This is a genomic window from Segatella copri (assembly GCF_024330485.1).
In the GTDB taxonomy this organism is placed as follows: domain Bacteria; phylum Bacteroidota; class Bacteroidia; order Bacteroidales; family Bacteroidaceae; genus Prevotella; species Prevotella copri_L.
Window position 1 is genome coordinate 1 of record NZ_JANDWX010000010.1, and the last position, 57,671, is coordinate 57,671.

At 45.2% G+C, this 57,671-nt stretch carries 49 protein-coding genes and 1 pseudogene (1 of these 50 running past the window's edge); 24 read left to right on the forward strand and 26 right to left on the reverse strand.

What is annotated here, in order from left to right:
* The 4 genes from NNC77_RS07385 to NNC77_RS07400 form a co-directional block, all read left to right on the forward strand.
* Nucleotides 1-227: hypothetical protein (locus NNC77_RS07385; protein WP_254970447.1), on the forward strand; the 227-nt coding region annotated here is incomplete at its 5' end.
* A gap of 189 nt (nucleotides 228-416) precedes the next feature.
* Nucleotides 417-1,871, forward strand: coding sequence for a hypothetical protein (locus NNC77_RS07390; protein ID WP_117677891.1), 1,455 nt, complete (start codon nucleotides 417-419; stop codon nucleotides 1,869-1,871).
* Nucleotides 1,872-2,716: 845 nt separating this feature from the next.
* Nucleotides 2,717-3,013, forward strand: coding sequence for a nucleotidyltransferase family protein (locus tag NNC77_RS07395; protein WP_022121250.1), 297 nt, complete (start codon nucleotides 2,717-2,719; stop codon nucleotides 3,011-3,013).
* Nucleotides 2,988-3,365, forward strand: coding sequence for a HepT-like ribonuclease domain-containing protein (locus tag NNC77_RS07400; RefSeq protein WP_117588196.1), 378 nt, complete (start codon nucleotides 2,988-2,990; stop codon nucleotides 3,363-3,365). The genes NNC77_RS07395 and NNC77_RS07400 overlap by 26 nt, the downstream gene beginning before the upstream one ends.
* A gap of 143 nt (nucleotides 3,366-3,508) precedes the next feature.
* On the opposite strand, the gene NNC77_RS07405 is transcribed toward NNC77_RS07400, so the two are convergent.
* The 3 genes and pseudogenes from NNC77_RS07405 to NNC77_RS07415 form a co-directional block, all read right to left on the reverse strand.
* Nucleotides 3,509-4,018, reverse strand: a complete 510-nt coding sequence (locus NNC77_RS07405; protein ID WP_254970448.1) for a very short patch repair endonuclease — start codon at nucleotides 4,016-4,018, stop codon at nucleotides 3,509-3,511.
* 180 nt (nucleotides 4,019-4,198) lie between these two features.
* Complete coding sequence (locus NNC77_RS07410; RefSeq protein ID WP_118066618.1) at nucleotides 4,199-5,029, reverse strand: Rpn family recombination-promoting nuclease/putative transposase; 831 nt, start codon at nucleotides 5,027-5,029, stop codon at nucleotides 4,199-4,201.
* Nucleotides 5,030-5,292: 263 nt separating this feature from the next.
* Nucleotides 5,293-5,472 (reverse strand): annotated as a pseudogene (locus NNC77_RS07415) (helix-turn-helix domain-containing protein); the annotation flags it as partial.
* A gap of 419 nt (nucleotides 5,473-5,891) precedes the next feature.
* Between NNC77_RS07415 and NNC77_RS07425 the strand changes: the two are divergent.
* The 5 genes from NNC77_RS07425 to NNC77_RS07445 are packed head-to-tail and all read left to right on the forward strand — an operon-like array spanning nucleotide 5,892 to nucleotide 10,615.
* Nucleotides 5,892-6,218: a nucleotidyltransferase domain-containing protein gene (locus NNC77_RS07425; protein WP_117587986.1), complete on the forward strand. Its 327-nt coding sequence runs from the start codon at nucleotides 5,892-5,894 to the stop codon at nucleotides 6,216-6,218.
* Entirely contained in the window at nucleotides 6,209-6,613 is a 405-nt protein-coding gene (locus NNC77_RS07430) for a HEPN domain-containing protein (RefSeq protein ID WP_118066616.1), read from the forward strand. Before NNC77_RS07425 ends, NNC77_RS07430 begins: the two co-directional genes overlap by 10 nt.
* Before the next feature lie 13 nt (nucleotides 6,614-6,626).
* On the forward strand, nucleotides 6,627-8,432 hold the full coding sequence (locus tag NNC77_RS07435; protein ID WP_254970451.1) for an AAA family ATPase: 1,806 nt from the start codon (nucleotides 6,627-6,629) through the stop codon (nucleotides 8,430-8,432).
* On the forward strand, nucleotides 8,429-10,156 hold the full coding sequence (locus NNC77_RS07440; protein WP_254970453.1) for an LlaJI family restriction endonuclease: 1,728 nt from the start codon (nucleotides 8,429-8,431) through the stop codon (nucleotides 10,154-10,156). Before NNC77_RS07435 ends, NNC77_RS07440 begins: the two co-directional genes overlap by 4 nt.
* 51 nt (nucleotides 10,157-10,207) lie before the next feature.
* Nucleotides 10,208-10,615 carry a hypothetical protein gene (locus tag NNC77_RS07445; RefSeq protein ID WP_254970454.1) on the forward strand — a complete coding sequence of 136 codons (408 nt, stop codon included), beginning with the start codon at nucleotides 10,208-10,210 and terminating at the stop codon, nucleotides 10,613-10,615.
* Between the two features lie 100 nt (nucleotides 10,616-10,715).
* Here NNC77_RS07445 and NNC77_RS16695 read toward each other — a convergent pair whose 3' ends face one another.
* The 3 genes from NNC77_RS16695 to NNC77_RS07455 are packed head-to-tail and all read right to left on the reverse strand — an operon-like array spanning nucleotide 10,716 to nucleotide 14,207.
* Entirely contained in the window at nucleotides 10,716-10,997 is a 282-nt protein-coding gene (locus NNC77_RS16695; RefSeq protein ID WP_334640812.1) for a helix-turn-helix domain-containing protein, read from the reverse strand.
* 17 nt (nucleotides 10,998-11,014) lie between these two features.
* The gene (locus tag NNC77_RS07450) at nucleotides 11,015-11,407 is read right to left on the reverse strand and encodes a (deoxy)nucleoside triphosphate pyrophosphohydrolase (protein ID WP_254970455.1); all 393 of its coding nucleotides are present in this window, start codon (nucleotides 11,405-11,407) and stop codon (nucleotides 11,015-11,017) included.
* Between the two features lie 28 nt (nucleotides 11,408-11,435).
* Nucleotides 11,436-14,207, reverse strand: coding sequence for a DUF3427 domain-containing protein (locus NNC77_RS07455; protein ID WP_254970457.1), 2,772 nt, complete (start codon nucleotides 14,205-14,207; stop codon nucleotides 11,436-11,438).
* Nucleotides 14,208-14,958: 751 nt separating this feature from the next.
* Between NNC77_RS07455 and NNC77_RS07460 the strand changes: the two genes are divergently transcribed.
* The 6 genes from NNC77_RS07460 to NNC77_RS07485 all read left to right on the forward strand — a co-directional run bounded on the left by NNC77_RS07460 (nucleotide 14,959) and on the right by NNC77_RS07485 (nucleotide 21,601).
* A complete protein-coding gene (locus NNC77_RS07460) occupies nucleotides 14,959-15,120 on the forward strand; it encodes a hypothetical protein (protein WP_182000944.1) in 162 nt (53 codons plus the stop codon).
* Complete coding sequence (locus NNC77_RS07465; protein ID WP_254970459.1) at nucleotides 15,102-15,497, forward strand: hypothetical protein; 396 nt, start codon at nucleotides 15,102-15,104, stop codon at nucleotides 15,495-15,497. Before NNC77_RS07460 ends, NNC77_RS07465 begins: the two co-directional genes overlap by 19 nt.
* A 281-nt stretch (nucleotides 15,498-15,778) precedes the next feature.
* Complete coding sequence (locus NNC77_RS07470; protein ID WP_254970461.1) at nucleotides 15,779-18,388, forward strand: hypothetical protein; 2,610 nt, start codon at nucleotides 15,779-15,781, stop codon at nucleotides 18,386-18,388.
* A gap of 14 nt (nucleotides 18,389-18,402) precedes the next feature.
* On the forward strand, nucleotides 18,403-18,963 hold the full coding sequence (locus tag NNC77_RS07475) for a DUF5675 family protein (RefSeq protein ID WP_254970462.1): 561 nt from the start codon (nucleotides 18,403-18,405) through the stop codon (nucleotides 18,961-18,963).
* A 173-nt stretch (nucleotides 18,964-19,136) separates the two neighbouring features.
* Entirely contained in the window at nucleotides 19,137-20,087 is a 951-nt protein-coding gene (locus NNC77_RS07480) for a phage antirepressor (protein WP_254986869.1), read from the forward strand.
* Nucleotides 20,088-20,239: 152 nt separating this feature from the next.
* Nucleotides 20,240-21,601, forward strand: a complete 1,362-nt coding sequence (locus NNC77_RS07485) for an MATE family efflux transporter (protein WP_217745833.1) — start codon at nucleotides 20,240-20,242, stop codon at nucleotides 21,599-21,601.
* Nucleotides 21,602-21,670: 69 nt separating this feature from the next.
* On the opposite strand, the gene NNC77_RS07490 is transcribed toward NNC77_RS07485, so the two are convergent.
* From NNC77_RS07490 to nusB, 5 genes are all read right to left on the reverse strand, one after another.
* Entirely contained in the window at nucleotides 21,671-22,120 is a 450-nt protein-coding gene (locus NNC77_RS07490; protein WP_022121573.1) for a DUF5606 family protein, read from the reverse strand.
* 11 nt (nucleotides 22,121-22,131) lie between these two features.
* Nucleotides 22,132-22,704, reverse strand: coding sequence for a dephospho-CoA kinase (coaE, locus tag NNC77_RS07495; protein WP_022121572.1), 573 nt, complete (start codon nucleotides 22,702-22,704; stop codon nucleotides 22,132-22,134).
* A gap of 30 nt (nucleotides 22,705-22,734) precedes the next feature.
* A complete protein-coding gene (locus tag NNC77_RS07500; protein WP_217745832.1) occupies nucleotides 22,735-23,715 on the reverse strand; it encodes a CdaR family protein in 981 nt (326 codons plus the stop codon).
* Nucleotides 23,708-24,022: a preprotein translocase subunit YajC gene (yajC, locus tag NNC77_RS07505; RefSeq protein WP_006847301.1), complete on the reverse strand. Its 315-nt coding sequence runs from the start codon at nucleotides 24,020-24,022 to the stop codon at nucleotides 23,708-23,710. Before yajC ends, NNC77_RS07500 begins: the two co-directional genes overlap by 8 nt.
* A gap of 78 nt (nucleotides 24,023-24,100) precedes the next feature.
* Nucleotides 24,101-25,168: a transcription antitermination factor NusB gene (gene nusB / locus NNC77_RS07510; protein WP_153081244.1), complete on the reverse strand. Its 1,068-nt coding sequence runs from the start codon at nucleotides 25,166-25,168 to the stop codon at nucleotides 24,101-24,103.
* 284 nt (nucleotides 25,169-25,452) lie between these two features.
* Here nusB and NNC77_RS07515 point away from each other — a divergent pair, with 284 nt between their 5' ends.
* The 4 genes from NNC77_RS07515 to NNC77_RS07530 all read left to right on the forward strand — a co-directional run bounded on the left by NNC77_RS07515 (nucleotide 25,453) and on the right by NNC77_RS07530 (nucleotide 28,041).
* Nucleotides 25,453-26,058: a 50S ribosomal protein L25/general stress protein Ctc gene (locus NNC77_RS07515; RefSeq protein WP_022121569.1), complete on the forward strand. Its 606-nt coding sequence runs from the start codon at nucleotides 25,453-25,455 to the stop codon at nucleotides 26,056-26,058.
* A 51-nt stretch (nucleotides 26,059-26,109) separates the two neighbouring features.
* Entirely contained in the window at nucleotides 26,110-26,682 is a 573-nt protein-coding gene (pth, locus tag NNC77_RS07520; RefSeq protein ID WP_153119338.1) for an aminoacyl-tRNA hydrolase, read from the forward strand.
* 55 nt (nucleotides 26,683-26,737) lie between these two features.
* Entirely contained in the window at nucleotides 26,738-27,160 is a 423-nt protein-coding gene (locus NNC77_RS07525) for an RNA-binding S4 domain-containing protein (RefSeq protein ID WP_118254006.1), read from the forward strand.
* Between the two features lie 329 nt (nucleotides 27,161-27,489).
* Nucleotides 27,490-28,041, forward strand: a complete 552-nt coding sequence (locus tag NNC77_RS07530; protein ID WP_217745831.1) for a porin family protein — start codon at nucleotides 27,490-27,492, stop codon at nucleotides 28,039-28,041.
* 157 nt (nucleotides 28,042-28,198) lie between these two features.
* Here NNC77_RS07530 and NNC77_RS07535 read toward each other — a convergent pair whose 3' ends face one another.
* A complete protein-coding gene (locus tag NNC77_RS07535; protein WP_218486825.1) occupies nucleotides 28,199-31,153 on the reverse strand; it encodes a TonB-dependent receptor in 2,955 nt (984 codons plus the stop codon).
* A 217-nt stretch (nucleotides 31,154-31,370) separates the two neighbouring features.
* Here NNC77_RS07535 and aroB point away from each other — a divergent pair, with 217 nt between their 5' ends.
* Complete coding sequence (aroB, locus tag NNC77_RS07540; protein ID WP_218486826.1) at nucleotides 31,371-32,417, forward strand: 3-dehydroquinate synthase; 1,047 nt, start codon at nucleotides 31,371-31,373, stop codon at nucleotides 32,415-32,417.
* Nucleotides 32,418-32,450: 33 nt separating this feature from the next.
* Here aroB and NNC77_RS07545 read toward each other — a convergent pair whose 3' ends face one another.
* The 8 genes from NNC77_RS07545 to rfbD all read right to left on the reverse strand — a co-directional run bounded on the left by NNC77_RS07545 (nucleotide 32,451) and on the right by rfbD (nucleotide 42,564).
* A complete protein-coding gene (locus NNC77_RS07545; protein ID WP_218486827.1) occupies nucleotides 32,451-33,434 on the reverse strand; it encodes an AMP-binding protein in 984 nt (327 codons plus the stop codon).
* Entirely contained in the window at nucleotides 33,431-34,558 is a 1,128-nt protein-coding gene (locus tag NNC77_RS07550) for an o-succinylbenzoate synthase (protein WP_218486828.1), read from the reverse strand. Before NNC77_RS07550 ends, NNC77_RS07545 begins: the two co-directional genes overlap by 4 nt.
* A 59-nt stretch (nucleotides 34,559-34,617) precedes the next feature.
* Nucleotides 34,618-36,147: a carbon-nitrogen hydrolase family protein gene (locus NNC77_RS07555; protein ID WP_118155096.1), complete on the reverse strand. Its 1,530-nt coding sequence runs from the start codon at nucleotides 36,145-36,147 to the stop codon at nucleotides 34,618-34,620.
* Nucleotides 36,148-36,297: 150 nt separating this feature from the next.
* Nucleotides 36,298-38,040: a sulfatase-like hydrolase/transferase gene (locus NNC77_RS07560; protein WP_254970471.1), complete on the reverse strand. Its 1,743-nt coding sequence runs from the start codon at nucleotides 38,038-38,040 to the stop codon at nucleotides 36,298-36,300.
* A gap of 58 nt (nucleotides 38,041-38,098) precedes the next feature.
* Complete coding sequence (locus NNC77_RS07565) at nucleotides 38,099-39,274, reverse strand: BamA/TamA family outer membrane protein (RefSeq protein WP_254970472.1); 1,176 nt, start codon at nucleotides 39,272-39,274, stop codon at nucleotides 38,099-38,101.
* Nucleotides 39,275-39,292: 18 nt separating this feature from the next.
* Complete coding sequence (locus NNC77_RS07570) at nucleotides 39,293-40,246, reverse strand: PCMD domain-containing protein (protein ID WP_437183280.1); 954 nt, start codon at nucleotides 40,244-40,246, stop codon at nucleotides 39,293-39,295.
* A gap of 278 nt (nucleotides 40,247-40,524) precedes the next feature.
* Nucleotides 40,525-41,658 carry a dTDP-glucose 4,6-dehydratase gene (locus tag NNC77_RS07575; RefSeq protein WP_254970474.1) on the reverse strand — a complete coding sequence of 378 codons (1,134 nt, stop codon included), beginning with the start codon at nucleotides 41,656-41,658 and terminating at the stop codon, nucleotides 40,525-40,527.
* 33 nt (nucleotides 41,659-41,691) lie between these two features.
* The gene (rfbD, locus tag NNC77_RS07580) at nucleotides 41,692-42,564 is read right to left on the reverse strand and encodes a dTDP-4-dehydrorhamnose reductase (RefSeq protein WP_254970475.1); all 873 of its coding nucleotides are present in this window, start codon (nucleotides 42,562-42,564) and stop codon (nucleotides 41,692-41,694) included.
* A gap of 717 nt (nucleotides 42,565-43,281) precedes the next feature.
* Between rfbD and NNC77_RS07585 the strand changes: the two genes are divergently transcribed.
* Nucleotides 43,282-44,928 carry a DUF6377 domain-containing protein gene (locus NNC77_RS07585; RefSeq protein WP_254970477.1) on the forward strand — a complete coding sequence of 549 codons (1,647 nt, stop codon included), beginning with the start codon at nucleotides 43,282-43,284 and terminating at the stop codon, nucleotides 44,926-44,928.
* 151 nt (nucleotides 44,929-45,079) lie between these two features.
* Here NNC77_RS07585 and NNC77_RS07590 read toward each other — a convergent pair whose 3' ends face one another.
* Together NNC77_RS07590 and NNC77_RS07595 are read right to left on the reverse strand one after the other, a co-directional pair.
* Nucleotides 45,080-45,835 carry an SDR family oxidoreductase gene (locus tag NNC77_RS07590; protein WP_117587184.1) on the reverse strand — a complete coding sequence of 252 codons (756 nt, stop codon included), beginning with the start codon at nucleotides 45,833-45,835 and terminating at the stop codon, nucleotides 45,080-45,082.
* Between the two features lie 78 nt (nucleotides 45,836-45,913).
* Nucleotides 45,914-46,420, reverse strand: coding sequence for a histidine phosphatase family protein (locus NNC77_RS07595; protein ID WP_233401755.1), 507 nt, complete (start codon nucleotides 46,418-46,420; stop codon nucleotides 45,914-45,916).
* A gap of 282 nt (nucleotides 46,421-46,702) precedes the next feature.
* On the opposite strand from NNC77_RS07595, the gene NNC77_RS07600 reads away from it, so the two are divergent.
* The 3 genes from NNC77_RS07600 (at nucleotide 46,703) to NNC77_RS07610 (ending at nucleotide 51,774) form a co-directional block, all read left to right on the forward strand.
* Nucleotides 46,703-47,353: a DUF308 domain-containing protein gene (locus NNC77_RS07600; RefSeq protein ID WP_022121970.1), complete on the forward strand. Its 651-nt coding sequence runs from the start codon at nucleotides 46,703-46,705 to the stop codon at nucleotides 47,351-47,353.
* 27 nt (nucleotides 47,354-47,380) lie between these two features.
* Nucleotides 47,381-49,930 carry a transglycosylase domain-containing protein gene (locus NNC77_RS07605; protein ID WP_254970482.1) on the forward strand — a complete coding sequence of 850 codons (2,550 nt, stop codon included), beginning with the start codon at nucleotides 47,381-47,383 and terminating at the stop codon, nucleotides 49,928-49,930.
* A gap of 107 nt (nucleotides 49,931-50,037) precedes the next feature.
* On the forward strand, nucleotides 50,038-51,774 hold the full coding sequence (locus NNC77_RS07610; protein WP_254970483.1) for an AAA family ATPase: 1,737 nt from the start codon (nucleotides 50,038-50,040) through the stop codon (nucleotides 51,772-51,774).
* A gap of 132 nt (nucleotides 51,775-51,906) precedes the next feature.
* Here NNC77_RS07610 and NNC77_RS07615 read toward each other — a convergent pair whose 3' ends face one another.
* From NNC77_RS07615 to NNC77_RS07630, 4 genes are all read right to left on the reverse strand, one after another.
* Complete coding sequence (locus NNC77_RS07615) at nucleotides 51,907-54,771, reverse strand: putative LPS assembly protein LptD (protein WP_254970485.1); 2,865 nt, start codon at nucleotides 54,769-54,771, stop codon at nucleotides 51,907-51,909.
* A 16-nt stretch (nucleotides 54,772-54,787) separates the two neighbouring features.
* Entirely contained in the window at nucleotides 54,788-55,324 is a 537-nt protein-coding gene (locus NNC77_RS07620; protein WP_006847274.1) for an HDIG domain-containing metalloprotein, read from the reverse strand.
* Nucleotides 55,325-55,335: 11 nt separating this feature from the next.
* On the reverse strand, nucleotides 55,336-57,111 hold the full coding sequence (locus NNC77_RS07625; protein ID WP_117691544.1) for a biotin/lipoyl-binding protein: 1,776 nt from the start codon (nucleotides 57,109-57,111) through the stop codon (nucleotides 55,336-55,338).
* A gap of 116 nt (nucleotides 57,112-57,227) precedes the next feature.
* A protein-coding gene (locus NNC77_RS07630; protein ID WP_233338368.1) for a hypothetical protein crosses the window boundary here: on the reverse strand, nucleotides 57,228-57,671 show its 3' portion. The gene runs 405 nt beyond the window's last position; only the last 444 of its 849 coding nucleotides appear in the window; its start codon lies off the right edge, out of view; the stop codon is at nucleotides 57,228-57,230.

A 57,671-nucleotide genomic window follows, 5' to 3' on the forward strand; every position in this document is an offset into this window, starting at 1 on the left:
GCAGCTTTGATGTTTGGCGTAAATTGAGAGAATTAAGGTCTGCAACCTTGGGCATGGAAAGCCGAAAGGCAAATATCTCGTCTTTTGTTCTTAGAGGAGGGAGCGAGGTTATGTTTTGGGAACCCCAAAACGCCTCGCTCCACCATGAGGGCGGAGAAATTTTGCTCCCAACGGTTGCAGAAAGTGAGTGTACCAACTGTAGGCAGTGCATAGAAATATGTAAATAGATTTGTCAGGTGTAGTTTATTCTTCCTTTATTTGCACAAAAGTATGTTTTGAGTGTTATAAAAAATAAAAAAATGCACTATTACGTTGATACTTTTGTATTTTTGCACTCAGTTATCTTGGACAGCAGAATTTGAAACACTGAAAATCCGTAATCTGTCTATATGTAAAATCTTTAAATTTGGATTATTATGACTAAGAAGTTTTGGTTAATAGCACTCATCGTAGCTTGCACTGTTGTATTTGGCAGTTGCGATAAGTCTGAGGAATTGAGTGTTGAGCAATGTAAGTTGGATATGAATCTATTCAACCAAACCTATACTGTTAATGATGAGGGGTGCTGTGTGCTAAAAGGGAGAAAGCCAATAGCAGCAGAAGAAATACAGAGTAAGGTCAAGGGCTATGGTTGGGAGAGTATTGCCACTTATGAGGTACAGGAAAACGGAAAGTTGAGCAAGGAGGAATTTTGGAAAGACAGATTTGGTGGCAGCCCTACACACTTTTGGTTTGAGACATCACAGCAAGCTTTTAGTTATTTTTATAGTGATGCCTTGCCAGCCTTTTGTTTCAGTCGTGTATCATGGACTTATGACATGGACAAAGGCTTCATACTGTTTGGCAGCAACAAGCAGACAACAGACAGCAGATACATGCAGATTCTTAAGCTTGACGAGTCGAATGGCAAGACCTTAATGTACACCATACAAAAATTGGGAGCGACGAGTGATGGCAGCAATGGTTACAAGTCTATATATGGCATGATTGTATATAAACGCATGACCGAAACCGATTTGGAAATGATGAAGAAAAGTTACACGTATGATACGGATATTGACCGTTCTGTTCCCGACAACTGCAAGTTTAAGATTAAGGCATACTATGCAGAAGACGACAAAGACAACACAGACCCTGTGTTTCAGACCTTCTGCCTTGTAACATTTGAGCTTACCGATGAATATGGTTTCAACTCTTCAGATAATGCCTATTACAACTACTACGATTCAATTACTTGGACGAGTGATTGTCGTGATATGCCAGATAGCTTTGGAATCATGGAACGTAAGACAAACTGTTTGAATACTTCCTATTGGTGGAGCACATACTTCTTCACGCCTCATGACAATACTATTGTCTATGCCAATGGCTATAAAGATGGCCGTATTGTCTATCAAGCCCGAAAGAGGCTCTATTTGGTGAATGATGGATTCTTTGGTTACGATTGGGATAACGTAAGGTATAATTCCAAGAACCCCGAACTAACAGAATATTGCTTGCTGGACAAGAGCCGTGAGTTTATCCTAACTCCACCTACTGCCTACAAAGAAGACATTACAAAACCGTATGCAGAGTTACGTATTGTACTGAAAGGAGCAAAAGACAAAAACGACAAGGAATATATGTTAGGCGTGCTTGAACGTGAAAGAGAAGGTCTGTTGAAGATTATGGACCAGTACTATGAAGCACATAGTACTATAAAAAAAACAGAAAAGGCTTCGCTGTGTAAAACGTTTAAGGCACTACCCGAAGATGCTGATATTAAAGCATATTGGCGTACAAAACATTCTCGCATGGTACTGATACTTAAAACTGACGGGGAAGACCCTATAAACAGTGAATACTATGTGCATGCGGAACCAATTAAATGATAAATAAGTTTAATGTGGATAACGCAATTGAATGTAGCTTATATAACAACAATAGTCATAAGGCGAAGTTAATCTTTGTTTTATGACTATTGTTTTTTGCACCAACATAGTGTGGTTTCATTTTTATTTTGTATTTTTGCAACTGTAAAGAGTTGTTAGGCAAAGCAAACATATGCATATTGCAGAAGTTGTGACTATTGCCAAGTCATTACCTCTATTGAGGTTGAACACTTATAAATCGCTCATTTTAAGCTATTCAGCAGATTATAGAAGAATTTTTCCTAAAAAGATTTGCGTATTTTCTAATATTTTTGTATTTTTGCACCGCCAAAAGGCATAAAATCAAGAAGTTAAAGATTTCGTAAACAATAGAAAATAAATACTCTAAGGTGGTGTCACAACGCTACTTATTGTATACTAAGGATTTGACGAACGATGGCAATACCTTATTGCCGCCATATTGTTGTGGCGCTGTTCTATGGTCAAACGGTCTGACATATTACTCTATCTTTTTTAAAAAGGGATTTCTTCAATCCCATCATAACTTTTCATCCGCAAAAATATTATTTTATTCTCAAAACCCAAAGAAAAAGCCCAAAAACTTGCAGAAAAGAGAAATATTGCTTATTTTTTAGAAAAAAAGATGGCAAAGGAAATATAAGCTTATCAGTAATTTCTCATAAATCGTGTAATAATTCATAAAAAAGAAGGCTTTAATTTGGAAGTTTCAGGTTTTTATTTTATCTTTGCAGAAGATAGGCTGCATCTCGGCAAAACATTCAAGCAAGCTTGATGTTCTGCACTCGATTTGCACTATCTTTGCGGTAGAAACAAAAACGATAATTATGAAGTCAAGGGAATATTATATATCACTCATCACTTCTCATGCCGAAGAGCTAAAAAAGAACTTCGGCATTAAATCATTACGCCTTTTCGGTTCTGTGTCTAGAAACGAACAGAAAGAAGGTAGTGACGTTGATATATGCGTAGATATGGAACCGAAAATGTTCCTTGTAGTAAGACTGAAACGTTTTCTAGAAAACCTGCTGGAATGTTCTGTTGACATTGTAAGATTGCACAAGCATATCAATCCATTCCTCCTTAAAGAAATAGAACATGACGGAATATACATCATCAAATAGAATTATTGGAACCTTAATACAAATTAAGGAAGCCATAAAACAATTGCAAGATTGGAACAAAGATGTACAGACTGTTGACGATTACTATTGTACACCAGAAGGAATGAAGAATCTTGCAGCTAGCTGTATGCTTATCGAAGCAATTGGAGAGGGAGTTAAACAAATTGACAGATTAACTCAATCTCGCCTACTAAATGAGCGCCCAGAAATACCATGGCAAGATGTTATTGGCATTCGCAACCATATAGCACATGGCTATTTTGATATTGATGGAGACATCGTGTTCGACGTCATCAAGAATAATCTCGATGACTTACTAGCAGCTATAAATTATTTTATATCAAAATTCTGAGATCTGTGCTGCTCTAGTCACTTCCCCCCTTACGGGCTGAAGGCCCAAAAGCTCCTAGCCCAGGGTATCACCCTGGGTATAAGCGCAATCAGCCCTGCGCCCTGTAAGGGCAAAAGCCTTAAAAAATTCCGTGAAATCCCTGCCTATTCCTCTCGTCTTTCCGCTTCCGGCTCCGCCACCATTTCCGGCACTACTTCCGGCAATTCATATCTTCTGATATGATGATCTTCCAGATAGATATGGTTCAGCGTAAAGGCGAGCGACTCCAGGGTCTTCTCCCTTACCGCCGGCTTCAGTTCACATTCCCATATCACGATGGTATGCCATCCCATTTCAGCCAGCCGGTGCAGCACCTCATGGTCCCTCTCCCGGTTCCTCCTGATCTTCTCCATCCAGAATCCGGTGTTCGATTTCGGCACCACATAATATTTGCACCTCTCATGTCCGTGCCAGAAGCATCCGTTCACCAGAATACAGGTACGATATTTCCTCAGCACGATGTCCGGCTTGCCCGGCAACCGCGGATGATTGAGCCGATACCTGAATCCCCTACTCCACAGAAATTTCCTGACAAGAATCTCCGGTTTGGTATCCCTGCCCCTTATTGCCGCCATATTGTTGTGGCGCTGTTCTATGGTCAAACGGTCCGACATACTCTTTATTTACAAAGACTTCTTTCTTCTTATCTAATAAGTTTTGCAAGCTATATGCTCCTCTATATGAAAAAATTCCGCAGTTTGCGGAACTTTTCTCGGATTCATTGTAAAACCAAAAATCGTCAGCAGGTTGCTGACGATTTCAAATTATTGGTTCCTAACTCAACTTTGTTAATTTTATTGTTCCAATTTCTTAATCTCTTCGATAGATAAGTCGGTGAGATCGGCAATATCATCTAATGGAGTATTGCGCGCTAACAACTTCAAAGCAATCTCTTTGCTTTTCTTTTTGGCTTCTTTTTCCACAGCATGCTTAAATACCGCATAATTGTCCCACATGACCATCATGCTGTTGTCGTATTTCTCCTGTTCCTCTTTGGTCAGAGTCTTGGAGTCGGCGATTTCTGCCAGTCTCTTGAATATCTTATGCTGAGCCTCAAAAGGCATTTTTTCTAAAGTCTCCATATGCTTCAAATTATAAATCCAACAATCTAAAAACGTAGTACACTCTTCCTCTTTCTTCTTGAAAAGAGGCATTACCAAGTAGATGAAGCGAATCTTGTTAGAGTAAACCTCTCCGCTATCCTTGTCTGCCAGCACAACGTCTGTTCTGAACTTCTTTGGCGTATTTTCATCTACATCAAAGTTCATGAAACAGATAACATAAACGGGTGTGAGATGATAATCCCATTGTCCTTTTACGCCTTGGTCTACTATCGTTTTCGATGCATAGTAGAGAGACCGGTCGATGAAATAGGTCTGGCTCCTGTTTTGCATTTCAACGATAATGTGCTCACCTGTGTCAGTTTCGCAAAAGACGTCGTAGATGATACCTCTCTGGTCTTTTGTTTCTGGCAACATCTCCTTGTCCTTAAACTTCACATCCGTGATGTGCTGTTCTCCCAGGAGCAGCTGGTTCAAGAACTCAATCAGCAAGTCTTTGCTGTATTCCTGGCCGAAGATTCGTTTGAACGACCAGTCTGAGAATGGGTTGATGTATCTTGCCATATCTTTGCGATTTTATGTTCTCGCTGCAAAGATACGCTTTTCTTTCGTAACTTCCAAGAAATTAACAAGAAAAAATTCTTTCTTGATTAAAATGATAGTAGCTAATTGATAGTGTCTGCGGCATAATTCTTCCGCAACTTGCGAAGATTTCGTAATAGGCGCATATAGTAAAGATATTCTGCGAGTTGGAGATCAAAAACAAAGAGGGTGTGTCATAAATCAACAATATGCTTTTTCTCATTTATAAGAATGCGATATGTTCATGAAACAGAAGGCTTTCCGATAGGAAAATGTTTCTTTTCGTATGACTCAACAATGTCCGACATTAATGTCAGTTCTATGGCATTCTTATCGTTGGCAGGTGTATCGTCCGTTACCAATGGCAGGAGATCTTCTATTCTGTTGAGTGCAAACTCATATTGTTCTTTCGTAATTCTATCCAATTTATGCAAATCCATATTGTTGGTTTCGTCAAGTCTTTTTTGGTCAAGCACGCCCGAATCCCAAAGTTCATTCAGAGATTCATCCATTTTCTTTGAATAATAAGAATACAACAATTCTTTCAATTCTTCCAAACCTTTCTGAGAATCATCTACTTGAAACATTTGCAAGAGGTGTACTTGTGTACTGTTTAATACCGTTGCTGCCATAACCTTCACATTAAAACGTTCTACATTTTTCCTTTGAAAACACAAAAGAAAAAGCCCAAAAACTTGCATAAAGGAGAAATATTGCTTATTTTGCAGAAAAAAGATGGCAAAGGAAATATAAGCTTATCAGTAATTTCTCAAAATCGTGTAATAATTCATAAAAAAGAAGGCTTTAATTTGGAAGTTTCAGGTTTTTATCTTATCTTTGCAATATGAAGAAGGAACAAGAACTTACATTGACAGCCATCCGTGAATGCCTGGCAAAGAATATGCCACCATACGGGAAAGCGATACTTTTTGGCTCACAAGCTAGAGGTACCGCTAGAGATGATAGCGACTGGGACATTCTTGTTATCTTAGACAAGGAACAGCTTCTTCCTTCTGATTATGACAAAGTTACCTATCCTCTTACCGAACTAGGTTGGGATTTAGGAAAAGAAATAAACCCAGTAATGTATTCCGCTAAGGAGTGGCAGAAATATAAGATTACACCATTTTATAAAAATGTTGAAAAGGAAGGAGTAAGTTTATGGGGCTAACAAACGATGAAAGAAGTTCTTTAGTAGAACTTCGTCTGGAAAAAGCAAAAAGATTTATAGCAGAAGCAGAGCAAATGCTTTCTATGGGATTATGGGATTTGGCAGCTAATAGGTTTTACTATTCTTGTTTCCATGCTGCTCAGGCACTATTAATACATTATGGGCTTTCGGCACATACTCATGCTGGTACTTTAGGCGTATTTGGTATGAATTTCGTTAAGACAGGTAAAATTGACAAAGAACTTGGTGCATTTTTCTCCAGGATGGAACAATTAAGAATGAAAGCTGATTATAACTGCGAATATGATGTTAGTAATTCTGACGTAGAAAATATGCTACAACCCGCTCATGACTTTTTAAATAGCATCATCAAACTTATCAAGGAAAAACAATAGAAGTCAAAACAACATGGAAGATTACGATAAACTTATGGTTGGCGACCAATCTAGTGACGGGCGCATTATAATTGCTGATAAAGACAGACTTTGCTATCTGGTAAAATCAGGGAGCAAAGGCAGCTTTAGTATTCGTACCATATCCAAGCAATTGCTGGGAGAATTTATAGACTACTATAAAAAGAACCCCAACAAAAAGGCTGAGGATGCCAGAGTAGAACTCAAAGAACTGTCTGACATTGATAAATATGAATATGGCTACAACGCTACGTTGACAGCGATGGCTAAGATGGTTCTTGACCCAAAGAACGAACTCGTCAGAAAAGGGAATCCAGCAGAATCTTCTCGTGCAGAAAACCATTTGCTTAAGACTACAGGCCTTCAGCAGATTTACTATGGTGCTCCTGGCACAGGTAAATCAAAGACCATCAAGGACTTGACTTTCGGAGAGAGCGTGATTCGTACTACATTCCATCCAGACTCTGATTACGCCTCTTTTGTAGGTACTTATAAACCTATTACAGAAGAAGTTGATCTCCGAGATTGCTATGGGAAAAAGGTCATTGATGACGATACAAAGGAAGTCGTAAAGGAAGAAAGAATTGCCTATAAGTTCATTCCTCAGGCTTTTCTCGAAGCCTATGTGAAAGCGTGGAAGAAACTAGGCTCCAGCAAGAAGCAATTTCTTATTATCGAAGAAATAAACAGAGGCAATTGTGCCCAAATCTTTGGTGACCTTTTCCAATTGCTGGATCGCAACGAATATGGTTTTTCTGATTATCCTATCGTAGCAGATAAGGATATGCAAAAGTATCTCGAAAAGGAATTTGAAGGATGGGAGATTACGAATAAAGACGAAATCAACCAGCTCTATGGCGAAGCCAATATGGTAAACCTCATCATGAAGGGAGAGCGCCTTGTTCTGCCTTCAAACCTCTATATTTGGGCTACAATGAACACCAGCGACCAGAGTCTCTTCCCTATCGACTCTGCCTTTAAGCGCCGCTGGGATTGGAAGTATGTGCCTATTCGCGAAGGTCGTGACAAAGAAACCAACGCTCCTCTCAACTGGTATATCAACACGGGTGACAAGCAATACAATTGGTGGTCATTCATTAGCCTGGTTAACAAGCTGATTGGTTCACTTACCAATTCAGAAGACAAGAAACTCGGCTATTTCTTCTGCAAGGCAAAGGATGGCGAAATCGATGCCGATTTATTCGTTAGTAAGGTTATCTTCTATCTCTGGAATGATGTGTTCAAGGACTATGGATTCGATGATAAGGACTTTCAGGATGAAGAGGGCAAGATTCTGTCTTTCGACCGATTCTATGAGGATAAGAACGGCAAAACTAACGTTGATATAGCTATCGTTAAGCAGTTCTTGGAGAATTTGGGAGTGGAGGAATACTATTCTGATGAAAGAGAAGAAGAGGAGGATATTGATACTGAAGAAGAAGAAAAAAATGGCAAAAACAACTTTAAATATACTATAAACGGTTCTTCTCAGCAATATGCCAAACGAATTCTTGCAGCAAAACTAGTAGAGGAATATATCAAAATGAATCCTGATTTATCTCCTGAACAAGTTGTTAACAACTGGAAATCTTTAGGAAATATTGTATCACACTTCGTTGAAACTGAAGAAGAATTTAAAAGTAGAACCGATATTCCAAGAGTTGAAAAAATCAAATGCCAAGACAGCTATGTTTATGTTTCGACTAACGGTTGGGGAGGTACAGCTAAAATGCATGAACTTATTAATGCAGTAAATAAGCAAAATTGGAATCTTAGCGTTCAAGAAATAAAGAAATTATGAGAATCCTCATAGAAGAACATCAGTATCAGGCTGAACAGATTAGGGATGTCCTGCACGGCATCGATGCCATGCAGGACATTGATGGCAACGTCAGCATCAACTACGTTGGGTATTACTACAATACCCAGCTCAACGATTGCGTCTTTATTTTGCCGAAAGTACTGCTCGAAGACACCCCAGAGGGCGAAAGAGTATTCGGCAAATACGCCCCGGAAACCATCGTCAACCTGAACCAGAACAACCCACTCTCTCAACAGGAGAAAGACTTCATCTATGAGTTCTCTGTCTGGATTTACCGCACCATCGAGGTTTACAACAATACCACCAGAAACGGCATTGTCTATCACCAGAAAATAGCGTGCCTCGGTAAAAGTAACAGACAAATCAACAACACATTCCTCGATATTCTGCTGGCTCTCATCGACTTCAACAAGCATAACCAGGATTTCATCTTCTTCATCCTGAAGAACATCCATTCCGGTTACAACCGCATTCATTGGTCAAAGACCATAGCCACCACGAGTGCCATCATCAGCAAAAACAGCCCTGTTTATCCCCATCCTGTCAACAGGAAAAAGCAGATCAATTTTGATGAAGAACTCCTGATTATCTTCTATTCCATCCTGAATTATATCAGCGAAAGATACGGCTTCACGAATCATATCAACTGCAATTTCCAGCTGATAACAGGCTATCGTTTCAAGACCTATCTGGATGGATTAGGGAAGACTAGACTGCTCCAGATTAAGTATAAATACTTCTCAGACAAGGCTTTACACCTCTGGCAACTATGCTATGATTTCTTTGACAACGCCAAGCGCATGAACATCCAGAAGGAACGTAAAGAGTACCTTCTGGTTAAGAGTTTCAATATCGTTTTCGAAGCCATTATTGATGAACTTCTAGGCGAGAAGAACATTCCAGCCGGACTGAAAGAACAGGCTGACGGCAAGCGCATAGACCATTTGTACAGCTACCAGAACCTGATTACAACAAGAAATCAGGAGCCAGTTTATTACATCGGCGACAGCAAGTATTACAAGTTAGGTCATTCCATCGGCAAAGGATCTGTGTATAAGCAGTTTACGTACGCCAGAAACATCATCCAGTGGAACCTGAACCTCTTTATGAACGACGATAAGGACGATGAAGAACTGCAATACGACAAGCGTAATTTTGGCAACGTACCCAAGCTTCGCGATGACCTGACGGAAGGCTACAACATCATTCCGAACTTCTTTATCAGCGCAAAGATGGCAGAGAATCTATCTTTCTCAGACCAGATTTCGTCAACCGACAGGGAACATAAGTGCTTCAACACCCAGCATTTCAACGACCGCCTGTTCGACCGCGACACCCTTCTCGTCTTCCACTACGATGTCAACTTCCTCTATGTAGTATCTCTGTATGCCCGTCATAACGAGCACCAGAAATTCGCCTGGAAAAACCGGGTTCGCAAGATGTTCCGTGATGAAATCCAGAAGATGCTGGACGAAAGATACGACTTCTATCGCCTCACGCCGAAAGAAGATACACAAGTAGAAGAATTCGTCAGCCGGAATTTCAGAAAGCTTATCGGCAAGATATTCTCTCCAACGAAATCCAATGATTATCTGATACTTGCGTTCGAGAAAGAAGACTCCAACGAGGAGCAGAAAGAAGCTATCATAAACGATGTTAAGGAGAAATTCTATATAGGTAAATTTGCTTTAGCGGATAATTGACGAGCGATTATAACTTGCCGCAATAAAATAATTAATTTAATTGAATTGTCTATGGAATCAAAAACGAAATTTATTTTGACCTATGTAGCAGGTATTGTTACGGGTTGCGTATTACTGTTTGTTATAGGCTGCATTATTAATACAGAAAATTCTTCATCTTCATCCCCAGAGGAAGATATTGTTATGTTTGATAATCCACGCAATACTGTACCCGGAAAAGCCTTTAGAGTTATGCAAGTACTTCCTGACGGAAGTGCTTTGGCTAGTGGAGATGATTTTTCTGATGATAATATCGGTATGGTTGTTCTATTTTTGGGAAACGAAGGTACGTCTTTCTATGATAACCAAAAGATTGAAATTCCGAAGGGAAAGGTAGCAAAACAAATTGGAAATTACAGCTATATGTCCCAATCGTATAATGAAAAGACTGTGCCTATAGTGAAAATCATGAATGAATAATAGGATATCTCAACTGAACTTTCACAAATTTTGCTCCACACGCCCTGGGCTAGGAGCTTCCGCCCTTTCAGGGCGTGTGGGGCAAAATTGCGAACATGAGCTAGTTATTCTTGCCGTTTTGACTTGCTCTGAACTTTGGCAATATATCCTCATCTATCTCCCGTACAAAATCGATAAAGGATATACCAAGAGCTTCGCAAATATTCATAAGTTCCAAAATATCCAAACGTCGTTCACAAGTTTCTATTCTACTCACATAAGTCTGTCTTACATTCAGAATATGGGCTAATTGGCATTGCGTCAATCCCTTCCCTTCTCGCTTGGCACGCAAACGAGCAATAATTCGATGATATAACTTTGAATGAATGCTCTTGTTTATCATAAAAGTTCCTTTCTTGTTTATAAGATACCTTCCACAACATCAATATCTGCTGCAGCCCAGTTGAGCCCTTTCAGCTCATCTGCGCTGCACCACTTGCTATCAGCGTGCTCACGCCTCTTGAACCCATTAGCATCGCCTTTTGGCGTACACAGAAAGGCAGTCATGGTTATCGAGAAATCGGGATATTCGTGATTCACGGTCACCAACTCCTCTCCTACTTCTACCGGATACTCCATCTCCTCCATCAGCTCACGAGCCAACGCCTGTTGAGGAGTTTCACCAGGCTCTATCTTGCCACCAGGAAACTCCCATTTATAGCTGGTATACTCAAACTTTGTCTTGCCTTTCTGCATGCAGAGATACTTGCCATCATGGCAAACCACGGCTGCAACCACATTATAATGTTTCATTGTTCTTATCTCCTATTTAAAATATCATTTACTCCATCCACTGGAAGTCTTCCTGCAATTCCTGCGACAACGGATTGTCCATGTGGATATCATACAATATGGAACCATTCGTCGTTACATCCTTTCTCGGATTCTCCAAATGACCAGTTCCGATATAAGTATATGGCAGAGTGATACCATTCTCAGCACTCACCTTCCTCACAAACACCAATACCCTCTTGGCAGTTCGCTGCAAAGCCTCATCCTTGGCAGAGATACGAGCAATACTCTCCCACTGGAAAACATCTGGCGACAAGAACTTGTCATTATACTTCAAATGTTCATCCAGCGAGGCATCCTTCTTTAAACCAGCAAATACATACATATTGCCATCCTTATAGTAAGTGCCATACTGATTGTGCTTCGGATTCTCCAGGATTTTCAAGAGCACCTGATCCTGACGATAGTCCTGCCACAACAGGAAATCTTCTTTCGTTTCAGCATATCTTGCCTCATATTGCGTCAAACCATAGTTAAGCAAATCTTGCAGATATGCCTCATATTCCTGTTCTCTTTCGCCACATAATTGCACTTCATCCGCTTCTATCTTCACAGCAAATCCCTCTTCCAGGAATCGCAAAGCGTGCTCCAGTTGCTCATACCTGAAACCAGGAATCTCCTCCCGGATATTGGCTTCAATACGAGATAAAGAAGTCTCTCCCTCCAGTAAATTTCTGATTACTAGATACTCATGCTCTCTTACTAAAGGCAAAAGACTAGACAGATAATTGATACAAGCAATCTGCTCTTCTGAGAATACCGGCAAGCCCTCTTCTTCTATACCTTTCAAGAAACCATAATAAGAATTGGTTTTCTTGGAGCCAATCTTTATCTTCATGAATTTCAAGAGATTAGGAGCATAATCACTATTCATATAATCCATGTGCGATGGATAAGACGGAGTTTTCAGATATGCCTTGAAGTTCTGATAATCCATCTTCAGATAGTTGATGCGGTTGAAATTCTCGCTCTCAATCTTGTCGATGATTTCCTCTTTGGAAAGGTCATCGATGTGTACCTCAACGCCATATTTATCCAAGCCTAAGCTCTTGAAATCATTCCTTACCATGAACTTCAAGAGTTTCTTTTCCAAAATAGAATTGCGGGAAAGACTGCCTAGCGCCAAGGCTATATGAACGCTACGCTTATAGCTGTTGCCAATGAAATCGAGTATCGTAACATAAGGCTTGTTTGTATACTTACGAAGACCTCGACCCAATTGCTGCAAGAAGATGGTACTCGATTCCGTTGGGCGCAGAAAGAGCACCATGTTGACACCAGGAATATCCACACCCTCGTTAAGGATATCTACAGCAAACAAGATTTCCAAATCCCGGTTTTCATCCTGTAAATCATTGTAAGCACGAATACGTTCACCGGTCTTGTTCTTACCGCTCAAGAAAGCTGTATTGTAATAATCACCCAGGTTATCAGCCATCATTCTGGCATGCTGGATGTTTCTACAGAAAGCCAGCGCCTTCAGCTTCTGGTTTCCCATTCGATGCTTCTCTATCTGCTGGTGGATAAACTCGCAGTTTTCAGGTGTAGAAATTTGCGAAATCAAACGGCGTTCGCCAGATGCTGTCAACCCATAATCAACCAGTTCGTCACGAATACCATAATAGTGGAAAGGCACAATCAGATCATTGATGATGGCATCACGAAGCCGTAACTCGTATGGGATATTATTGCCGAAAATCTCTACTACATCCTGATTATCCATTCGGTTCTCGGTAGCTGTCAATCCCAGCAGGAACTCCGGCTCAAAATAGTCGATGATTTTCCGATAACTGTCTGCTACAGCATGGTGACACTCATCGATGATGATATAATCGAATTCCTTCTTATCAAAGAGTTCGAGCGAACGGCACATCGAAACATTGGTAGAGAACAGGAAATCCTCACCTGTTTCCTTTGCCTCCGCATTATACAGGCCGCAGGTTTTAGAGCCACCAAAGACCTTTTGGAATGTCTCCAGGGATTTCTTCAAGATAGAGCCTTCATGTACGATGTAGAGCAATCTGTCGGGGTTAAAATTGAGCGCATCGAATGCTGCCAGATACGTCTTTCCTGAACCTGTGGCAGAAATCACCAAAGCCCTCTCCTGGCCGATGGCACGATACCTGTTCAATTCCCTAAGTGCTTTGCGCTGCATATAATTAGGTTTGATTTCAGAATCCGCCATATCATAATCCATATCCCAATGCTCAATAGCAAAACTGAGTTTGGTAGAATATTCTTTAATTCTATCCTGCGATAATTCATACGTCTGATTCCATAGGCTTTCAAATTCATTCATTGCATCAAGATAAGCCTCGGTATCATGTTCGCAATTTACCACCAAATCCCACTCTATGTTTTTCAGCAAAGCATAGCGTGTGATATTAGAAGAACCAACAACCATTTCTATACCATTTTCCAGTTCGAAAATATAGCCTTTAGAGTGGAAACCATTGGTAAAATAGTTCTTCTCATCGTGGAAACATTCATCGTCCAGATGACACTCAAAATTAGGATGTTGTGCCAAACTCAAAAAGTAGTTTAACGATTCTACATCGGTAAAATTCTGATAAGTAGAAGTGATAATTCTTCCTTTAGCACCACGCTCTATAGCAGCACTAATGTCTTTAGCCAAGAGTACCAGGCCGGCTTTCTTGATAAAGCTGACTGAAAAAGCAAATGACTTGCAGCGGCGCAAGTTCATCTGAATGGTAGACAGGAAGGTTGTCTCTGTATAATTGGTCAAGAATCTAGATTCCATAAGTCTTGCATTTCTTTAATTGCGTACAAAAGTACAAAAAAGAATCCATTTACATCATCTTTTCTCCTATTTTTTTCGGCTTATTTATCATATTTGGGGCGCCATATAAAGCTTTTGCCCTTTCAGGGCGCCAGGCGTGCGGACATAGATACCCAGGGCGAATGCCCTGGGCTAGGAGCTTCTGCCCTTTCAGGGCGTGAAGGGAATTGCAGGGATGCATGAGGGGAATTGCAGGGGGCATGAAGGGAATTGCAGGGATGCGTGAGGGGGAATGGCGTTTAATCTGTTAAAAACATCACATGTATGTATAATAAACATTAAATTAAAGTGAGCGCCATAACGCTCACTTTTTATTTGGCTATTTGAATGTTTTTTATTACCTTTGCACGAAATTTTGAAAATATGAAAAAAATGAAGCATATTAACAGCAATCACCTCGACTTTATGAAGAAAAGGTGTTTCGGAAGCTTAGGAGAACTCCTAAGCGAGCTGTGGTATGCTATAATTACTATCAATCGGTCGAGATGCCAGGTATCTGCGACCAAGTATCAACTTAATGCCATATCAACAACCAGAAAGTAAACACACAACCTACCCGCCCCCACACCTTACGATAGTAGGCGCTCGGCAGCTCTCCAGTTGCTTACGCTTTTAAATTGTTAGCGCAAACACACGTCCTTTGCTAAAACGAGGACATAACAATTAAACAATTAAATAATTAACAATTCGAAACGTAAAAACAAAAAGCAAAATGAAAAAAAGCAATCTTGGTAGAGTTCGACACTCCCACGCAAAACAAGTGAATATCATCAACATATACAATACCATCCAGTTAAATGACAAATGCCAGTATATCGAGCACATGAACAACTATCAGGGAAAGGAGGATGAGAAATGTCTGGACAAAGAATGATCATCATGAACGCTGGTAGCTCGTACTTCGAGCATGTGGAGAACTATTATGGCAGCAATGCCTGTGAACAAAACTCATGCAGAAATGCTGTAATGCCGGCTGAGCTGAAAACGGAAAAGGCTCAGAGGATAAAGAACAACCTGATAGAGATAGGCATGGTAACTGAAGATTTCATGCCCTTAGGACTGTCATCATCCGAAGCTGCCATCCTTGCCAACCAGATAGGTACAGAGTTGAAAATCGATAATATATGGAGCGTATTCGGCAATTATTGGGGTCCTAATCCGAACTCGATGAGAGCCGCCTACAACCGAGGAATGGAACAGAAGAAAACGGGTGCCTTCCTCGAAAAAGTGATGCCTGCTATCAGAGGCTAATCTGGCAGGTAGTACTAGTACGCGTACATAGTACGTACTAGGTAGAAGCGAGAAATTTGCCTTACCTTTGCCCCCGGAATTCAGAACCAATGCGGTCTGAGTTTCGGGGGCTTTTGTGTATCTGCACATCAACCATGGTGGGAGCCCCCAATCTTCTAAATTATTTAAAATGATGGAAGTGAAAGCGTATGTGTTCAGTCATCCTCCTTACAGACGACTGAGAGTAGTGAAAACGGAAGAGGGGATTACCCCACAAACCAATCTTTTATTAACGAAATAACATGACAGAAACACAACATGTAATTGCACTGAACCCTTATCGCAAGGGCAATAAGGGGAAGGTGTTTTCCAACAGTATGGCGGTGTATGACAAGGTGATTGCATCGCCGGAAATCAGGAAGATGATTCAGCAGATCAGGGGCGAGCTGCCTATCCCGAAGGTGAATGCCAACGACGAGAAGGCGGTGAAGAAGGCGCAGGACAGGCTGAAGAGCGAACTGCCTTTCTTCTGTCCCCACTACGGCATTTTCAAGAACAATGTGCGCAGACAGGAGAATGCCCAGCCCGAGAGCTTCATGTTCCAGACTATCATCGACGTGGATGACAGGGAGTATGTAGACAAGGCTATCGAGAAGGCAAGGGAGCTGAACTGCTCTGACAGCATCTGGAACGGCTCGCTGCTGCACCTCTGCTACAGTGCCCGGAAGAAGCTGCACATCGGTATCAGACTGCCGGTAGGAATGACCATCGAGGAGACGCAGAAGGCGTATTGCGAGGCGCTGGGGGTGCCGTATGACGAGAGCTGCATCACACCCGAGAGAATGATTTATCTTACGGATAAGGACTCGGAAATCTACAGGTCGAAAATGTGGTGCGCCGTGCTGAGCGAGAAGGAGATTCTGATACGAAGGCAGGCGTATCTGGACCGCGGACTGACCGTGGACGGAAGAGCTGGGAAAGTTAATAGTTTACAGTTAAAAGTTAATAGCAATGGTAAGAATAATGAAAATAATAGACTATCGGGCAACGACGGCTATCCTGCTGGCTCTGCTGTTCAGCCTGCCCAATCTGGTAATAGCCATGGTGCTGATGCTCCTCATATCGGGGATTCTGGAGGCAATCAGAATGCTGGCGGACTGGGAGCCAGGGAGAAGAACCTGATTGCGTTTGACCTCTTTACGCAGGCTGCCGGACTCGGGGGTATGGAGATTGATACCGTGGGGTCGAGACACTCTTCGCTGCTGGCTATCATGAGCGCCGGTGCTTCGAGGGTGATGGAGGAAGAGGAACTGATGAAGGTGGTGAGGGTGAAAATGCCGAGCTACTATCAGGAGAACGACTGCCATCAGCTGATTCACGACTTCTATGCGAAATATGCTGACAATACGAAGCCGATGTCGAGGGAAGTGATGAGGGTGAATGCGCTGGCGGAGCAGAAGGCCAGCCAGCAAGTTAATAGTTTACAGTTGAAAGTTAATAGGGCTGAGCAAGTTAATAATTTACAGTTAACAGTTGATAGGGGTAATCAACAAGTTAATAGTTTACAGTTAACAGGTAATAGGGCTGATGAGGATTATCCTGACCCGCCGGAGATGCCGAAGAAACTGCCGAAGCTGGTGGAGCTGCTGATATCGAGGACACCGGAAATTTATAAGCCGGCTGTGGCGCACGCTATCTTCCCGCCGCTGGCTACGCATCTCTGGAAGACGAGGTTCCGGTATATTGACAACGTGGAGCACGAGGCGAGACTGATGACGCTGCTGCTTGCGGGTACCGGAGCGGGTAAGAGCAGCGTGAACAGGCCTATCGATTTCATTATGGAGGATATCAGGCTGAGGGATGCAGAAAACCTGAAGCGCGAAAAGGCGTGGAAGGATGAGATGCTGCGCAAGGGTGCCAACAAGGATAAGCGCAAGAGACCTGAAAACCTGATTATCCAGGAGATTGATGCGGATATGACAAACCCGGCTTTCGTGATGAGAACGGCCGAAGCGCAGGAACATTTCCTCTATACTTCGCTCAATGAGCTAGACCAGTTTGATGCGCTCAAGGGCAGCGGAAGTCAGCAGTTCCGTATCATGTGTCTGGCGGCAGACCCAGGTAACAAATATGGACAAACTCGCGTAGGAACGATGAGTGTTACGGAGCGTGTTACCATCCGGTTCAACTGGAATGCATCTACCACCATCCAGAAGGGTCAGCGTTACTTCTCTAAGGTTCTTACCGATGGTCCTATCAGCCGTATCAACTTCTGTACCATTCCCGAAAGGGAAATCGGCGAAGATATGCCTGTTTACGGAACTTATGATGAATCGTACCGTGAGGCGCTACGGCCTTACATCGAAAATCTGAACAAAGTAACGGGTCTGATTGAGTGTAAGGAGGCGTTTCAGCTTGCCCTTAAACTGAAGGATGAGAATGCTGAGTTTGCCCGGCTGTCGCAGGACAGGACGTTTGAGAATCTCTCGTTCCGTGCCAATGTCATCGCTTATCTGAAGGCGTGTGTGCTGTATGTAGCCAATGGTTGCAAGTGGGAGCCGGAGATTGACGAGTTTATCCGCTGGAGCGAGCAGTATGACCTGTACTGCAAGATGCGGTTCTTCGGCGACATGATTGCGAAGGAGAACTTTACGGCGCAGAGGAGTTCGAAGCGTGGGCCTCAGAATCTTTTACAGATACTGCCCGATAACTTTACGGCTGCGCAGTTGCTTGCCATCCGGCTGGAGCATGGTTTGGATGCGAAGGGTACCGATATGATGATCAGGCAGTGGCTGCACCGGAATTACATCAGGCGGGCGTATCAGTATACGGGCAAGCGTGACAGTTGTGACAGTTGTGACAGTTTTGAGAAGCTTAAGTACCGCCACGACGGTATGGTTATTGAATCTTAAATTTATTTTGACTTATGCAGATAGTTTTAAAACGTATAGCGAAGAAGAAGACCTACACGATAGGTCACCTTTACATACTGAAGGATGAGGATGTAAAGAAGCGCACGATTGAGAGTGTGAACAAGTGCAGGGGGCTGAAGACGGTATGCGAGGTGCCCCCGGAGAAGCTGAATGCGGACTCGTATTTCTGTGATACGATGGAGCCGTGCTGGCGCAACCTTCTGGGTGTAGAGCTAAGTCCTGCCGAGGAGAATGTGCGGTTGGGACGTGTATCGGGCAAGAAGGCGCAGAAGATGAAGGGCAAGACGGCGATACCTGAGGGCACTTATCCGGTGGTGGTCAGCAAGTCGCCGAGGTTTAAGATGTGGTTGCCGCTGCTGTTGGGTGTCCCCAATTTTAAGGGCATCCGCATCCATGCCGGCAATTATCCCGATGATACGCAGGGCTGCATCCTGGTGGGTGAAAACCGTGTAAAAGGCATGGTTGTGAACTCCCGCATCTGGCTCCACCGCCTCATCAATGCCATCACCGCTGCGAGAGACAGGGATGAGAGCATTTGGATTACGATTTTGTAATGTTGAATGTTGAGTGTTGAATGTTGAATTAGGCTAGCGCCCTTGAGTCCGTTAGGCAAAAAATCAACATTCAACATTCAACACTCAACATTCAATTTAACATTCAACATTCAACATTAATAATTAAACATTTTTATATCATGGAAAAAAATTATAAAACAAAAAAGGAAGAGATGAAGAATGAAAAGACAGCGGGTAATGCTGTCGTGTTTGAAAACCCTGAATTCGGTAAGATTCTTACTCAGATAGATGAAAACGGGGAACCTTTGTTCTGCGCGAAAGATGTCTGCAATGCGCTGGGGTATAAGAACCTGTGGGCTGCCATTCAGCGACATGTTGATGACCCATACATCGCGAAACGCGATGTATGGGTAGTGACTGGCAAAAAGAAGGATGGAGTTGCTGCAAAACGACTACAGCAGATGCTCTTCGTCAACGAGAGCGGATTCTATGCTTTGGTTCTCGGCTCCAAGCTTCCTACGGCGGTAAAATTCAAAAACTGGGTTACTTCCGAGGTGCTGCCACAGATTCGCAAGACGGGCGGTTATATTCCGGTAAAGCAGGGCGAGAGTGATGAGGAGACGATTCGGCATGCTGAAGAGATTCTCAGAGCTACACTCAAGGAGAAGGAGAATCTGCTGAAAAACCAGCAGGTGCAGATTGATCAGCAGAAGAAACTCATCGGAGAACAGGATACGGAGATTCGTCGGCTGAACGGTGTGGTGGATGAACAGGTGGTTTGCATCGCCAAGAACGGTGAGAACATCATCCAGTTGGAGAATCAGGTGGATCATCTTCTGCCGAAGGCGCTCTACACCGACAATGTGCTCAACTCTGTTTCCTGCTATACCACCACGCAGATTGCGAAGGAGCTGGGTATCACGGCGCAGGAGTTGAACCGCCAGCTCTGTGCCCTTCATATCCAGTACTACCAGAGCGGCCAGTATCTGCTCTATGCCGATTATGCCCACATGGGACTGGCGAAGAGCCGCACGCGCTACTCTACCCTCCCCGACCCTCACTGCGATGGGGTACAGGAGAAGCTGGGCACCGCCTACACCCACACCTATCTCGTATGGACAGAAAGAGGAAGGAAGTTCATACATCTAAAGGTAAAAGGGTAAAAAAGTAAAAAGGTAAAAAGGCTGGGGACCAGCGATTCCATCGCTGGTCCTCAAAAAAAAAGGGAGAAAAATTTGGTAGTTAGTGAATAAAGCCGTAACTTTGCATGCTCTTAAGCAGAATAAAGGAAATAGATTAGTAATTAAAAGCAAATATGAATAATCATACGACATCAATAACGACGAACAAGAAACATCACTACCGGGAACTGCTGGCTATCGGCATTCCTATCATCATAGGACAGCTGGGTACCATCATCCTGGGATTTGCTGATACGCTGATGATTGGCCATCACAGTACACCCGAACTGGCGGCTGCCGGACTGGTGAACAATATCTTCGGTCTCGTTTTCGTATCCTATATGGGATTCACCTACGGACTCACTCCTATCATCGGACGGCTCTACGGCGAGGAACGGACTGACTGCATCGGACAGAAAGTGCGCAATGCCTTCTGTGCCAACATGCTGACGGGCTTCATCTTCACCCTCGCCCTCGTTGTGCTCTACCTGAACCTGGGGCACATCGGACAGCCTGAAGAGCTGCTCTCGCTCATCCGTCCTTACTTTCTGGTAAACCTCGCCTCGGTGCTCTTTATGGGCATCTTCTTCACGATGAAGCAATTTCTTGACGGACTCGGACAGACCAAGGTGGCGATGTGGGCGATGATTGGCGGCAACGTAATCAATATCCTGGGCAACTGGGTACTGATTTACGGTGTGGCGGGCTTCCCGGAACTGGGTTTGCTGGGAGCCGGTATTTCGACGCTGGTGAGCCGCATTCTGATGGCGCTGGCGATGGTGGGCATGCTGATGACGGGCAAGAATTTCGGGGAATACAGACGCGATATTCTGCACAGCTCTCTGACCAAGGCTGACTTCAGGGAGATGAACCGGTTGGGCTGGCCTGTGGCGCTGCAGCTGGGCATGGAATCGGCTGCCTTCACGCTGAGCTGTGTGATGGTGGGCTGGCTGGGAACCATTCCGCTGGCGGCTCATCAGGTGATGATTACCCTCTCGCAGCTCTTCTATCTCGTGCTTTCGGGCATGGCGGCTGCGCTGGCTATCCGCGTGAGCCATTTTATGGGACAGAAGGACTACGGGGCAGTTCGCCGAAATGCTTACGACGGGTTCCGTCTGAACCTGCTGTTCTCGCTGTGTATGGGTTTGCCGGTGTTCCTGCTTCGCCATCAGATAGGTGGCTGGTTTAATGATAATGTGGAGGTGCAGGCGTATGTGGCTACGCTGATTATCCTGTTGATGGTATATCAGTTTGGCGACGGACTGCAGTATACCTTTGCCAATGCGCTGCGTGGCATCGCCTGTGTAAAGCCGATGGTGCTCTATGCCTTCATCGCCTATTTCGTCATCTCCCTGCCGCTGGGCTACACCCTAGGTTTCCCATGCGGCTTGGGCATTCTGGGCATCTGGTTAGCCTTCCCGTTCGGTCTGACCATAGCGGGAGAAATGTATCGAAGAAGATTTGAAAAGGAACTGAAGAAGATTGAAAAGGAATAAAAAAAGGGTGTATCATATTCTATTTCTAGAAGTATGAACACCCTTAATATAAACTAACTGCAATTTCCTTTACTCAGCAACCTGCTCAGCACGATCATCTACGTTCTCACCCTCTGTAGGAGCGAGAGTAGCCTTGAAATCGGTGATGCCGTACTTTGCAAGAATGTTATACCACTGGAGGAGCTTCTTGATATCGCTGTCGTGAACACGGTCGCGATCGTAGTTAGGAAGAACCTCAGCAAAATAAGCGTGGAGCTCAGCAACAGGCGCCTTCTTGTAGTTGAAAGTGCTAGGCTTACCCTCTTCCTTCTTGCTTACGCTGTCGAGCACTTCCCAGAGTGGCACCTCATCAGCGTCTGTATACATAGCGATGTCACCAAGGCTTGTTACGCGGTCGGTAGCGAAAGCTGGGATACGCTTGTGAGTCTCATCGAGTGTTTCTACGATGAGGTTTCTGTTACCTCTTGATACCAATTTATAAAGGCCTGGTTTGCCTGCAATTGAAAGGATTGTTTCCATTGTCTTTTCTATTATTCTTTATTATTAATGATATCTAATAATTTTCTTACCTGTGCATCGATATCCTGCTCGCCATCGTTCACGATTTCGAAATCGGAGCGGGCTGCAAGTTCTTCCTGTGGCATGACGGCATCTATCCACTGTTGCGCCTTCTCTGCCGGGATATGGTCACGCTGCATGATGCGCTGGATGCGGACCGGGACGGGAGCCGTTACGCAGACCACGAAATCGAGGTGGATACGACGGTAGAAACCGCTATCGAAGAGGATGGCACTCTCCATCCACTCATAGCTGCTCTGTTCGAAATCGCGCGCCACAGCCGGATGAACCACATCGTTGACAGCCTGCTTGTTAGCCTCGCCAGCCAGCAGAAACTGAGCCAGCACGGGCTTCTGCAAAACGCCCTCTGCACTGTAAACCTGCTCGCCTACCAGCTTCTTCAAGCCAGCCTGCAAGCGGGCATCGGTACGCATGAGCCGCTTAGCCTCAGCATCGCAGTCGTAAACCCGGATGCCCTGTTTCTCCAATATCCGGCACACATAGCTCTTTCCGCTACCTATACCGCCCGTTATCGCAATCTTCATCATAGTAGAAAAACTATCAATTATCAACTATCATTGCTGTTCCAGCAGATAATCTACCGTTTCCAGTTCGAGATGCGCCTTGCTCACCGAGCGTGGCACGCTGCGCAACTGGAGTTTGCACTTGTCAGAAGGGTTGTTAGCCAGATCGTTATAATCTACTACCACCTTAAACTGGCTCGGCTTGATGGTTCTGAAGAGGCTGGCTCCGATGGTGAATCTTACCGCCACTTTAGATGGGAAGGTACGGAGCACCATGTTATCAGGCATGTTGATGGCCGTAACAGGCACATCGACCGACTCTTCGGTAAGCACATCAGGATATACCGCCAGTCGCACCATCTGAGGCACAATCTTCATGCCACGTATCTTCTTGATAGGTACGCTGCGATGAATGGTATCCTGCAGGTTGCGCATGTTGAACGGCTCGATTTCTACCGATTCCAACTGGTCGAGCTGCTTCTTGTTGGCATAAACCGTAACCGTAGACGGCAGGAATTCGGTATGTGCCAGATAATAGCTCTTGCTGGTTGTAATCCTACCTCTGAACACCACAGGCACTCGCTTGGAAGAGCCGTAGGTGAAGAAGAAATCGAATTTTGCCGGCTTGATGGAGATCAGTTTGGTAGAGCCATAGAGCTGGGATGCCACCTGTTTCTGCACATCAGCCATCGGGATCTGTCCCGTTCCCGTTTCCTCGTCGGCATAATTGGCAAACCGGAATGTGAGCGGATGAATCTTGCCTCCGTAAGCATAGGTAACGAGTGTGAATCCCTTATCGCGCACCGTAATATGCACGGTATCAGGGAGTTCTCCGGTTATCACCGCATTGCGGGGCACGCCGGTTAACTGCACAGGAATATTGAATTCTCTCTCGGTAGTCTCATTGAGCGTCATCATCAGCCAGAAGATGCCGCTGAGAGCGAGAAAGAACAAAAAAATCAGAAACTCCTTATTCAGACCACTGAACAGGAAGTTTCTGACAGCTTTTAATATGCTCTTGATACTATGCATTAGGTGTCTGACTAGCTGCATCAGCAAACACGTAGCCCTTAGCTACAGTGATTACCACGCCACGAGCTATCTCAACATCAACGGTATTAGCCTCAAGGTCAACACGCTTAACAGTGCCATAAACACCGCCGCCTGTAACCACCTTGGTACCCTCTGCCAAAGCATTCTGGAACTTGCGGATTTCCTTCTGCTTCTTCTGCTGAGGACGGATCATAAAGAACCACATGATAGCGAAGATAGCTACCATCATGATGAGAAAACTCATGCTGCTACCACCGGCAGCTGCTTGCAATACTAAATTTGTCATGTCGTTAAAGTATTATCTATTATTATTTTATGTTCTATATATAAATAAGGTGTGGCCAGCAAGAAAGACCTCCGTTATTTACTCACCCTCGCCCGGAGCGCGATGAATGCGCGGACGACGGCCGGCTGGGTGCTGGTTGTCCGGGCGCTGTTTGCCGGCATGTTCGCCGTGCTGTGCATGCTGATGCTGCTTGCGCTCAGGCATCTCCTTCTGGATGAGGTTGCGGCTGATGAGCTCGCGGCAGATGCTGTCGAGCATACCGTTAACATAACCGCCGCTGCGAGGAGTGCTGTATGCCTTGGCAAGTTCTACATACTCGTTGATAGTGACGGTAGCCGGGATGCCAGGGAAGTTCATAACCTCAGCGATGGCAATCTGCATGATAATCACATCCATATAGGCAAGACGGGAGAAATCCCAGTTGCGCAATGCCTCGCTCATATAGCGCTGGTAGGTATCGCAGTTGAGGATGGTAGCACGGAAGAGCTTGCGTGCAAACTCTCTGTCTTCAGCATCCTTATATTCCGGCAGCAATTCCTGCTTGGCCTTAGCTTCCGGATCGAAACGCTTGATAGTCTTCAATACGAAAGTATCTATGATATCCTTGTCATCATTCCAGTAGAGGCTCTTCTCCTCGAGGAATGCATCAAGCTCTTCATTATTCTGAATGAACTGCTTGTAGATGCGGCGCCATACCTCGCGGTCGCGGCTGTACTCGTCGAGATCGGCGAGTTCCTCATCAATAGCACCGCTGACATAATCAGCATAGAGATCGCTAGACGTAATCGCAGTATACACTTTGCGCACCATTTCGATATCCTCATCCCAGTTGGAATGCTTAACATCTATCCATTCGAGCAGCATCTTGTTCTCTTCGAGCTGCAGAGCGAACTTATTGAATGCGAAACGTGGTGAAGGTTCCTGCTCACCCTCTCTCTTGGCACGAGCTACATCTACATCGTAGCGCTTGCGTGCCTCCTGGGTGATGGCAACGATGAGCTGCAACATGTAGTTGTACAAATCGTATGACTTGGAGAGACTAAACATCAGCTCCTTTTCAGCGTTCTCCATGTTATGATCGCTGTTTTGATAGTATGCGTAGGTTAACTGCACAATCTTACGTCTTATCAAATCCCTATTAATCATTCTCTAATGTTTTTAAAAGATTCATTTATTAAATTACCTAATACGCTTGCAAAAATACACATTAAATAGGTAATAGACAAGAAAACGGGCAAAAATTTCAGTTTATTTAAGCAAAAAATTGTATTTTCAATATTTTTTCTGCATATAAAACATGTTTTTCGGCAAAAAGTTTGCTCATTCCAAATAATTTTCGTAATTTTGCACCCGCTTTAAGCAAAGCTAATCCGTGTGATGGCGAGTTAAGGCACATTTTTTATTAATAACTTAATTTAGAGTAACACAAAATGAAAGAGATTAATGTAACAGGTCAGAAGCGTACAGACCTTGGCAAGAAAGCTTCTAAGACATTGCGTAAGGAAGGTTTTATCCCATGTAACCTTTACGGTGAGAAGAAGGGCGAGAACGGTGCTCCTGAGGCTATGTCATTCGCAGTTCCATTCGCTGAGTTGCGTAAAGTTATCTACACTCCTCATGTATACGTTATCAACCTCATCATCGACGGTGAGAGCCACACAGCTATCATGAAGGAGATCCAGTTCCACCCAACAACAGACGCTCCTCTGCACGTTGACTTCTACGAGGTTAACGACCAGAAGCCTATCACTATCGGTATTCCAGTTAAGTTGACAGGTCTTGCACAGGGTGTACGTGATGGTGGTCGTATGAACCTCTCTATCCGTAAGATCAACGTTACAGCTCCTTACCAGGTTATCCCTGAGCACCTCGATATCGACGTTACAGAGTTGAAGATCGGTAAGAGCATCAAGGTAGGTGACCTCTCATTCGAGGGTCTCGAGTTGGCTACAAGCAAGGCTGTTGTAGTTTGCTCTATCAAGATGACACGTAACGCTCAGCTCGCAGCTCAGGCTACTGAGGAAGAAGAGGCTTAATCACTGAGTCATCTAGAGATTTTACGAACCTGAGTAAAGCATTATCAAACATTGGATAAATATTTGATTTGTGGGCTTGGTAACCCTGGCGATGAATACGCCGGCACCAGGCACAACACAGGATTTATGGTATTGGACGCTTTTGCTAAAGCGTCCAATATTCATTTTGAGGATAAGCGATATGGCTTCGTAGCAGAGACTACGCTCAAGGGAAGAAAGATTTTCCTGCTCAAACCTACCACATTCATGAACCTCAGCGGTAATGCGGTAAGATATTGGCTGAATCAGGAAAAGATTGACCAGAGCCGACTGCTCGTTATCAGCGATGAGCTAGCCCTGCCTCTGGGTGCTTTCCGACTGAAGGCGAACGGCAGTAACGGCGGCCATAACGGATTGGGACATATCCAGCAGCTTATCGGTCAGAATTATGCCCGCCTGCGCATGGGCATCGGCAACGATTATCCACGTGGCGGCCAGATAGACTGGGTGCTGGGCAAATATAGTGAGGAAGACATGAAGCAGCTGCAGCCGGCCATCGACCTGGGTGTAGAGATCATCAAGAGCTTCGTATTGGCTGGTATCGACATCACCATGAACCAATACAATAAGCTAGGAAAGAAGTAATTATAGTGATTAATTATTAGTGATTAGTGATTAATCTCCATAAGCATTAGAAATCATGAAAGAATCAGCAAGAATAGACAAGTGGCTCTGGGCTGCCCGCATTTACAAGACCCGCAGCATTGCTGCCGATGCCTGTAAGAATGGCCGCGTCATGGTGGGAGGCGTAAACAGAAAGCCTTCCTTCATCATCAAGCGTGGCGATGTGGTGAGCGTAAAGAAAGCCCCTATCACCTACTCTTTCGAGGTTCTCGACTGCATAGAGCAGCGCGTAGGCGCCAAAATGCTGTATGGTGTCTATAAAAACGTAACCGACCCTAAGCAATACGAGCTCCTGGAGATGAGCCGCATCAGCGGATTCGTAGATAGAGCAAGAGGCACTGGTCGCCCTACAAAGAAAGAACGCCGAGCCCTGGATGCCTTCGTAGATCCCGCCATGTTTGGATTTGACGAAGAAGACTGGGACGAAGATGAAGAATAAAATAAAACTCCCCCTACACTTCAAAGAGTATAGGGGGAGTTTTCTTGTGTAGTCATAATTATTTTCCTTTCTTTTTTACTTTGCAAATATACAACATTTTAAGATACGATGCAAAAAAATTGGGATAATTATTGCTAAAAATATACGAAATAGAAACTTATATGTGATATTTGGCTGCTTATTTTAAAATAAAGCTTAAAATATTTGGAGCGAATAGAGAAAAAGCATACCTTTGCACCTAGTAAAAATGATGGAATCAGCATACACACTGATAACTAATCATACTCTATATGAGCATTATAAACTATTAATTTAAAATATTAGAGATTATGAAAAAATTATTCGTTATGGCAGCTATGGTGCTGTCTTCAGTAGGTGCTTTCGCACAGCAGGCTGCAGGTACAACAACTATTCAGCCTAAGGTTGGTTTGAACGTTTCTACAATCGGTGACAACGATTGGAAAGCAGGTTTCGCTGCTGGTGCTGAGTTGCAGTATCAGGCTACAGATAATTTAGGCGTTGCAGTAGGTGCTCTCTACTCTGTACAGGGCTTCAAGGCTAAGGATGTAAAAGTTGCCGGTATGACTTTTGAAGGTGGCAAGTGGAATCCAGGCTATATCAATGTGCCTATCACTTTGAACTACTACCCAATAGCTGGTTTGGCTCTCAAGGCAGGTTTGCAGCCAGGTTTCTTGGTAAACAAGGATGATGCAGAAGACGTTAAGACATTCGACCTTTCTATCCCAGTCGGTCTTTCTTACGAGTACCAGAACATCGTATTCGATGCTCGTTACAACATCGGTGTAACTAAGGTTGCAGACAACTGGGATCATTACAACAACGTAATCCAGATTACTGTAGGTTACAAGTTCGCTCTCTAATCGAGAACTCTTGATAAGACAAAATAACAATCCCCGTTCTTCATTACGAAGAGCGGGGATTTCTTTTTTTCTCGTCATATCTGTTTGAAATAAGCCTCACGTAAACATGAAGTGAGGCTTACTATCGTTTAAAATGAAGCTTACTTCATTTTCTTTTCTAGAACATTCTGCCGCCTGGACGACCACCGCCAAAACCGCCATTGAAAGGACGGCCATGGAAGTTTGGACGGCCACCAGGACCACCAGGACCGCCAGGACCTTCAGGTCCACCCCTACGGGCATCCTTGCCTCCGAAGAGATTCAGGCGGTAAATCACGTGCAGCATCGCATAGCTGTTGATGGCATTATACTCCGTATCCGTGCGTGATGTAGCAGAAATGGCACGAGAGAAGGTGCTCTGCTGACGGAGAATATCGTAGAACTGCAGCATGATGGTAAGAGGCTTGCCCTTCAGGAAACCCTGAGAGAGCTGCGCATTCCATACAAACTCATCCGTATTCATGCTGCTGTCGCTATAACCGCGACGGCTGCTGATAGAGAGGCTTGAGTTCAGACTGGTACCCCAAGGCGCTGTAAGCGTCATGCTTGGTCCATAAGAGAACTGCCAGGTATTGAGGTTGCTGTTAGGCTGCAACTTGTTTGTAGCATGGTTATAATTCAATGTTCCATCGAGCGAAAGCTCCAGCCAGTTGTTGCGATAGCTGAAAGAGAGGCGTTCTCTCCAAGTAGTACTGCGGGTGGTATTCTTCTGGGAATCAGACTGCTTGTCGAGACTCAGATAGCTCACGTAGTTGTTGTAACCCAAGTAGGTGTCGGTATTCAAGTTCCATACACCGGCACTATCGATAGAGCAGTTGAACATAAAGGCTCCCATCACATTCCAGTTGCCATTGATATTCTCAGGTCGGGTGATTCTTCCACCAGTCTTCTCATCGTAGGTCACCTTATTGCTGATGCTATTGTTGGTGGTTGAGAAGTTGATGAAGGTCATGACACCCTTGTTATGGTTCTGCACGAAGTTGTTGTAGAACAATCGGAAGTTCTGGGTGAACGATGGCTTCAATCCAGGGTTACCCTTCGAGATGTTCAGCGGGTCGCTGTTATCTGTGATGTCAAGCAACTGAGAGATGCTTGGCTGAGAGGTGGTACCTCGGTAATTCACGCGCAGGTTGCTCATCTTTGAGAAGCGATAACGGAAATCGAGGGTTGGACTGATATTCGTTACGTTGCGAACGGTATCTACATGCACTCCCTGATATTCCTGGATATACTTCGACTGTTGTGGCTGAATCATCACACCGAAGTTCAAGTTATACTTCTGACGGACGAATCGCATCATCACCTGGATATCGTGATTGTAGTTGCGATACTCAGAGAAACGGCTCAATTCATCATTTCTGTAATCGCCAAGCTGACCGGCAAACGGATTCAGGTAGCTATCCCAACCACGATATTCATGATCGCCATTCATGGCATACTTGCTGAAATCGTAGGTGCTGCGGTCGCTCTTGGAGTAGCTGTAAGTAAACTTATAGCTGAACTGCAGGAAGGTAGCCTTCCAGAGCGGCTCACTATAGGTCAACTGACCCGCATAGCTGTAATTCTTCGAAGGAGTCAGGTTATAGCGGTTGGTCTGATAAGTAGAATCCTTACCCTCCGCTGTCTGTACGAGATAGAGCTTGGCATTGTTGAGCGAGATGCTCTTGCTGTCATTATCCGTATATTTGGCATCCATACGCAAGGTGATGTTGCGTCCCTTGTTGCCCAACTTGCGGTTGATCTGCAGCATACCCCTGATATTGTTATTATCAGAATAGGTGATTCCGTTAGTCAACTGACGGTTCACCATAGCCTCAGCCTTGTCCAACTCCTCAATACCTTCCTCAGAAAGAGGGTCTTTGGAGGTAATGGTATAAGGATCCTTGTTGTAAGAAGCCGACTGGCTGCCACTCAATCCATCGCTGGTACTCCAGGAGATGGAAGGACGGAAGAGGATATTGGTCATGGAATCAGGCATCCACTCCAAGCGGATGTTGCCGTTCCAGCTGTTGCTGCGGGAGAAATTCTGAGTCAAGCTGTTGCTGAACGAAGAGCTGCTACCCATGAAGTTCTCGCTGGAACGACGGCTCCAAATATCGCCATCGCTGTGATTCCAGCGAAGTGAAGTATTGAACTTGAATTTATCTTTCAGTTCGTAATTGTAGTTGGCAGCAATCATCTTACTGGCATTCAACCCGTTAGCACCACCAAAACCTCTGCCAGGGCCACCGCCTCCGAAACCACGGTCGCTGGTGTTATTGGCATTGGCAAAGAGCATGAATCGGTTGTTATCATTGAAATAACCTCCCATGCCACGCATGTTATAGCGGCTCTTGTTGCCCACGCCCAGGTCGATATTGGAAATCAAGCCCTTGTTCATACCCTTCTTCACACCGAAGTCGAGCACGGTCTGCTCCTCGCCATCATCAATACCGGTCACCTTAGAGAGATCACTCTTCTCATCGTATGCCTTGATTTTCTCGATGATGCTGGTAGGCAGGTTCTTCAAGGCAGTCTTGGTATCGCCCGTCATAAACTCCTTGCCATCTACGAGAATCTTCTTTACCTCCTTACCGTTGATCTTGATAGTACCATCATCGCTCACCTCTGCACCCGGCAGACGCTTTACGAGTTCCTCTACTACCGAGCCTTCCGGTGTGCGATAGGCAGAAGAATTGTACACGAAAGTATCCTCCTTCAGAGTTACCTTCTGAGCCATAGCTGTTACCACTGCGCCTTTCAGCATGATAGCCTCAGCACCCAGCACAATCTTCCCCATAGCCAGATCCTTGTTATCAGAAATTTGGATACGCTTCACGGTAGCCTTGTATCCTACGCTCGAAATCTTGAGCAGATACTTGCCATTAGCCGGAGCGGTGACATGAAAGAGTCCGTTCTCATTACTGATGGCACCAGCCACATACGTGCTGTCGCTCTTAAGCAATTGAATAGTTACCTGCTCAATGGCCTCCTTGGTATCGCGGTCGGTAATCTGACCGGATATCAGTCGCTGTTGAGCAAAGGATGCTATTGCCATCAACAGCAGCAGCATCGTCAGAATCGATTTTTTCATTCTTATTTTTAATTTGTTATTATTTCCAACTATGAGTGTTTTCACACATAATCGCTATGATATTCTATTATCATTTTTGTTACTCGATTGTTTTGACGCGTTAAATACACCAAGGTTTAATGCATTCTGAGATAAAAAACGCAAATTTAGCAACTTTTTTTTTGTATTGTCTCCATTTTAGTGTATCTTTGCACAAAAATTAATACGTTAGAATGTTATGGAACAAAGAGTAATCATATCAACCCAACTGGAAAGCGAACTGGTAAGTGCACTTTCTGAGTGTGAGCACGACAAGCTTTTTGTGCTTACAGATACTACGACATTGGAACTATGCATGCCTGTATTGCAGAATTTTTACTGCATGAAGGAAGCCCATATCATCACTATTCCGGCTACCGACAGCCATAAAGACATCGAAAGTCTGATGATGGTATGGAAAGGACTGCAGGAGGGGGGAGCTTCACGCCACTCCTGTATGATTAATCTGGGCGGCGGTATGGTAACCGACCTGGGTGGCTTTGCTGCCAGCACTTTTAAGAGAGGTATCAACTTTATCAATATTCCTACCACACTGCTGGCTATGGTAGACGCATCGGTAGGTGGAAAGACAGGCATCAACTTCGGCGGACTGAAGAACGAAGTAGGTGTGTTCAACGATTCTAAGTTCGTTATTCTCGATACAGAATTTTTAAAGACGCTTGATGCAGAAAACATCTGTTCGGGCTATGCAGAGATGCTGAAACACGGTCTGATTTCTACAGAAGCAATGTGGGAAGAACTGGTCAGTTTCGACCTCGACAAGCCTGATTTGAAGCTGTTGCAGCGCATGGTAGGCGACAGCGTGAAGGTAAAGGAGCGCATTGTAGAGCAGGATCCTCACGAGCAGGGCATCCGCAAGGCGCTGAACCTGGGGCATACTTTCGGTCATGCGTTTGAGAGCTGGGCTTTGAAGCGCAAGCCTATCCTGCATGGTTACGCTGTGGCATTCGGCCTGATTCCAGAACTCTATCTGAGTGTTGCCAAAACCGGATTCCCTACTGAGAAGATGCGCCAGACCGTAAACTTCATCAAGGAATTCTATGGTACACTGGATATTACCTGCGATGACTATGATGAGCTCATCGAACTGATGCATCATGACAAGAAGAACCAGAATGGCATCATCAACTTCACGATGCTGGGCGGCATAGGCGATATCCGTATCAACCAGACAGCTACGACAGAAGAGATCAAGGAAGCACTCGACTTCTTCAGAGAAGGATAATTCAGCTAAAGAATCTTTCTTCAGAGAATCCCTTTAAAGAAAGATAGAGCGCTTCGGCTTTCCGGTTTCGGTAAGCGGGAGATGCTCTACATGAAGGAATTCCCTTGGAATCCAATATTTATGATCAGATAAGAGGCGGCGAACAGTCGCCTCTACTTTTTCTATCTCCTCATCTTCCGTCAGGAGGACAGCAATCTCTCCAAACTTCCCGTCTTTCTTCTTGGCTATCATGAAAGGTTTTTCGAGATAAGGCTTCAACAGAGCCTCAACCTCTTCTATCTGTATCTTGATACCTCCGCTGCAAATCACATTGTCTTTTCTGCCTTTGATGCGAAAACGGAGTTTTTCCACCTTATTATATATATAGGATTCTATTTCCACTATATCGTTCGTTACCAGGGGTTCAGCACAGACCTGCGGAGCATCTATCACCAGACAACCTTCATCGGTCTGACTGATTTTCACACTATCGAAAGGCTGGTACCATTCGCTGGCCTCAGCACCGTTAATTCTTCTCAGGGCAATATGCGAGAGCGTTTCGGTCATTCCGTAGGTACTCCAGATGGCAATATCGCCGGGAAGAGCCTTCAGTTTCTGTTCGAGAGCCTCATCTATGGCTCCGCCACCGATAATAAGATGCCTGATGCGGCAGAGACGAGCCCGCTCTTCAGGAACCTGCAGGGTATTATAAACCTGCATCGGGACCATCGCAGCAAAGGTAATCTCTTCATTTACATCTTTCAAAGGATGCCCACTTGGGCAAACAGAAATAAGATGGAGATGGCGCTCTATACTCCGCACCACCACCATCTTACCTGCAATATAATCGAGCGACATACAGAGCAAGGCACTGTCTCCAGGTTTCAATCCCAGGAAATCACAAGTGATGCGGGCTGAGTTGAGCATTCGCTTCTTCTCTACCATCATCGGCTTGGGCTTGCCTGTAGAACCACTTGTATGAACAAGCACCCGGTCGCTACCGTTATTCCATTCTGAAAGGAATTCTTCTAAAGTCATTTTACAACAAACAGTTTGTCACCACGAATCTCCAAAGGCATCGGTATATTATCAGTAAAGAGCTGACCGGTGCCCAAGCCTTGCGGCATCTTGACATTAGGACCATATACTTTAGCAGCATAATGAGCAATAGCATTCAGACCGATATTACTCTCAAGAGCAGAAGTAATCCAACTGCCGATACCGCGCTGATTAGCCAGTTCTATCCACTCGTTGCATCCATAGATGCCACCATGAAGTGAAGGTTTGAGGATGATATACTGAGGACGGACCGTATCGAGCAAAGCCTGCTTCATACTCCGGACATTCACACCAATCAACTCCTCGTCCAGAGCGATAGGAAGCGGTGTTTCGTGACAGAGCTGGGCCATCTTAGGCCACTGATGCTGCTTGATAGGCTGCTCTATCGAATGAATGTCATATTTAGCCAAAGCCTCCAGCTGGCTCATCGCATTCTCCGGCAAAAAGCCGCCATTGGCATCTACACGCAACTCAACCTGCTCCTTGGTATACACATCACGGATGCGCTTGATGAGATCGAGTTCCTTGAAGAAATCGATGGCACCGATCTTCAGTTTCACGCAATGGAAACCCGCCTGGAGTTTCTCCTCCAACCGGGCCAGCATCTCCTCATAGGTTCCCATCCACACCAAACCGTTGATGGTGATACCTTCTTCACCTCTTCCGAAAGGAGAATCGAAGAGATCTGTCAGGTTCTCCATTCCGGCTGGAACAGAAACCCCTTTCTGCTTCAACATTTCTGAAGAAGAAGATGCTCCTTCAGCAGGAACAATCTCCAAAAACTTCTTCGCTGCATCGAAGAACGAAGCGAAGGCTGTTTCCAAACCGAAGGTGATGCTAGGGTAAGCACGAATCATATCGTAAGGAATGCGTCCCATCTGCTCCACCATCTGACAAACCTGTCGCAGGGTCATCTCATATTCCGGTTTGGCATCGCAACTGAGATCAGGGAGCGTAGCACACTCTCCCACTCCCTCTATCCCCGGCATTTCATCCGAGGTGAGAGTGAGATAATAACTGTGTCTCGTGGTATATACCCCACGAGACGTGCCTGCCGGCTGCTTGAAGTGGAGCGTGCGCTCCGAGATTTCTATCTTATACACTTTATTTAAATGTTAAATGTTGAATGTTAAGTGTTGAGTGTTGAATTATCCTTCCTCACTTACTTCTTCTGTTTCAATTCATACAGATCCTTGCGGCGGTCGCGAAGATTTCTTACAGCACCGTAGGTATGGAGCTCATTCAAGAGATTCAGGTCAACATCTGATACGAGAATCATCTCGGTATTAGGTGTTGCCTCTGAACGCTTGCCATCGTTAGGGAAAGCAAAGTCGCAAGGGGTGAACACGGCGCTCTGGGCATACTGAATATCCATGTTGTGAACACGTGGCAAGTTGCCCACACTACCCGCAATGGCTACATAGCACTCGTTCTCGATGGCACGCGCCTGAGCACAGACTCTTACTCGGGAGTAAGCATTCTGGGTATCGGTCATGAATGGAACGAAGAGAATCTGCATGCCATCCTCAGCCATTAATCTTGACAACTCAGGGAACTCCACATCATAGCAGATAACGATACCAATCTTACCGCAATCGGTATCGAAGGTCTGGATATGGCTACCACCACTCAATCCCCAGCACTTCTGCTCATCTGGGGTAACATGAATCTTCTCGTACATATCCACGCTACCATCTCTGCGGCAGAGGAAACCTACATTATAGAGAGAATCGTCCTTGAGATAAGGCATACTACCCGTGATGATATTGATGTTGTAACTGATGGCCAACTCGCGGAAACGGTCACGGATTTCTTCGGTATACTGCGCCATCTTTCGGATGCTCTGCGCCTCACCCAAATCATTGAAACGAGCCATCAAAGGCGCATTGAAATACTCTGGGAAGAGGATAAAATCGCTCTTGTAATCGCTCACAGAATCAACGAAGAACTCAACCTGTTCGAAGAGGTCATCCACCGAAGCGTATGGGCGCATCTGCCACTGTACCAGGCCGATTCGCACGGTTGGCTTGCGGTCTACATAAGAATCCGTAGGTGGCTGATAATAGATATTATCCCACTGCAAGAGGGTAGCGCAGTGTTCGCTCTCCTCATCGCTAGGAAGATAGTTGCGGATTACGCGGCGCACGTGAAAATCATTGGAAAGCTGGAAGGTAAGAACCGGGTCATAGATTTCACGGTTTCTTACATGCTCGATATACTCCTTAGGGCGCATCTTATCGGCATACTTGTGATAGTTTGGTATACGACCGCCAAACATGATAGCCTTCAAGTTGAGCTTCTCGCAGAGTTCCTTGCGATACTCATACATACGGCGAGCCAGGCGCAAACCACGATAATCAGGGTGGATAAATACCTCGATGCCGTAAAGAATGTTTCCCTTAGGATCGTGGGTATTGAAAGTTTCATTACCCGTAACCTGAGCATAGGTATGATCGCCCTTCACCATATTATAATTGACGATGATAGAGAGCGCACAGCCCACAATCTTATCATCAACGATAATAACCACCTGTCCCTCAGGGAAGATAGTAATGAGTTTCTTAATCTGTTCTTTTGTCCAGAATACATCTGAGTCTGCATAAATACGCCTAAATGACTTGGCAAGCTGATCATAATCCTCCATACGGAGGTTGCGCATGCCTACCTTTTCGATTTTTCGAGTTGGTTCCATAACAACTGTATTTTTATTATTATCTAAATCCGGGTGCAAAGATACAGCAAATTATAGATACGACAAAGAGTTTTCGCAAATAATTGACATTTACGAAAACTCTTTTCATGTATTTTACACAAAGAGCGCGTTTACGCTTAAAATCAGATGCTAATATTTGGCATTTTCCTGTGGAATCGCTTTATCATGATCATCCAGATAAAACAACTTCACAGGATGATACTTCTCACTTGCCACAGAATATTCATCCTGGCGATAACGGGTCAGGATGCCTCCTATCCCCAACATCGTATGAAAAGCCGAAAGACTCGTCTGTACCTGTTGGGTACGATGACCAGACAAAGTTTTCAGTATTCCCGGATATTGTTTTCCATAACCATCTGATGTCCAGATGATGAAAGGAACATGCAGCTCATAATCAGATGCCTTCGGGGCGGCGTGCAGAAAGAGGCGACGGTCATCATCAAAGATATTCTCTCCATGGTCGCTGGTATAGAGCATCGCCGATGTAGGTTGGCTATATACCCCATCCGTCTTTGCCTGAGTCTTCTCCCATTTCTGCAGACGTTCAACGATACCATGCAGGATATAATCGGTATACCGGATGGTATTATCGTATGCATTCAGCAGGTCACGCCGGTTCTCCGGCTTCGCTTCGCTCTTACTGTCAGGTTTAAAGAAAGCGAAATTACGGGGATAGCGCTCCTGATAATTAAAGTGAGAACCATAAGTATGAAGTACCACGAAGAGTTTCCGATAACGGTATTGCTTGGATGAAGAGGCATCTGCCGCAGGCAATATCCCATCCAACTTCTGCAACAAATCACTATCATAATGATTATCTTTTGCAGAAGCACCTTCCTTCAGGAAGTAATGTTCATCAGCCTGTTCGCCAAGGAAATCAATAAAAGAATGATTAGGCAGCTGATTGCTGATAAATACGGTATGAAATCCCGCCTCCCTGAAAGCAGCCAGGATACCTTTCTCATGAAAGAGACGTTCGAAATCCTCTGCTGATGCAGCCGACAGGAGCATAGGAACACTCTTATGCGTAGTATTACTCTGGGTTGTAGCATCGGGAAAAGCTATGATTCCAGGAGTCTTGGAAAGCAAAGGATTGGTATCGCGCGGATAGCCATAGAGACTGAAATTGTGGGCTCTCGCCGTCTCTCCCACCACCATCACATACACCTCGGGAGCCTCAGCATCATGCTCGCTCCTGGCATCAAACCTGAAATTCCGGCTTGCCTCCCTGTAATTTTCTGAAGCCGCATCACGCTCGAAAGCAAGATAGAGATTATAGCAAACGTTAACAGGATAAAACTGATTGCGCAAGCGATAATCATCTACAGCCACATAGCAAGCCAGCAGACAGAATAAACCGACAGCAGCTATCTCCAAAGCCCAACGACGCACTCGATGCTGGAGTTGAACCACTATCATCCCTTTCTTGCTGATATTGACAATAGCCAGAACCAGCAAAGGAAGATAAACCACAAAAACACCCACCACAGCAGGCAACAGATTACCAAGCAGTTCCTTCACCTCGCCAGGATTGGTAGTTACAAGATTCAGAAACATATCTACCGCTATCACTCCCGTCCCGAAGAGATAAAGCAATACCAGTTGGAAGGCAGCGAAAAAAACAAAAAGAAAAGCCCACCAGATCATCTTACCCGGGCATCTGGTTAACGAAAAGAACCACATGTAGAGTGCCAAAGGCAGCAACACATTGGCACCACAAGCCCAAGGAGCCAGACATTCGGTATAGCACAGAGCTATATTAGGCAACAACAATGCTACCACAGCATACCCGTAAAGGAATGCGCCCGATGACACCTTATTATATATAGGCAACACCACCTTATTATATATATCCGTAAAACTGTTCATTCTACTTTTTCATTAACACTTTAAAGAGCATTATCAAACTACATAAAGAGCATTATTACTAAAACGCTTCATTGATATTGAAGAGAAAACCAGACTGCCCCGACTTACCGAATCCATAATCCAGACGTACATTTACATTCTTCTTAAATTCCCAGCGATAACCTACACCGGCATTCGGCAAAATCTGTTTAGAGCGCAATGCCGAGAATTTCGGGAAGATGGTTCCTGCTCCAACCCACACTACGATGCCATTACGCTTCCATACATGTTGGCGCAACTCAACCGTAGCTTCCAGAGAATGTTTATCGCGATAACGGCCTTCATAATAGCCACGCATGGAATGAGTACCACCCAATTCAGCCATCATTCCCCACGAAGGATTACCAAAGTTGAGGTTAGCCCCAATGTCCTCGGCAAGAACCGTTCCCTTACCCAGTCGCTGATAGGCATCAAAACGAAATGCCGTCGTACTGAAAGCATAATCATTTCCCATAAATCCAGGTCTGAGCATCTGATTGATATTCAGATAGATACCACGATGCGGATTCGTAAGATTATCTCTGTTATCATATACCAGAGAAACGCCAGCTCCTACATTCCAAGTATGCTGATCCATGCCTTGCAGTAATTCCGGACGCTCAATATGTTTACCTATTACATAGTCATAACTCGCCATCGGTCCGATATAGAAATTATCTGCTACACGAAACAGGAAGCTAACTTCAGCCTGAGCCTGCCAACGCTTCATGTCACTCTTATTGGCATCGTTATCGCCCATTTCATAACCTATTCCCCAAAATTCAGAGGGAAAAGAATAGAAATAAAGGTGATAATCGATGCGATATCTTCCTTTAGGAGCAATATGGTTACCACGGACACCCAACATATAGAAACCTACAGAACTGACATCACCATAAAGCGAGACATTAGAAGGAGGAAGAATACTGTCATTCGGATCAGTACGGTATAGTCCTGCTGCCACCAATCCCAATCCAAACTTGGTATCAGAGGCATAATGAGGGCCACCTATCACACTAAAATCGAAACGCTTATGCTTCTTGTTTTTGTTGGAATCATTAAAGTAGTCAAGAATCCGGTTCACCCATGATTTCCCGGCATGTAAAGTCGTCGTATCCACCTTCTCTGCAGATGAGATACTATCGGTTACAGAAGGCTCAGAGGCATAGCTGCCCAATGCCAACATCATAATAAGTATTGTCAGAATATGCTTCATTTTTTCGATTTTATTATTTTAATACACCAATGCTACATTATCAATCCACAAGGTATTGCCTGGAGTTCCGATATAGGCTCCACCATCGGATGAGGAGAACTGAAGAATCAGATGAGTAGGTGTTTCGTTAGCACTCGCCCATCCTACTTCTTTTACCGGCACACTCTTACCCTTGCTGTTACGGGCATAGTCAGTGGATCGCAGTCCCATAGTAGCAGCCTGATAACCTGCCATGTGGCGGATATCGCCATAATGGATTGTATAAGTAGCATCTTCCACCCATCTATCGGTACTCTTTCCGAATCTGACTACCATCGTACCCACACGTTTAGCTGTTATATTTCCCTTAGCATCTTCATGCCGTTTCTGCAGATAGAGCACAGCTATAGCATGATCTCGACCTGCAACCGTAGAGGCTCCGCTAAATCCATTCTGCTTGATACGATTGGCTGCATGAGGGAGAGATGTCTTATAATCAAAGCGCAAAGCCTTTGGACGTGCGGTGAATGGTATACCCCAGTTGATGGCTTTAGGACCATCCTTGGTACTTGTTATCGGTTCACGAACATTACCCAGAAAGAGAGAACCGGCAGCCAAGACCTTGATATTGATGAGTCCCAGCACTTTTACTTTCTCAATATGGGTTACCAGTTTGGCACAATATCCACTACCATGTTTATCACGAAACACAGAGTTATTCGTCTTATAGATGCCCGATACATGTGCCAGGACATTAGAGGAACCCCAAGGCGAACCACCCTTATTGGTATAAGGAATATTACCATTGATAGTCATATTAGGTCCAACGGCATAAACTGTTTTCCGATTTCCTCCGATAATGCCTGATTCTTTGATATTCCTAATTACCCAGTGGTCCATATTACCATATTTAAAAGGAACCACCTTTTCCTGTCCCTTAACGGGAAGGCACGACAAGGTAGCAACCGCCATGACGATGCCTGATAACATTATTTTCTTCATATCTGTTTCTTTTATATATCATTAAGGCTGCAAAGATAGAAAAATATTTTCTAGTTTTCAGTTTTCTTCGACATAAAGCATAAAAAATTAAGAAATAATAATATTTTTACTGCATTTTAATTGCCATAAAACCAAAAAGTCCTGCATTTGCTGTTATAAACAAATACAGGACTCCTGATTCAATATACAAAACAGAATCTCTTGCACCGGTTACAATAGAAACATGTTCCGATTACAATAGAAACATGTTCCGATTACTCCAAAAGCTATTATCGGTTTGAATACATATTATCATAATACTTCTGGTAATCACCCGATGTTACGTTATCCATCCATTCCTGGTTATCGAGATACCATTTCACGGTCTTCTCGATACCCTCCTCAAACTGGAGAGATGGCTCCCAGCCGAGTTCCTTCTGCAGCTTTCTAGAGTCAATAGCATAACGCATATCGTGACCCTTTCTGTCAGTTACATAAGTGATGAGGTCCATATCCTCGCCTTCCTTTCTGCCGAGTAAACGGTCAACGGTCTTGATAACCACCTTGATGATATCGATATTCTTCCACTCGTTGAAACCGCCGATGTTGTAAGTCTCGGCAATCTTGCCCTTGTGGAAAATCATATCGATGGCACGGGCATGATCTACTACATACAACCAGTCGCGCACGTTCTCACCCTTACCATATACTGGCAATGGCTTGCGATGACGGATATTGTTGATAAACAGCGGAATCAACTTCTCAGGGAACTGGTATGGACCGTAGTTGTTAGAGCAGTTGGTCACGATGGTAGGCATACCGTATGTATCGTGGAAAGCACGGACGAAGTGGTCTGAGCTTGCCTTAGATGCAGAATATGGAGAGTGAGGATTGTACTTGGTTGTCTCTACGAAGAACTCCTCGCCGTAAGCCTCGTGGTTCTTACCGCTGGATGCCTTGGTGGTGAAAGGAGCAGGAATGCCCTCAGGATGAGTCATCTGCAAGGCACCGTAAACCTCATCAGTAGAGATGTGGTAGAAGCGCTTACCCTCATATCCTTCAGGAAGACTCTCCCAGTAAATCTTTGCCGCCTGGAGCAGAGACAAGGTTCCCATCACGTTGGTCTGAGCGAAAGTGAATGGATCCTTGATACTTCTATCTACGTGGCTCTCGGCAGCGAGATGGATGATGCCATCTACCTTGTAGTCCTGCATCAGTTTCAGCATCAGGTCGAAATCGCAGATATCACCCTTAACGAATGTATAGTTTGGCTTGTCCTCGATGTCCTTGAGGTTAGCCAGGTTGCCTGCGTATGTCAACTTGTCGAGGTTGATGATGTGATACTCAGGATATTTGTTCACGAAAAGTCTTACTACGTGTGAGCCGATGAAGCCAGCACCGCCCGTGATAATGATATTCTTCATTTCAATTAATAATTTATAATTTATAATTAATAATTATTTTGCTGCCGCCAATTCAGCGATGCACTTCTTCAAACTGTCAGTCCAGTATGGCACCTTGAATCCGAAAGTCTGCTTCAGCTTACTCTTGTCAAGTACAGAGAAGTGAGGACGCTTCACTGGGCTTGGGAACTCCTCGCTGTAGCAAGGCTGTATATCGCAAGTATTTCCGCTCTGTTCGCAGATAATCTTAGCGAAATCAAACCAAGAGCAGACACCCTCATTAGAGAAGTGGTAGATGCCCGTCTTATCCAACTGGTCAGTTTCGATGATATGTGAGATGACAGCAGCCAGGTCGCCAGCGTAAGTTGGAGTACCCACCTGGTCGAAGACCACCTTCAGGGTGTCGTGGCTTGCCGTGAGACTCTGCATGGTTTTCACGAAGTTCTTACCCCACTGCGAGTAGAGCCATGCTGTACGGATGATGATATGCTTGCATCCAGTAGCTTCAATACTCTTTTCGCCTGCAAGTTTCGTTTTACCATATACCCCCAAAGGATTCGTTTCCCAATCTTCACGGCAAGGTATATTCTTGTCGCCCTGAAAAACATAGTCAGTAGATACATGAATCAAAGTACCATCTACCTCCTTCATAGCCTGTGCCAAATTTCCCGCAGCAGTATTGTTGAGCAGATTAGCCAGATCGTAATCTGTTTCAGCCTTATCTACGTTGGTATAAGCAGCGCAGTTAACAATTACCTGAATATCATTCTCCCTCACCTTTTCTCGGATAGCGTCAAGATTGGTGATATCCAGTTTTTCATAGCCTTCAGCCACATCGGTGAAGACAAACTTGTGATTGCTTTTTTGGGCACAGATTTGCATTTCATGTCCCAATTGACCATTAGCGCCTGTTACTAATATATTCATTGTTTTAATATTTTATTCAATATAATATTTTAAAGTCTACTTACCATTTCCCTCTACACATGAAGAAAACTGATTTTTTCTCTCGAAATTATTTCCTACTACCTATATATATAAATCCATTCATCTATATATAAATATGTGGCAAAGGTAAAAAAATAATTTGAGTTGACCAAAGAAAAGAAAAAGAAAAGAGAAGAAACTAACATATATTAAACAAAGACCGCCACACTTTTTCACAAAAGCATGGCGGTTTTCCCTAAAACATAATAGATAAGCTTTGCCTTTAAGGGCAAACTTGAATCATCAAGTAGCCTAGTCTATTACCAATCCTTTTTTCCCTAATATAAACTAAACCTGTTTTCCTATTTAAATCAACATACTAAATCAACAAAAGGAATTTTCTTTATCATTAAATACTTTTAGAAGACTTGAAGTGGTAATTAAACCATTAAAACTACTGTTTTCTGATTTCGTTTGCAAAGTTATATCATTTTTTTCAAAGTTGTATACCCAAGTAGCATTTTGGTAAAAAATCAGCCTACTAAAGAACTAGATAACTTCTTAAGAATCAGAGGCTTTAATATATTAACTATTTTTATCTAAAGTAAATGGTATTATATGAAAGGAAATTTGTATCTTTGCACCACAAAACGGACAAAAGGACGAAAATAACATTTAAAAGACGATTTTGTTATAATTATTAAAGAAGCATTAAAGATGAAACTACTTATATATTTACTTCTTTTGCTTACTATGCCATTGGCTGCTCAAGGCAAAACGGACGAGAAGACTTTATTGGATCGTATTGACAAGATGATTGAAAACGACCCATATTATCAGGGAATCAAGGAAAAGGAATTGAAACATCTGAAGCGGCAAGCTTATGAAGCTGAAGACGACCAAACCCGACTACTGTTTCTTGACAGCATATATCATGCCTATAGTGCTTACCGCTACGACTCAGCATACGCATATATGAAACAGGGGCTTGAATTGGCAGAAAAATGTCATAACACCTATTATATATTACGTAACCAGATAAACCGGGCGTCCATACTCTCGGTAAGGGGATTTTATGGCAAAGCAGAAAGCTTACTCCAATCGCTCAATCCTGATGAGATGCCATACCAGTTGAAGCTATACTATTACTTCACCTTCGCCTGGATCTATAATTACTGGGAATCATACGCCAATAACTCTGATTACGCCGAAGAATTCCGCGCCAAGAAGAAGCATTATATGAGCCTTCTGATACAGAATTTCAACGAAAACAGTAAGAAATCTGCCTACTATAACTATCTCATGGGCGAATACGCCTATATCAACAGCCCTATCAGCAAGGAATCGCTCAACCATTATCTGAAGGCACTGAAGATGTCGCCAGCCAAATCCCGCATCCATGCCATGTCAGCTTATGGTATAGCCAGATATTACAAAAATACCGGCAAATTCGACCTTTACGAGGAATATCTCGTAGAGGCATCCGTGAGCGATGGATTGTGCCAACTCAAAGAAACTATTGCGCTCCAAAAGCTAGCCTACTACATCTTTAAAAAGGATGCGAGCAACAGTAAGAGAGCTGCCAAATATATCCAGCACACGATGGAAGATGCACAGTTCTTCAACAACCAACTGCGCATGATGGAGATTTCCAACATTCTTCCAGTCATCGCTTCAGCCAACCAGCAGGCTGCCGAGCGCTCTCGTACCCGCTTTCTCTGGGGGTTCATTGGTGTAAGCATAGCGCTGGTCATCATTCTCATCCTCTCCTTAGTCAACAACCGACAGAAGAACAGGCTGAAGAAAAACAAGGCTGAGATTGAAGAACAGAACGAGAAGCAGAAAGAAATGAATGCACAGCTCACCGAACTGAACCAGCAGCTGATAGAGACCAATATCAAACGAGAGACCTACATGCGCCTCTTTATGGACATCAGTGCGGCTTATATCAGCAAGTTATCAGATTACCGCAAACTGGTAAGCCGTAAGATCAAGGCAAACCAGACCGCCGATTTGCTGAAGAGTCTCAACACCCATAAATTGGAAGAAGAGGAATCACAGATGTTCTACAACCGGTTCGATAAGGCATTCATGGAGTTGTATCCGGATTTCGTTACTGAGTTGAACAAGCTCCTGCTGCCAGAATGTCAAATGGAAGTTCCTACTACGCACGACCTGACTACTGAGATTCGCATCTTTGCCCTGATGCGACTGGGTGTAACCGACAGCCAGGAGATAGCTACCCTGCTGCATTACTCCACCCAGACCATCTACAACTACAAGTCTGGAATGCGGGCAAAGGCGATTAATCGAGATACATTCGAATCAGATATCAATCAGCTTTGCCACATCATTAATAGTTAATAATTAATAGTTTACAGTTTATAGCATAAACCGCTTTGACTATCTTGCTCAAATAATTAATAGTTTACAGTTTATAGCATAAACCGCTTTGACAATCTTGCTCAACGGCGCAGCCTCTATAAACTATTAACTATTAACTGTAAACTATTAACTAGCTTCTGTGTATCACGGTTCCGTTAGCCTGATGCGTAGCAAGAACCAGGACCTCAGCTATTTGCACATGTTCTGGAGCACTTGCAGCATAGAAGGCAACATCTGCCACGTCATCGCCGTTCAGAGGCTCTATGCCGCGGTAAACGTTGTCTGCGCGGTTCTGGTCACCATGGAAACGGATGTTAGAGAAGTTGGTTTCAACCAAACCCGGTTTCACATTGGTAACACGCACTTTCGTATGTGCCACATCAATGCGCAAGCCGTCTGTAATAGCCTTTACAGCCGCTTTGGTAGCACAATATACATTACCTCCCGCATAAGCAGCATCACCCGCCACACTACCTATATTGATTACATGACCATGATTACGCTCCACCATACCAGGTACAATCAGGCGCGTCATGGTTAAGAGTCCCTTGATATTGGTATCAATCATCTGGTCCCAATCTTCAAAATCGCCCTCATATTCAGGTTCCAATCCACGTGCGAGTCCCGCATTATTGATAAGCACATCCACATTGCGCCACTCCTCAGGGATGTAATCCACCGCTTTCTTGGCAGCTTCACGGTTACGCACATCGAAAGCCAAGGCAAGCACCTCAACGCCCTCAGCCTCGAGTTCTTTCTTCAGGATTTCCAACTTTCCCGTGTTTCTACCTGTAAGAATCAGGTTATAGCCGCCACGGGCAAAACGACGTGCACAACCTTCGCCAATACCGCTTGTTGCGCCTGTAATAAGAGCAATTTTATTCATATCTTTAATACTTTGAACTTTAATACTTTGAACTTTGAACTTTATGATTAGTCTTTGTTTTTTGAGGGTTCTTCTATCTTAAAGTATCAGAACTCTCACTTCAGCATTCGCCATTTTCTCTATCTGGTTCATCGGACGTTTATAATAAACACTCTGGATAGCCTTGTTGATGATGCCATGCCCCACAGCAAGAACGGTCTGATCAGGATAAGTAACCTTGAGCCAGGTAAGGAAATTCTGGGCTCTTGATTTCATCTTTTCCAGCGTCTCTATGTTGTCCGGCCAATCCTTTGGATCCTTCGGCAGGTCAGGGATGAATTTACCCGTAAAATCGCCCCAATCACGCTCTCTGAGCAAGGGAGTGGTGACAACGGGATGCGAGCCGGCGATAATTTCACAGGTCTGCATACTGCGATAGAGATCGCTCGATACGAAGACATCGATAGGTGTACCCGCCATTTTCCTGGCCACTTCCTCAGCTTGCTCAATACCTTTCATATTGAGCTTTCCCGGTGTTTGTCCCTGCATAATTTGCGCCTTGTTATCCACCGTTTCCCCATGGCGCACCAAATATAATTTTGTCATTGTCTTTACTTTTTCCGTCTATATCAAAAATGAGTTTTTACTTTTCCTAAGTCTATACTCCAGACATAGTTTTTACTTTCACTAAGTCTCTTTCCAAGACATCATGATTCTGATTTTGCTTACAAAATTACGGCTTTCTATCGAGACCAACAAATAATTTGCGTTAAATATAGCAATAATTAGCGTTAAATATAGCAATAATTTAAGTTTATATAAAAAACTTCTTGCTAGTTTCGGATTTCTTTCGTAACTTTGCCCCGAAATAACAAAATCAGTTTTAGTATGAAGGTAATACACAGTTCAATATTCCGCGCAGTATGCGCCATCATCGTAGGAGTCCTGCTCATCCAATATCGTGAGCAGACCGTCACCTGGATAACCATCGCCATCGGTGTTTTGTTTTTCCTTTCAGGTGTCATCTCCCTTGCCAGTTATTGGGCAGCCAAGCGCAATGCAGAGAAGATGCAGGGCCAGATTCTGTCTGATTCCAATGGTAAGCCTATCATGGGCATGATGCCTAAATTCCCGCTTGTGAGCGTAGGCAGTCTTATCCTGGGATTGCTGCTTGCCCTGATGCCTCAGGTGTTTATCGCCTGGCTGATGTTCATCCTGGCATTCATCCTGATTTTGGGCGCTCTGACCCAGTTTGTCAACCTGGCTTCAGCAGCTAAGATGGGACGCGTAGGCATTCTCTTCTGGCTCTTCCCTTCAGCCCTTCTTCTGCTGGGTCTGCTCGCCATCATCAAGCCTTCAGCCATCGCCTCTGCTCCTCTTTTCATCATCGGTTGGGGTATGCTCATCTATGGAGTAGTAGAGCTTCTCAACGCCTTTAAAGTCTCCAACAACAAGAGAATCTGGCTGAAGAACCAGCAGCAGAAACAGGATTCAAAGGAGATTTATGTGGATGTAGAGGAAGTGAAGAACGAAGAGTAAAACAACGAAATCATTATATCATCATATATGAATAAAATTAAGTCTCTCTTTGCCTGGTTATGGCAAAAGTTTCGCGCATTCTGGCCTTGGTACAAGGGATTGTATCAGGGCAGGGCGTGGTATACCAAGACCCTCGTTGCCTTGGCAAGTTGTATAGTCGCCTTTATCTTGTATCTGGGTGCAGTAGATATCAACTTCTTGTGGCTCTTCGGCAAGTCACCTGGCTATTTCTCAGGCATTCTGGATCCCCAGACCTCTGAGGCCTCTGAAATCTATTCGGCTGATGGAAAGCTCATCGGCAAGTATTTCAACGAAAATCGTACTCCGGTAGAATATGATGAGGTAACACCTGATTTCTTCAAGGCACTGGTAGATACCGAGGATGAACGATTCTACAAGCATATCGGTATCGACCCTATCGGTGTGTTTGCTGCTGCCAAGGATGCACTCCTCCATCATAACGGGCGCGGTGCTTCTACCATCACACAGCAGCTGGCGAAGAACATGTTCCGTGTACGTTCGCAATATTCTACCGGTTTGCTGGGCAAGATTCCTGTACTCCGCCTGCTCATCATCAAGAGCAAGGAGTGGATCATCGCGGTTAAACTCGAAACGGTGTTCAGCAAGAAGGAAATCATCACCATGTATGCTAATACGGTAGATTTCGGTAGCAATTCCTATGGTATCAAAACCGCTGCGAAGACCTACTTCAACACCACCCCTAAGGAGTTGACCACCGGTCAGGCTGCCGTGCTCGTGGGCATGCTCAAAGCTACCACCTACTACAACCCACGCACCAACCCGGAGAACAGTCTTGCACGCCGCAACACCGTATTATATAATATGGTGACACATGGCGATCTCTCAAAAGACAGATACAATGAACTGAAAGATGAGCCTATCAAGCTCGATTTCAAGGTAGAAGAAAACTACGACGGACAGGCTAAATACTTCCGTGAGGCAGTAGCCAACTACCTGAAAGACTGGTGTAAAGACGAAGGTTACGACCTCTATACCAGCGGTTTGAAGATTTATACCACCATCGATACCCGCATGCAGAAGTATGCAGAAGATGCAGCCCGCAAGCAGATGAAACAGGTACAGCAGAACTTCAACAACCACTGGAGCATCCGCCGTACCCAGGCAGGCAAAGGCAACTGGATGGGTCAGGATCCTTGGCAGGATGAGAACCACAACGTGATACCAAACTTCATCCAGGGCATCGCCGAGCGCCAGCCATTCTACAAGGCATTGATAGCCCGCTTCCCTAACAATCCCGACTCAGTAAACTATTACTATAAGGAGTGGGTTCACCCGGTTAAGGTATTCGATTATGACAAGGGCAGCATCACGATGAACATGACATCAGAAGACTCCATCAAGTATATGACCACCTTCATGCACTGCGCCTTTGTTGCCATGGAGCCACAGACCGGAGCAGTAAAGGCATGGGTGGGCGATATCGACTTCGACCACTGGAAGTATGACAAGGTAACAGCCGAGCGCCAGCCTGGTTCTACCTTCAAGCTCTTTGTTTATACCGAGGCGATGAATCAGGGTTTAACCCCTTGTGACAAGCGTCGCGACGAATATATCTCTATGGAGGTATACGATAAGAAGAAGCACGAAATGACCATCTGGCGTCCATCCAATGCCAACGGTTCGTTCTCGGGCGACAGCATCCCATTGAAGAGTGCCTTTGCCAAGAGTATCAACTCTGTGGCTGTAAGATTAGGACAGGAGATGGGCATCAAGCGCATCATCGAGACAGCCAAGAAGATGGGTATCAACAGTCCGCAGGATGACACCCCTTCTCTCGCCCTCGGTTCCAGCGATGTCAACCTCCTGGAGATGGCATGCGCCTACAGCACCATTGCCAACAATGGCAAGCACCACGACCCGGTATTGGTTACCAAGATTGTAGACCACGACGGTAAGGTGGTTTACGAGGGTCCTACCGATTCCGAGCAGGTAATACCTTACAAGAGTGCCTTCCTCATGCAGCAGCTCTTACAGGGCGGTATGAAGGAGCCGGGAGGTACATCCCAGAGTCTCTGGGGCTATGTAGGCAACTACCGTGATACAGAGTTCGGTGGAAAGACAGGTACCACCAATAACCACTCCGATGCCTGGTTCATGTGTGTGAGTCCTAAGCTCGTAGTTGGTGCCTGGGTAGGAGGCGAATACCGCTGTCTCCACTTCCGCACCGGAGCCTTGGGTCAGGGTTCGAGAACCGCTCTTCCTGTGTGCGGTTACTTCCTCCAGAGTGTCTTTGGCGACCCAGCCTTCCAGCAGTATCACGGCAAGTTTGACAAGCCACAGGACAGCGATATCACCAGCGATATGTACATCTGTGCAAGCTATGCACCAAAGCCAAAGGTAGATACCACCAAGGTAGACAGTACCGCCTTCCAGGAAGAGATTGTTCTCGATGACGAAGGCAACCCTATCATCCGCGAGGTTCCTGCCAAGAAGGCTGAAAGCGAATCTGCCACCGGTACTGCCACCACAGAAGAAAAGAAAGAGAAGAAGAAGGCCAAGCCAACCGAGCAGCCTGTCAACTTCGATGATCTTTAAATTTAGTTAATAATTTATAGTTTATAGCGGCTACGCCGTTTAGCAAGAAGGCAATTTAATGTGGCTTATGCTATAAACTATAAATTATAAACTATAAATTAAATACAATGATTGATCTCGACAACCCGGAGTTGCAGAATGCACTCCAAATCATACAGTTTACCCGTCGTTCGCTTTTCCTTACCGGAAAGGCGGGGACGGGTAAATCTACTTTTTTACGTTATATAGCCGCCAATACCAAGAAGAAACATATCATTCTTGCCCCAACAGGCATTGCGGCCATCAACGCCGGAGGAAGCACGCTCCACAGCTTTTTCAAGCTTCCTTTCCACCCGCTGCTGCCCAACGACAGCATGTATTCCGTCCGCAACATCCGCAACACCCTGAAGTATAATTCAGAGAAGATAAAGATTATCCGCGAGGTAGAGCTCATCATCATCGATGAGATCAGTATGGTTCGTGCCGATATCATCGATTTCCTGGACAAGATATTGCGGGTATATTGCCGCAACATGCGAGAGCCTTTCGGGGGCAAGCAGCTGCTTCTGGTGGGCGATATCTTCCAGCTGGAGCCTGTGGTAAAAGAGGACGACCGCCGTCTGCTCAGTCCCTTCTACCGCAGCAGTTTCTTCTTCGATGCCAAGGTGTTCGAATACTTCAAGCTCGTGAGCATCGAACTCAAGAAGGTATACCGCCAGAGCGATCCCGTTTTCATCAGCATCCTCGACCATATCCGCACGTCTCAGGTGCCCATGCAGGATCTACAGCGCATCAACCAGCGCGTGGGAGCCCAGCTCGATGAGAGCGATTCCAAACTTGCCATCACCCTCTCTACACGCCGCGATACGGTAGATTACATCAACGACAGCCAGCTCCAGTGTCTTCCGGGAGAGCCTTGCCTCTTCCGTGGCCACATACAGGGCGAGTTTCCGGAGAGCAGTCTCCCTACTCCTATCGAGCTTTACCTCAAGACGGGGGCTCAGGTTATCTTCATCAAGAATGATATCGAGCATCAGTGGGTGAATGGCACGCTGGGCACCATCATCGGTTTTGATGAGGATGAGGATGCCAAAATTTATGTACGCACCGAGGAAGGAAAGGATGTGATGGTGGAGCCTGCGGCATGGAGCAACATGAGATACCATTTCAATGAGGTTGAGAAAAAGATTGAGGAGGAAGAGATTGGCAGATACGAGCAGTACCCCATCCGTCTGGCTTGGGCGATAACGGTTCATAAGAGCCAGGGCCTCACCTTCAACCAGGTGAAGATTGATTTCACGGGTGGTGTCTTTGCGGGCGGACAGACGTATGTTGCCTTGTCCCGCTGCACCAGTCTCGAGGGCATCAGTCTTCAGGAGCCGTTGCGTCAGAGTGATGTTTTCGTGCGCAATGATGTCAAGCAGTTTGCCCGTCATTACAACGACCCAAGCACCATCAATACAGCGCTTACCCAGAGTAAGGCCGACAAGCAGTATCATGATGCCGTTAAGGCCTTTGACAGGGGCGATATGCAGTCGGCTCTCGACAACTTCTTCCTTGCCATCCACAGTCGTTATGACATCGAGCAGCCGCTTGCCAAGCGTTTCATCCGCAAAAAGCTGAACAGGGTGAACGAGCTTCAGGCAGAGAACGAGCTGTTGCGTGAAGAAATAAGAAAGAAGGATGAAGAGAAGGAGAAGCAGCAGAAGTTCCTCAAGCGCCTTGCCACGGAGTATGTGATTATGGGGAAGGAGTGCGAAAAAGAGGGCATGAAAGAGGCTGCCATCATGAATTACCGCAAGGCCCTCACCCTTTATCCTGAGCACCCGGAGGCGAAAAAAAGGCTTTTAAAGGTAAAAAAGTAAAAGGGTAAAAAGGTAAAAAAGTAATATAGATAAAACAAAAAAAACAGGCAAAATGATTTTGCCTGTTTTTTTTGTTTTATCTATAAGCAGAAAAGCTCTATTAACTATAAACTTTCAACTATAAACTATCATCTAGTACCATTGTACAGCGTTCGAATAACCGCTGCGCTTGTCGTATTTCAGCGCATCTGTCAGGGTGGCTGCGTTACAACGGAAGGTGAAGTTGTAGCTCGTATATGGAGCGAGAACCACTGAACAACTCATGTTAAAACAGTGAAGATCACGAGCCAGACTGGCGGTGGTCATACTGATCTTGTGGTTGTCAAAATCATAACCGGATGAGAAACTGATGTTCCAGCCATCACTGATTCTTACGTTACCACTCATGTTCAGAGTCTGGGTAAACTTGTATGCATAGCGCATCGTCTTCTCATTGAACTTCTCTCTTCGCGTATCCTCGCGCATCGTTACACCATAACCGAAGGTCAGCGACCATGGCATCTTAAACGCCATATAACCATCTGAATCCGTTTCAGCCTTGCCGCCCTTCTTGGCTGCCGTCTTACCCTTCTCCATGCTGTCGTCTACGTTGCTCTCGATGTCGGTATCCAGACCTTCATCGTCATCATCATTGCGCTGGCTGTCCTTCTTGTCGTCCTCATCATCGCCCCCGCCAAAGAGTTTCTTCAGCTTCTCTGGGTTCAGTGTGAACGAGAAGTTCTGCGACATACCCTGGAATCGTCCGAACCTGCCCTTGCCCCACTCCGTATGGGTACCCACATAAACATTGTTCTGGTCGTCCAGCTCGTAGGCATAGGTGGCAAACACAGCGTTCATGTTGAAGGTATAGTTCTTCCACCACTTCAGTCTGAGGTTGATGTTCATATCGCTCCAAGGGCGAACCTTGGCTGCGGTATTGTAACTCATGTTGATGTCGAACGCATCGATGATACTGAGTTTCTTGTATCCGGTAGAGTCCTTATCGCTCTTCACCTTCATCTCGATGTTGTTGCCCAGGGTAAACGAGATATTACCGCTCTTACCCTTGCCCGGCGCACCGTAGAGGGCATTGGCATACTTCGAGTAGCTCACCAGCGATACGTTTCCGTCGGCATCGGTCTTCTGGTAGGTGTCCCAGTAGCCGTAGCGTGAAGCTCCGAAGTCTGGGGCATAACTGAAGCTCACCGTAGGCGTAAACACGTGGCGCACAGCCTGTATCTTATCTCCGAAGAGCTTGCGGCTTGGTATGTAGAAACCATAGAGTTTGGTAGAGAGACCTACGCTCATGTTCCAGTTATACACGTTGTTGAAACCATAGATGGTATCACATTTCTCCGTTTGGCTGGCTTCATCCCATGATCTCTCCACCTTGTTGGTATACATACGGTCGGTGAAATTGAACGATGGGTTCACGTTGAGATATTTGAAGAGCGTGAATGTAGCGCTCACCGGTATCTGATGCTGCCATCCGTTGCGCCAGTCCTTGATGAGTGAACTGTGCATCAGCTTATCCTCTTTGGTATTGATGCTGTTAGAGATGTGTCCCGTATAGCTCATGGCTATCTTCTCGTACCATTTCTCATCGCCCACCATCTTCTTTCTTCTGAACGGATAGAAGCGGGAGATGCTGATGTTGAGGTCGGGCAGCGTCATGGCGATGGATGAATTGCGCATGTTCTGCGAGAGGTTGGCGGTGGAACTGAGCGTCATACCGATGCTTGAGAACGAGGTGCTCCAGTTAACAGATGAGGTTCGCGTACTCTGCGTCATCGTCTGCGGATTGTAGAGCGAATTGAGGTTGTTGCGTTCGTAGCTCGATGTGGCGAAGTTCACACTTGCCGAAAGCGAACTGTATGGGTTTGCCTTGCTGTCCTGGCGGTGGCTCCATTGTAGTTTGAAGCTCTCCTGCTCGGTAAAGTCTGGCATTCCCTTGTCACCGTTCTTCGTATCCTGGTAACTGAAGAAGAAGGAACCCGAGTATTTGTATCTCTTTCGGTAGTTACTGGCTGCCGAGAGTCCCCACGAACCCTTGGTGTAGATTTCTCCCAGCAGCTTCAGGTCCCATTTATCGTTCATGGCGAAATAATATCCGCCATCTCTCAGGTAGAAGCCTCGTGCCGTTTCATCGCCGTAGGTTGGCATGATGAAACCGCTGCTGTAGCTCTTGGTGAACGGGAAGAAGCCGTAAGGGATGGCGAGCGGCATTGGTACATCGCACACCACGAGATAGGCTGGCCCGAATACCACATCCTTGCCCGGTCTTACCTTGGCTCGGGAGAGCGAGATGTAGAAGTCGGGATGCGGATCATCGCAGGTGGTATACCTTCCGTGCTGCAGATAGATGACTCCCGATGAGTCGCGTTTCGACTTCATACCGGTCAGGAATCCGTCTTGCTGTTCTGTATATACATTATTAATAAGGGCCTTCTTGCTCTTGAAGTTGAATTTAATGGTGTCGGTATCATAGGTATCGCTACCCATCTTGAAGACAGGTTTGCCCTTGATGCCTCCCTCCGCCGTACTGTCGGGTGTACCCATCGCCTTCACGTTGCTCTTGTCCATATCCATGGAGATGCGGTCGGAACTGAGGTCCATGTTGGTATACTTCACGTTGGAGTTTCCGTAGAGATATGCCACCTTGTTCTTGGCATCGTATACGAGAGAGTCGTCCGCCTGATAGTTAACCGGTGCGTCTACTCCACCCTGTTTCTTTCTGGCGATACTGTCGAGGCGGATACTGTCATCCACCACTTTATTATGTTTCCATATAGCTTTCTGCAGCGAGTCCATCTGCGTGGTGTCATCAGCCTGTTTCAGCTTGGACTTTATTTCGTTGCCCAGCGAGTCTACGAACACACTGTCACCCACGCTGTCAACGGTTTCTGTCTTCTCCGTTCTCTTCTTTTTCTTTTTCGAATCGGGCGTACCTGGGTTAGCCACCATCATACACGAGATGGCAGCGAGCAGCAGCATAGCTATCGTCGATTGTTTTCTCATTCAATAAATTAGAATTCTATTCAAACATGCGTTCCCATTGCTGGAAACGTTTTACTCCTTCCTCTCCGAACTTCATGAGACTTTTTTCTGCTTTCTCAATTGTTTTTTCCCGGTCGAGGTGAGTTTTGCTGAAGAATTTATCAGCGTAGCAAATCACCTTCTCCTCCATGGTTTCCGGCAGGAAATCCTGATGTGGCAGGGGCAGGTTCTGTGCTATGATCTGTGCCTCTGTAATGCCTGCACCGGTATGGCGCTCACATACGCGGGCATGTCGCTCATATCCTTCCTTGCGCAGGATTTCTGCTCCCAGTCGTCCATGGCAGATGTAGGGCTGCGAGCCGAAACACTGTATGCCTGGGGCATCGGTCATGAAGATGCCGAGGTCGTGGAGCATAGCTGCTTCTTCGATAAACTGGGCATCGAGTTGCAATTCGGGATGATACGAAACAATCTGTAGCGCTTTTCGCGCTACAGATTGGCTATGTGTGATGAGGATATGCCGAAGCTCATTATCCTCAGGATAATACTTATCAATAATAGCTTGATAATTCATTTCTATTATATTTACTCCGCATTGCGCTCAATGTAAGCGATAACATCGCCCTTGCGCACCTTGCTGCCCTGCTTGGCATTGATTTCTACGAGCTTGCCGCCCAATGCAGCTGGGATGGTTTCAAACTCGCCCCAAGGAGCCTGGATATAGCAGAAGGCATCACCTTCTTTATATTCCTTGCCGATGTATGGCTCTACAGCTGGCTGGCACTCGCCCTCGCCCTGGAATTCCCAGAAGAGCTGGCCGGCTACTGGTGCCACGATGGCATCTGCCTTGGCGTGCTTGAACTCTGCAAGCTGTGCAGGAGTAAGGGTTGTACCGAGCTTGGCATCCTTTGCCTTCTGAAGGTCGGCCAGGAAGTTCTTCTTTGCCTGTCCGCTCTTGTAGTTGCGATACTGCTCTGGGTGCATAGCGAGCTCGAAGAGTTCCTCGTCGTCCTGACCGTAATCCCAACCGTTCTCGTCCATCTCCTTCTTGAAGTCGTCGAGGGCGTTGGTGAGCAATGTGTGCGCATCTACGTCGGTAAACTCGCGGCCCTGCTTCTTGGCGAGCTCTACGAGTTCTGGGTCGATAGTTCCAGGAATCTTACCGCTCTTGCCGAGAATCATACCCCACATAGAGTCGTCCATCATTACGAAGCGACCCTTGCCCTGCTCCATGGTGAGGAGGTTCATCAGTGAGATGTTCTTTACATACTGGCTGAATGGGGTTACCAATGGAGGATAACCTACGCGTGGCCATACATACTCAACCTCGTCGAAGAGCTTGATGAGCAGGTCGTCCATAGACAACTCTTCCTCACCCTTCTTCTTGCGGATGTTGTTGATGGTCTGACGCATACCGCCGAGGTCTGCCATCATAGAACCCATCATACCGCCAGGGAGACCGCAACCGAGCAACAATGAAGACATGATCTTGTTACCTGGGTTGATGAAGTAGCCGAGCCACTCGTCGATGAACTCCTGAGTCATAGCACGAGCCTTCATATAAGCGCTCATGTTGATTTCAGGTACCTCGAAGCCCTCGTTCTTCAGCATGCTGATAACTGAGATTACGTCTGGGTGAACCTTACCCCATGACAATGGCTCGATGGCTGTATCGATGATGTCGGCACCATTGTTGCAGACCTCGAGGATAGAAGCCATAGAGAGACCAGGACCTGAGTGGCCGTGATACTGGATGATGATCTCAGGATACTTGTCCTTAATCATCTTGGTGAGTTTGCCGAGGAATGCTGGCTGGCCGATACCTGCCATATCCTTCAAGCAGATTTCCTCTGCACCGGCAGCGATGAGCTGGTCGGCGATGTTCATATAATATTCGAGAGTATGAACAGGAGAGTTGGTGATACAGAGTGCACACTGTGGAGTCATGCCACCCTCCTTTGCCCACTTGATAGAAGGAATGATGTTGCGCACATCGTTCAGTCCGTCGAAGATACGTGTGATGTTGGTACCCTGCTTAGCCTTTACCTTATACATAAGGGCGCGCACGTCGTCAGGCACAGGATACATACGAAGAGCGTTCAATCCGCGGTCGAGCATGTGAGTCTTGATACCCACCTCGTTGAAAGGTTTGCAGAATGCGCGTACGGCATCGTTAGGGTTTTCACCTGCCAGCAGGTTAACCTGTTCGAAGGCACCGCCGTTAGTCTCTACACGGCTAAAGCATCCCATTTCAATGATAACTGGGGCAATTTTAGCCAACTGATCCTTGCGTGGCTGGAACTTACCAGAGCTCTGCCACATGTCTCGATAAACGAGACTGAACTGAATTTTCTTCTTCATTATTCTTGTTCTTTTTCTTTATATTCGATGTATGAATTAAATTCCAAGGTGCAAAATTAGACAAAAAAATCGAGAAATCGTCCTATTCGCCTCTTTTTTTATATTTATTATGTAATTTACTTCAATATTTCCTTCTTCATCTTACTGTTCAGCTTCTCGGCTGCAGCATGGGCCTTGGCGTTGGCCTTCATCGCATTGAGCGAGCGGTGGAAACCCTGGATGCGGCCCTCACGATCAGAGAGGGCCAGACTGTCGCCCTTCATATATACAAAGGTGAAGGTATCGCGCTTCGTCTTTTCGTTGATCACCACGCCATCCAGCTCGCGGTGGCCCTGCACCAGAATCAGTTTGCCGTTATAGGCATGCCATTCCGTATACTGAGGCACATCAGGATATTCTACCGGGCTGTCGTCGTCCACATCTTTATTTATCATCACCCTGCCCACGGCCATCGCCTCGCTCATTCGCTTCAGGGTGAAGCCATACTGGCGCGGCACCATATAGGTTTCTACGATGCTGTCGGGCATATTGGCAAGGATTCTCGCCTGCTGGCGCTTGCT

What these genes read in the sequence shown, in the direction of transcription:
- NNC77_RS07480 (WP_254986869.1), top strand. Translation starts at nt 19,137, where the DNA reads ATGAAGAATGAAAAGACAGCGGGTAATGCTGTCGTGTTTGAAAACCCT.
- NNC77_RS07430 (WP_118066616.1), top strand. Translation starts at nt 6,209, where the DNA reads ATGGGGCTAACAAACGATGAAAGAAGTTCTTTAGTAGAACTTCGTCTG.
- NNC77_RS07460 (WP_182000944.1), top strand. Translation starts at nt 14,959, where the DNA reads ATGAAAAAAAGCAATCTTGGTAGAGTTCGACACTCCCACGCAAAACAA.
- NNC77_RS07500 (WP_217745832.1), bottom strand. Translation starts at nt 23,715, where the DNA reads ATGCATAGTATCAAGAGCATATTAAAAGCTGTCAGAAACTTCCTGTTC.
- NNC77_RS07515 (WP_022121569.1), top strand. Translation starts at nt 25,453, where the DNA reads ATGAAAGAGATTAATGTAACAGGTCAGAAGCGTACAGACCTTGGCAAG.
- NNC77_RS07400 (WP_117588196.1), top strand. Translation starts at nt 2,988, where the DNA reads ATGACGGAATATACATCATCAAATAGAATTATTGGAACCTTAATACAA.
- NNC77_RS07600 (WP_022121970.1), top strand. Translation starts at nt 46,703, where the DNA reads ATGAAGGTAATACACAGTTCAATATTCCGCGCAGTATGCGCCATCATC.
- NNC77_RS07440 (WP_254970453.1), top strand. Translation starts at nt 8,429, where the DNA reads ATGAGAATCCTCATAGAAGAACATCAGTATCAGGCTGAACAGATTAGG.
- NNC77_RS07470 (WP_254970461.1), top strand. Translation starts at nt 15,779, where the DNA reads ATGACAGAAACACAACATGTAATTGCACTGAACCCTTATCGCAAGGGC.
- NNC77_RS07410 (WP_118066618.1), bottom strand. Translation starts at nt 5,029, where the DNA reads ATGGCAAGATACATCAACCCATTCTCAGACTGGTCGTTCAAACGAATC.
- NNC77_RS07490 (WP_022121573.1), bottom strand. Translation starts at nt 22,120, where the DNA reads ATGGAAACAATCCTTTCAATTGCAGGCAAACCAGGCCTTTATAAATTG.
- NNC77_RS07435 (WP_254970451.1), top strand. Translation starts at nt 6,627, where the DNA reads ATGGAAGATTACGATAAACTTATGGTTGGCGACCAATCTAGTGACGGG.
- coaE (WP_022121572.1), bottom strand. Translation starts at nt 22,704, where the DNA reads ATGAAGATTGCGATAACGGGCGGTATAGGTAGCGGAAAGAGCTATGTG.
- NNC77_RS07445 (WP_254970454.1), top strand. Translation starts at nt 10,208, where the DNA reads ATGGAATCAAAAACGAAATTTATTTTGACCTATGTAGCAGGTATTGTT.
- NNC77_RS07560 (WP_254970471.1), bottom strand. Translation starts at nt 38,040, where the DNA reads ATGAACAGTTTTACGGATATATATAATAAGGTGGTGTTGCCTATATAT.
- nusB (WP_153081244.1), bottom strand. Translation starts at nt 25,168, where the DNA reads ATGATTAATAGGGATTTGATAAGACGTAAGATTGTGCAGTTAACCTAC.
- NNC77_RS07475 (WP_254970462.1), top strand. Translation starts at nt 18,403, where the DNA reads ATGCAGATAGTTTTAAAACGTATAGCGAAGAAGAAGACCTACACGATA.
- NNC77_RS07530 (WP_217745831.1), top strand. Translation starts at nt 27,490, where the DNA reads ATGAAAAAATTATTCGTTATGGCAGCTATGGTGCTGTCTTCAGTAGGT.
- NNC77_RS07450 (WP_254970455.1), bottom strand. Translation starts at nt 11,407, where the DNA reads ATGAAACATTATAATGTGGTTGCAGCCGTGGTTTGCCATGATGGCAAG.
- NNC77_RS07525 (WP_118254006.1), top strand. Translation starts at nt 26,738, where the DNA reads ATGAAAGAATCAGCAAGAATAGACAAGTGGCTCTGGGCTGCCCGCATT.
- NNC77_RS07485 (WP_217745833.1), top strand. Translation starts at nt 20,240, where the DNA reads ATGAATAATCATACGACATCAATAACGACGAACAAGAAACATCACTAC.
- NNC77_RS07555 (WP_118155096.1), bottom strand. Translation starts at nt 36,147, where the DNA reads ATGGAACCAACTCGAAAAATCGAAAAGGTAGGCATGCGCAACCTCCGT.
- rfbD (WP_254970475.1), bottom strand. Translation starts at nt 42,564, where the DNA reads ATGAATATATTAGTAACAGGCGCTAATGGTCAATTGGGACATGAAATG.
- NNC77_RS07595 (WP_233401755.1), bottom strand. Translation starts at nt 46,420, where the DNA reads ATGACAAAATTATATTTGGTGCGCCATGGGGAAACGGTGGATAACAAG.
- NNC77_RS07620 (WP_006847274.1), bottom strand. Translation starts at nt 55,324, where the DNA reads ATGAATTATCAAGCTATTATTGATAAGTATTATCCTGAGGATAATGAG.
- NNC77_RS07535 (WP_218486825.1), bottom strand. Translation starts at nt 31,153, where the DNA reads ATGAAAAAATCGATTCTGACGATGCTGCTGCTGTTGATGGCAATAGCA.
- aroB (WP_218486826.1), top strand. Translation starts at nt 31,371, where the DNA reads ATGGAACAAAGAGTAATCATATCAACCCAACTGGAAAGCGAACTGGTA.
- NNC77_RS07625 (WP_117691544.1), bottom strand. Translation starts at nt 57,111, where the DNA reads ATGAAGAAGAAAATTCAGTTCAGTCTCGTTTATCGAGACATGTGGCAG.
- NNC77_RS07395 (WP_022121250.1), top strand. Translation starts at nt 2,717, where the DNA reads ATGAAGTCAAGGGAATATTATATATCACTCATCACTTCTCATGCCGAA.
- NNC77_RS07545 (WP_218486827.1), bottom strand. Translation starts at nt 33,434, where the DNA reads ATGACTTTAGAAGAATTCCTTTCAGAATGGAATAACGGTAGCGACCGG.
- NNC77_RS07605 (WP_254970482.1), top strand. Translation starts at nt 47,381, where the DNA reads ATGAATAAAATTAAGTCTCTCTTTGCCTGGTTATGGCAAAAGTTTCGC.
- NNC77_RS07425 (WP_117587986.1), top strand. Translation starts at nt 5,892, where the DNA reads ATGAAGAAGGAACAAGAACTTACATTGACAGCCATCCGTGAATGCCTG.
- NNC77_RS07575 (WP_254970474.1), bottom strand. Translation starts at nt 41,658, where the DNA reads ATGAAGAATATCATTATCACGGGCGGTGCTGGCTTCATCGGCTCACAC.
- NNC77_RS07405 (WP_254970448.1), bottom strand. Translation starts at nt 4,018, where the DNA reads ATGTCGGACCGTTTGACCATAGAACAGCGCCACAACAATATGGCGGCA.
- NNC77_RS07390 (WP_117677891.1), top strand. Translation starts at nt 417, where the DNA reads ATGACTAAGAAGTTTTGGTTAATAGCACTCATCGTAGCTTGCACTGTT.
- NNC77_RS07455 (WP_254970457.1), bottom strand. Translation starts at nt 14,207, where the DNA reads ATGGAATCTAGATTCTTGACCAATTATACAGAGACAACCTTCCTGTCT.
- NNC77_RS07465 (WP_254970459.1), top strand. Translation starts at nt 15,102, where the DNA reads ATGTCTGGACAAAGAATGATCATCATGAACGCTGGTAGCTCGTACTTC.
- NNC77_RS07615 (WP_254970485.1), bottom strand. Translation starts at nt 54,771, where the DNA reads ATGAGAAAACAATCGACGATAGCTATGCTGCTGCTCGCTGCCATCTCG.
- NNC77_RS07565 (WP_254970472.1), bottom strand. Translation starts at nt 39,274, where the DNA reads ATGAAGCATATTCTGACAATACTTATTATGATGTTGGCATTGGGCAGC.
- NNC77_RS16695 (WP_334640812.1), bottom strand. Translation starts at nt 10,997, where the DNA reads ATGATAAACAAGAGCATTCATTCAAAGTTATATCATCGAATTATTGCT.
- NNC77_RS07585 (WP_254970477.1), top strand. Translation starts at nt 43,282, where the DNA reads ATGAAACTACTTATATATTTACTTCTTTTGCTTACTATGCCATTGGCT.
- yajC (WP_006847301.1), bottom strand. Translation starts at nt 24,022, where the DNA reads ATGACAAATTTAGTATTGCAAGCAGCTGCCGGTGGTAGCAGCATGAGT.
- NNC77_RS07610 (WP_254970483.1), top strand. Translation starts at nt 50,038, where the DNA reads ATGATTGATCTCGACAACCCGGAGTTGCAGAATGCACTCCAAATCATA.
- NNC77_RS07590 (WP_117587184.1), bottom strand. Translation starts at nt 45,835, where the DNA reads ATGAATAAAATTGCTCTTATTACAGGCGCAACAAGCGGTATTGGCGAA.